This window comes from Streptomyces sp. NRRL S-340 (assembly GCF_000720185.1).
Classification (GTDB): domain Bacteria; phylum Actinomycetota; class Actinomycetes; order Streptomycetales; family Streptomycetaceae; genus Streptomyces.
In genome coordinates, this window is the sequence record NZ_JOIY01000005.1 from 113909 (window position 1) to 171579 (window position 57671).

Annotated in this window: 40 protein-coding genes and 3 pseudogenes (2 of these 43 running past the window's edge); 15 read left to right on the forward strand and 28 right to left on the reverse strand. The window is 73.6% G+C overall.

Annotated elements, in window-relative coordinates; genetic code table 11:
• The 4 genes from IG64_RS42795 to IG64_RS05240 all read right to left on the reverse strand — a co-directional run.
• A protein-coding gene (locus IG64_RS42795) for a nitrate- and nitrite sensing domain-containing protein (RefSeq protein WP_037852443.1) crosses the window boundary here: on the reverse strand, nt 1-2370 show its 5' portion. Its footprint begins 549 nt before the window's first position; only the first 2370 of its 2919 coding nucleotides appear in the window; its start codon is at nt 2368-2370; the stop codon falls past the left edge of the window.
• A 240-nt stretch (nt 2371-2610) separates the two neighbouring features.
• Entirely contained in the window at nt 2611-3795 is a 1185-nt protein-coding gene (locus IG64_RS05230) for an NAD(P)/FAD-dependent oxidoreductase (protein WP_037852447.1), read from the reverse strand.
• An 88-nt stretch (nt 3796-3883) separates the two neighbouring features.
• Complete coding sequence (locus tag IG64_RS05235) at nt 3884-5434, reverse strand: amino acid adenylation domain-containing protein (RefSeq protein WP_037852616.1); 1551 nt, start codon at nt 5432-5434, stop codon at nt 3884-3886.
• Nucleotides 5431-7392: a beta-ketoacyl synthase N-terminal-like domain-containing protein gene (locus IG64_RS05240; RefSeq protein WP_037852448.1), complete on the reverse strand. Its 1962-nt coding sequence runs from the start codon at nt 7390-7392 to the stop codon at nt 5431-5433. The genes IG64_RS05235 and IG64_RS05240 overlap by 4 nt, the downstream gene beginning before the upstream one ends.
• 798 nt (nt 7393-8190) lie before the next feature.
• Here IG64_RS05240 and IG64_RS05245 point away from each other — a divergent pair.
• The 4 genes from IG64_RS05245 (at nt 8191) to katG (ending at nt 14033) form a co-directional block, all read left to right on the forward strand.
• Nucleotides 8191-9213, forward strand: a complete 1023-nt coding sequence (locus IG64_RS05245) for a GAF domain-containing protein (protein WP_037852450.1) — start codon at nt 8191-8193, stop codon at nt 9211-9213.
• 152 nt (nt 9214-9365) lie between these two features.
• Nucleotides 9366-11006, forward strand: a complete 1641-nt coding sequence (gene pgm, locus IG64_RS05250) for a phosphoglucomutase (alpha-D-glucose-1,6-bisphosphate-dependent) (RefSeq protein WP_037852452.1) — start codon at nt 9366-9368, stop codon at nt 11004-11006.
• Between the two features lie 321 nt (nt 11007-11327).
• Nucleotides 11328-11765 (forward strand): Fur family transcriptional regulator, encoded by a 438-nt coding sequence (locus IG64_RS05255; RefSeq protein WP_037852454.1) that lies wholly within the window; start codon nt 11328-11330, stop codon nt 11763-11765.
• 33 nt (nt 11766-11798) lie between these two features.
• Complete coding sequence (gene katG, locus IG64_RS05260; protein WP_037852455.1) at nt 11799-14033, forward strand: catalase/peroxidase HPI; 2235 nt, start codon at nt 11799-11801, stop codon at nt 14031-14033.
• 37 nt (nt 14034-14070) lie between these two features.
• Here katG and IG64_RS05265 read toward each other — a convergent pair whose 3' ends face one another.
• The 8 genes from IG64_RS05265 to IG64_RS05300 form a co-directional block, all read right to left on the reverse strand.
• On the reverse strand, nt 14071-14295 hold the full coding sequence (locus tag IG64_RS05265) for a DUF7489 domain-containing protein (RefSeq protein ID WP_037852456.1): 225 nt from the start codon (nt 14293-14295) through the stop codon (nt 14071-14073).
• Between the two features lie 44 nt (nt 14296-14339).
• Nucleotides 14340-14567, reverse strand: a complete 228-nt coding sequence (locus tag IG64_RS05270) for a hypothetical protein (protein WP_037852457.1) — start codon at nt 14565-14567, stop codon at nt 14340-14342.
• Nucleotides 14568-14599: 32 nt separating this feature from the next.
• Nucleotides 14600-14956, reverse strand: a complete 357-nt coding sequence (locus IG64_RS05275) for a PRC-barrel domain-containing protein (protein ID WP_037852459.1) — start codon at nt 14954-14956, stop codon at nt 14600-14602.
• Between the two features lie 112 nt (nt 14957-15068).
• Entirely contained in the window at nt 15069-17306 is a 2238-nt protein-coding gene (locus tag IG64_RS05280) for an RICIN domain-containing protein (RefSeq protein ID WP_078883804.1), read from the reverse strand.
• Between the two features lie 151 nt (nt 17307-17457).
• A complete protein-coding gene (locus IG64_RS05285; protein WP_051812369.1) occupies nt 17458-19299 on the reverse strand; it encodes a glycoside hydrolase family 35 protein in 1842 nt (613 codons plus the stop codon).
• The gene (locus IG64_RS05290; RefSeq protein ID WP_051812371.1) at nt 19296-20171 is read right to left on the reverse strand and encodes a carbohydrate ABC transporter permease; all 876 of its coding nucleotides are present in this window, start codon (nt 20169-20171) and stop codon (nt 19296-19298) included. Before IG64_RS05290 ends, IG64_RS05285 begins: the two co-directional genes overlap by 4 nt.
• The gene (locus IG64_RS05295; protein ID WP_078883805.1) at nt 20168-21178 is read right to left on the reverse strand and encodes a carbohydrate ABC transporter permease; all 1011 of its coding nucleotides are present in this window, start codon (nt 21176-21178) and stop codon (nt 20168-20170) included. Before IG64_RS05295 ends, IG64_RS05290 begins: the two co-directional genes overlap by 4 nt.
• Nucleotides 21175-22473 carry an ABC transporter substrate-binding protein gene (locus tag IG64_RS05300; protein WP_037852461.1) on the reverse strand — a complete coding sequence of 433 codons (1299 nt, stop codon included), beginning with the start codon at nt 22471-22473 and terminating at the stop codon, nt 21175-21177. The genes IG64_RS05295 and IG64_RS05300 overlap by 4 nt, the downstream gene beginning before the upstream one ends.
• 226 nt (nt 22474-22699) lie before the next feature.
• Between IG64_RS05300 and IG64_RS05305 the strand changes: the two genes are divergently transcribed.
• A complete protein-coding gene (locus IG64_RS05305; RefSeq protein ID WP_037852463.1) occupies nt 22700-23767 on the forward strand; it encodes a LacI family DNA-binding transcriptional regulator in 1068 nt (355 codons plus the stop codon).
• A 38-nt stretch (nt 23768-23805) separates the two neighbouring features.
• Here IG64_RS05305 and IG64_RS05310 read toward each other — a convergent pair whose 3' ends face one another.
• Nucleotides 23806-26889 carry an NPCBM/NEW2 domain-containing protein gene (locus tag IG64_RS05310; RefSeq protein ID WP_051812373.1) on the reverse strand — a complete coding sequence of 1028 codons (3084 nt, stop codon included), beginning with the start codon at nt 26887-26889 and terminating at the stop codon, nt 23806-23808.
• A 392-nt stretch (nt 26890-27281) separates the two neighbouring features.
• Here IG64_RS05310 and IG64_RS05315 point away from each other — a divergent pair.
• A pseudogene (locus tag IG64_RS05315) lies at nt 27282-28214 on the forward strand (aminoglycoside phosphotransferase family protein); the annotation flags it as partial.
• 212 nt (nt 28215-28426) lie between these two features.
• Here the strand turns inward: IG64_RS05315 and IG64_RS05320 are convergent.
• Nucleotides 28427-29674 (reverse strand): annotated as a pseudogene (locus IG64_RS05320) (MFS transporter); the annotation flags it as partial.
• Nucleotides 29671-30177, reverse strand: coding sequence for a MarR family winged helix-turn-helix transcriptional regulator (locus tag IG64_RS05325; protein WP_051812375.1), 507 nt, complete (start codon nt 30175-30177; stop codon nt 29671-29673). The gene IG64_RS05325 and the pseudogene IG64_RS05320, both read right to left, overlap by 4 nt.
• Nucleotides 30178-30428: 251 nt before the next feature.
• Here IG64_RS05325 and uppS point away from each other — a divergent pair, with 251 nt between their 5' ends.
• A complete protein-coding gene (uppS, locus tag IG64_RS05330; RefSeq protein ID WP_037852464.1) occupies nt 30429-31157 on the forward strand; it encodes a polyprenyl diphosphate synthase in 729 nt (242 codons plus the stop codon).
• Nucleotides 31154-32665 (forward strand): oxygenase MpaB family protein, encoded by a 1512-nt coding sequence (locus IG64_RS05335; RefSeq protein WP_234438395.1) that lies wholly within the window; start codon nt 31154-31156, stop codon nt 32663-32665. Before uppS ends, IG64_RS05335 begins: the two co-directional genes overlap by 4 nt.
• Nucleotides 32666-32780: 115 nt before the next feature.
• Here the strand turns inward: IG64_RS05335 and IG64_RS05340 are convergent, their stop codons facing one another.
• From IG64_RS05340 to IG64_RS05350, 3 genes are all read right to left on the reverse strand, one after another.
• Nucleotides 32781-33152: a DUF6355 family natural product biosynthesis protein gene (locus IG64_RS05340; protein WP_234438396.1), complete on the reverse strand. Its 372-nt coding sequence runs from the start codon at nt 33150-33152 to the stop codon at nt 32781-32783.
• A gap of 170 nt (nt 33153-33322) precedes the next feature.
• Complete coding sequence (locus IG64_RS05345; RefSeq protein WP_037852465.1) at nt 33323-34339, reverse strand: bile acid:sodium symporter family protein; 1017 nt, start codon at nt 34337-34339, stop codon at nt 33323-33325.
• 191 nt (nt 34340-34530) lie between these two features.
• On the reverse strand, nt 34531-35070 hold the full coding sequence (locus IG64_RS05350) for a hypothetical protein (protein WP_037852467.1): 540 nt from the start codon (nt 35068-35070) through the stop codon (nt 34531-34533).
• A gap of 657 nt (nt 35071-35727) precedes the next feature.
• On the opposite strand from IG64_RS05350, the gene IG64_RS05355 reads away from it, so the two are divergent.
• Nucleotides 35728-39663: a glycoside hydrolase family 2 TIM barrel-domain containing protein gene (locus IG64_RS05355; protein WP_107474158.1), complete on the forward strand. Its 3936-nt coding sequence runs from the start codon at nt 35728-35730 to the stop codon at nt 39661-39663.
• 87 nt (nt 39664-39750) lie between these two features.
• Here IG64_RS05355 and IG64_RS05360 read toward each other — a convergent pair whose 3' ends face one another.
• From IG64_RS05360 to IG64_RS05385, 6 genes and pseudogenes are all read right to left on the reverse strand, one after another.
• The gene (locus IG64_RS05360; protein ID WP_037852469.1) at nt 39751-41001 is read right to left on the reverse strand and encodes an MFS transporter; all 1251 of its coding nucleotides are present in this window, start codon (nt 40999-41001) and stop codon (nt 39751-39753) included.
• Complete coding sequence (locus tag IG64_RS05365) at nt 40979-41530, reverse strand: GNAT family N-acetyltransferase (protein WP_037852471.1); 552 nt, start codon at nt 41528-41530, stop codon at nt 40979-40981. The genes IG64_RS05360 and IG64_RS05365 overlap by 23 nt, the downstream gene beginning before the upstream one ends.
• Nucleotides 41527-42745, reverse strand: a pseudogene (locus IG64_RS05370) (type III PLP-dependent enzyme). Before IG64_RS05370 ends, IG64_RS05365 begins: the two are co-directional and overlap by 4 nt.
• The gene (locus IG64_RS05375) at nt 42742-44073 is read right to left on the reverse strand and encodes a DUF6271 family protein (RefSeq protein ID WP_037852474.1); all 1332 of its coding nucleotides are present in this window, start codon (nt 44071-44073) and stop codon (nt 42742-42744) included. The pseudogene IG64_RS05370 and the gene IG64_RS05375 overlap by 4 nt, the downstream one beginning before the upstream one ends.
• Nucleotides 44070-45101, reverse strand: coding sequence for a phytanoyl-CoA dioxygenase family protein (locus IG64_RS05380; RefSeq protein ID WP_037852476.1), 1032 nt, complete (start codon nt 45099-45101; stop codon nt 44070-44072). Before IG64_RS05380 ends, IG64_RS05375 begins: the two co-directional genes overlap by 4 nt.
• A gap of 342 nt (nt 45102-45443) precedes the next feature.
• The gene (locus tag IG64_RS05385) at nt 45444-46928 is read right to left on the reverse strand and encodes a glycoside hydrolase family 3 protein (protein ID WP_107474159.1); all 1485 of its coding nucleotides are present in this window, start codon (nt 46926-46928) and stop codon (nt 45444-45446) included.
• A 475-nt stretch (nt 46929-47403) separates the two neighbouring features.
• Between IG64_RS05385 and IG64_RS05390 the strand changes: the two genes are divergently transcribed.
• The 4 genes from IG64_RS05390 to IG64_RS05405 all read left to right on the forward strand — a co-directional run bounded on the left by IG64_RS05390 (nt 47404) and on the right by IG64_RS05405 (nt 52373).
• On the forward strand, nt 47404-48168 hold the full coding sequence (locus IG64_RS05390) for a GntR family transcriptional regulator (protein WP_037852478.1): 765 nt from the start codon (nt 47404-47406) through the stop codon (nt 48166-48168).
• Nucleotides 48169-48270: 102 nt separating this feature from the next.
• Nucleotides 48271-49623 carry an AAA family ATPase gene (locus IG64_RS05395; RefSeq protein WP_078883808.1) on the forward strand — a complete coding sequence of 451 codons (1353 nt, stop codon included), beginning with the start codon at nt 48271-48273 and terminating at the stop codon, nt 49621-49623.
• Between the two features lie 619 nt (nt 49624-50242).
• Nucleotides 50243-50653 (forward strand): hypothetical protein, encoded by a 411-nt coding sequence (locus IG64_RS05400; RefSeq protein WP_063758758.1) that lies wholly within the window; start codon nt 50243-50245, stop codon nt 50651-50653.
• 397 nt (nt 50654-51050) lie between these two features.
• The gene (locus IG64_RS05405; protein ID WP_234438397.1) at nt 51051-52373 is read left to right on the forward strand and encodes an MFS transporter; all 1323 of its coding nucleotides are present in this window, start codon (nt 51051-51053) and stop codon (nt 52371-52373) included.
• 100 nt (nt 52374-52473) lie between these two features.
• On the opposite strand, the gene IG64_RS05410 is transcribed toward IG64_RS05405, so the two are convergent.
• The 3 genes from IG64_RS05410 to IG64_RS41960 form a co-directional block, all read right to left on the reverse strand.
• Nucleotides 52474-54021, reverse strand: coding sequence for an MDR family MFS transporter (locus IG64_RS05410; RefSeq protein WP_051812384.1), 1548 nt, complete (start codon nt 54019-54021; stop codon nt 52474-52476).
• A 116-nt stretch (nt 54022-54137) separates the two neighbouring features.
• Nucleotides 54138-54824 carry a TetR/AcrR family transcriptional regulator gene (locus IG64_RS05415; protein WP_037852482.1) on the reverse strand — a complete coding sequence of 229 codons (687 nt, stop codon included), beginning with the start codon at nt 54822-54824 and terminating at the stop codon, nt 54138-54140.
• A 137-nt stretch (nt 54825-54961) separates the two neighbouring features.
• The gene (locus tag IG64_RS41960) at nt 54962-55099 is read right to left on the reverse strand and encodes a hypothetical protein (protein WP_234438398.1); all 138 of its coding nucleotides are present in this window, start codon (nt 55097-55099) and stop codon (nt 54962-54964) included.
• 38 nt (nt 55100-55137) lie between these two features.
• Between IG64_RS41960 and IG64_RS38355 the strand changes: the two genes are divergently transcribed.
• Nucleotides 55138-55623, forward strand: a complete 486-nt coding sequence (locus tag IG64_RS38355; RefSeq protein WP_234438403.1) for a zinc-binding dehydrogenase — start codon at nt 55138-55140, stop codon at nt 55621-55623.
• 158 nt (nt 55624-55781) lie between these two features.
• On the opposite strand, the gene IG64_RS05425 is transcribed toward IG64_RS38355, so the two are convergent.
• Complete coding sequence (locus tag IG64_RS05425; protein WP_037852484.1) at nt 55782-56984, reverse strand: cysteine desulfurase-like protein; 1203 nt, start codon at nt 56982-56984, stop codon at nt 55782-55784.
• A gap of 237 nt (nt 56985-57221) precedes the next feature.
• Between IG64_RS05425 and IG64_RS05430 the strand changes: the two genes are divergently transcribed.
• Nucleotides 57222-57671, forward strand: partial view of an NCS1 family nucleobase:cation symporter-1 gene (locus tag IG64_RS05430; RefSeq protein ID WP_037852485.1) — the beginning only. 1035 nt of this gene lie beyond the right edge of the window; 450 of the gene's 1485 nt are visible here — the first part of the coding sequence; its start codon is at nt 57222-57224; the stop codon falls past the right edge of the window.

Consider the following 57671-nt stretch of genomic DNA (forward strand, 5'->3'; position numbering starts at 1 on the left):
GAAGGCCGGGGGCGTGCCGGGGGCCGGCTGCCCGGCCTGCGTTCCGGCCGGGGCCTGGCCCGGCGTGCGCGAGGGCGGGCCGGGCGGGTACGGGGTCGTCGCGGGGGTGCGGGCGGCGGTGCCGGGGACGTCCGGAACCGGTCCGAAGGCCGCGGACGGCGCGGGGTGGTCCGCTGCCGCGGGCGGCAGCAGACCGGCACCCCCGTACTCGGGGAAGCCGTTGTGGTCGGGCACCGCCGCGTGGACGATCACCTCGTCCGCGCCGGCCGCCGGGCCGGCCGCCCCGGTCAGGGCACCCTGCACGGCCCCGGCGGCGGCGTACTGCCCGCCGTCCGTCAGCTGGGGGCCGGCCGGGCTCCCCACGGCCCGGCCCGCGGCGACCGCGGCCGACTGCAACTGGTCGACGACCGGGGAGGAGACGTCCTCCAGCAACGCGGCCGGCAGCATCACCAGGGCGCGTGTGCCGCCGTAGTCGGACTCGCGCAGCACCACCTTGATGCCGTGCCGCTCGGCCAGCCGGGCCACCACGAAGTGCCCGAGGCGGGGATCCTCGCCGAACACCGTCATGTCGACCCGGGGCGGCTGGGCGAGCAGTTCGTTGGCGCGCTCCAGCATCTCCGCGGGCATGCCGAGCCCCTGGTCCTCGACATGCACCGCCAGGCCCTTGGCCACCCGCGCGGTGCTGACCGTGACCTCGGTGTCGGGCGGGGAGAAGCTGGTGCCGTTCTCGATGAGTTCGGCCAGCAGGTGGGTGACGTCGGCGACCGCGCGGCCCGCCAGCGCCACCCGCCGGTCCGCCGGGGTGTTGCGCACCCTGACCCTGGTGTAGTGCTCCGTCTCCGCCACCGCGCCGCGCATCACGTCGGTGATCGCCACCGGCCGGGTCATGCGGCGGCTCGGCGGGGCGCCGCTGAGGATCATCAGGTTCTCCGCGTGCCGCCGCACCCGGGTCGCCAGGTGGTCGACGCGGAAGATGTCCTTGAGCAGGTCCGAGTCCTCGTGCTTGCGCTCCAGGTCGTCCAGCAGCGCGATCAGCCGGTGGATCAGCACCTGGGCCCGCCGGATGAGCTGGCCGACGACCTTGTCGGAGCCCTGCCGGCCCTGGGACTGGCGCAGCACGGAGTCCGCGGCGACCCGCGCCAGCTGGTCGACCGCCGAGGAGAGGCGGCCGATCTCGTCGCCGCCCTGCTGCCGGTGCGGGGTGAGGGCGGCCGGATCGACCCGCTCGCCCTTCTCCAGCCGGGCCAGGAGTTCGGGAAGCCGCACGGCGGCCAGGTGCTCGGTGCCCGACCGCAGACCGGCGAGCTCTTGGGACAGCCGCTCGAACTCGGTGAGCCGGCCGAGCGCGGAGCGCCGGGTGCGCAGTGCCAGCACCGTCGCGGCGGCCACGGCCGCCAGCGTGGCCGCGCTGCCCAGCAGCGTGACCAGCAGCAAGTCCTGCGCCCGGTCGGTTGCACGGGCGGACAGCGCGCCGAGGGACATGTCGGCCAGGGCCTGGAACTCGTGGACCACGCCGCCGGCGGCGGCCGGCCAGGCGGTGGCACCCTGCGGCAGCGCGGTGCCCTGCCCGTCGCCGACGGCGCGCTCGACCGAGGCCACCGTGCGCCATTGAGGCCCGGAGGTGATCCGGTCGTACGTGGCGGCCGTGCCGCCGGGCAGGTCCGCGGCGGCCAGCCCCTCACTGGCGGCCGCCCGGACCGCGGCGTCCCGGCCGAAGCGGGCCCGGTCGGCGGCCGGTATGCGGTGTCCGGGCAGGGCGGCGGTGACCAGGGCGTCCTCGCGGGACAGCAGCTCGGTGATCCGGGCCACCGCCACCGTCGCGGCACCGGCCCGCTCCGTCCCGGCGTCGTCGCCGCGCACCGCCGCGGTCAGCAGCGCGAGCCCCTGCGAGGCGGCGTCGGTGAAGTACGCGAAGGCGTCACCGGAGGACAGCTTGCGCGCGTCGATCGCCGCCCGGCGGTCCGCCAGTGACTTCAGCGCGCCGTCGTAGGCCCCGGCCCGGCGCCGGAGCGCGGCGGTGTCCGCGGCGGCGGCGTGCCGCCGGTACTCGTCGAGGGCGGTGTCGGTCCTGGCGCGGGCCGAGTCGAGGTCCGCGCGGGCGGGGTCCGTGCGGCTCGCCTGCCACAGGGCGGTGAGCCGGCGTTCGTCCTGCAGCCGCGCGAGCAGCTGCTGCGCGGGCCGGGCGACGGACGAGACATGGCCGGCGTCGGTGTGCAGTCCGGCCTGGTCGTCCACCAGACCGGCGGCCGTGTAGCCCCACAGCCCGCTGACGCAGACCGCGGGGATGACGAAGGGGAGGACGAACGAGGATCGCAGTGATCTCGGGGTACCGGCGCGGTGACGTGTCCGCCGGTCGCGGGTGCCTGGCATCTGATTCCTCGTACAGCAGCGGTTCAGCGGTGCGGGCAGGGAACGCGACGTCCGACGATCCCCGCCCCCCGTGGCCTGGTGGCCCACCGTGATCGAAGTCGCGCGAGCTGCACCGTATCAGGATCATCGCGCAGCGTCATGTGGCGTCCATGGCAACTGGCCTGTGACGACAGCCGAGTTGACAGCACCGCCGTGGGCCGTGCGGGGCGTGGGGCGCCGCGGTCACGGCGGGCGGAGAAATCACAGCAGGGCCAGCAGCCGCGGGGTGTACAGCGCCCCGGCCGAGGCGATGCCGGCCACCATGTCGAGGTAGATCGCGGTGAGTTCGGCATCCGACTGCACGGCCCGCAGCAGGGAGAGCCGCTGTTCGTGCGGGTCGAGCCGGGCGACGCCGAGGGTGGCCTCGTAGCCCGGCGCCAGATGCCGCGCGCAGTCCTCGGCGTAGCGGGCCAGCGCGGCGTCGAGCAGGTCCGGGGCGCCGTCCAGCGTGCCCGACACCGCCTCCGCCAGCCGCTCGGCCTGCCAGAAGGCGTCGCTGATCCCGCGGGCGGTGATGGAGTCCTTGTGGTGCGCGGCGTCCCCGACCAGGGCCCAGCCCGGCCCGGCCGCCCGCCGGAAGAAGTTCTGCTGGTCGCCGCTGCCGTGCAGCCGCTCCGCCGGCTCCCGGCCGGCCAGCCGCTCGTGCAGTGCGGGAGCGGTGGCGCGGATCTGCTCGCGGTAGGCGCGGTGCGCGTCCGCGCGGACCTCGTCGAACCGGGACTGCGGGAAGTAGGCGAGGACGAGGGTCGCGTCGTCGTTGGTGGGCACCGCGGCCACCCAGCCGCCGGGCCGCTCGAACAGCTCCAGGTCGGCGGGCACGTCCTGCCAGTACGTGTAGTAGGCGCAGGTCAGCCGGGGGTCGTGCACGGTGCAGGGGGCCGCCGCCAGCCGGGCGACGGTGGAGCGCATCCCGTCCGCGCCGATCACCAGGCGGGCCCGCTCGGTGAAGGGCCGGCCGTCCTGGCTGCCCTCGACACCGACGACCCGTCCGAGGCCGTCGCGCAGCAGACCGGTCACCCGGCAGTGGTCGCGGAACTCGGCGCCGGCCGCGGTGGCCGCGTCGACCAGGACGGCGTCGAGCACGTGGCGGCGCGGGGCGAATCCCGAGCGCTGTCCCGCCACGCCCCTGGCCCGGCCCTCGATGTGGATGTCGGCGACCTCGTAGACCGTGCGGTCCAGCGGCGGGCAGCCCGAGGCCCGGACCCGGTCGAGCACTCCCCACCGGGCGAGCGCGGCGACGCCGGGCTGGTGGACGAGGTGGGTGGAGAGGGTGTCGGAACCGTACGCCGCCTTGTCGAGCAGAAGGACGCGGTGGCCCGCGCGGGCCAGCAGCAGGGCGGCGGGGGCGCCGGCACAGCGCGCTCCCACCACGATGGCGTCGTACATGCGGATGCCTCACAACGAGCTTCGGGGACAGGGAAGGAAGGGTGTGGGGGGTGGGATGCGGGGGTCGGGGGCGGGCCGGTGCCCGCGGTCAGCGCGGGCGCCCGAGTTCGGCGAGCAGCGCCCGGCGGTCGATCTTGCCGTTGGGGTTGAGCGGCAGCTCGTCCAGGACGGTGATCCGGCTGGGCATCATGTACGGCGGCAGGCGGCCGGCCAGCGCCCCGTACAAGCGGTCGGGGACGCAGCCGGTGCCGCTGACCGCGGCCTGGAGTTCCGGTTCGCCGTCGGCGGCGGGCAGGGTGACGACGATCGCGTCCCGCACTCCGGGCTGGGCGCGCAGGGCGGCCTCGACCTCCCCGAGTTCGATGCGGTGCCCGCGGACCTTGACCTGCTGGTCCGTCCGGCCGAGGTGGACCAGCAGGCCGTCGGCCATGGCGACCCGGTCGCCCGTCCGGTACCAGTGCCCCGGGGCGGGCGGTGAGCCGTCGGCCGGGCGGAGGTCCTCGGTGAGGAAGCGGCCCCCGTCGTGCCGCGGGTCCAGGTAGCCGTCGAAGCGCAGCGGGCCGCGTACGCACAGCTCGCCCCGCTCGGCGGGCCGGCCGTCCTCACCGAGCAGCAGGAGGTCCAGGTCCCGGTGGCCGGTCCCGATGGGCGCGGTGCCGTTGGGGGTCCGCGGCCAGTGCGCCACCTCGTCGGGGAACCGGTAGGCCGTGCACGAGATCGTCACTTCCGTGGGCCCGTAGAGGACTTCGAGGCGGCTGCCGGGCGCGGCGGCGCGCCACTCGCGGGCCGCCCCGAGGGTCAGGGGTTCACCGCCGAAGACGCTCCACCGCAGGGTCGGCATGCTGTCCGGGGCCAGGGTGCCCAGCCGGGCGGCGAAGGTGATCAGCGACGGCACCGAGAACCAGTGCGTCAGGCGCAGGCTGTTGACGGTCTTGACCGGGTTCAGCAACTGGCCGCGGGACGGCACGACGAGGGTGCCGCCGCCCGCCCAGGCGACGAACAGGTCGTGCACGGATCCGTCGAAGGTCAGCTCGAAGCTCTGCGACAGCCGGCTGCCCGGGCCGATGCCGTAGCGGCCCGCGACCCGCTCCAGGTAGGCGCAGATGTTGCGGTGCCGGACGGGCACGCCCTTGGGCGCGCCGGTGGAGCCGGAGGTGAAGATGATGTACGCGATGCCGTCGGGATCCGGCTGCGGCGGGGGCGCGCCGGGGCCGGCGCCGTCCGCGGCCTCGGCGCCCTCGGTGCCGGCGTCGGCGGTGTGGATGTGGACGGGCGTGCCGAGGCCGGTGGCCGAGGGGGCGTCCGCGCTCGTGGTCAGCACCAGGTCCAGGCCGGCCGCCGCGGCGATCGCGGCGGTCCGCGCGGCGGGGTGTTCGGGGTTGAGCGGTACGACGGCCGCGCCGGTGCGCAGGATGGCGAGGTACCCGGCGTAGGCGGTCACCGAGCGGGTCGCCAGCAGCCCGACGCGCCGCGGCGCGGTGCCCCCGGCCGCGGCGGTCAGCCGGGCGGCGAGGCGTTCGGCGGCCGCGCGCAGTTCCCGGTAGGTCAGGCACGCCCCGGCGACCTCCAGCGCGGGGGCGTCGGGATGGGCGGCGGCCGAGCGGGCGAACCAGCCGTAGAGGGTGGACGGATGGTTCATCGGCCGGCCGCCTGGAGCGTTCGCGTCCACTGCCGCAGCTCACCGACCGTGCGCAGTGCGCCGAGTTCCTCGGGATCGATCTCCTGTCCGCACCGTTCGGCCAGTTCCACCACGATCCGCAGTTTGGCGAGCGAGTCGATGCCGATGTCGGTGAGGCCGGAGGCGTCGTCGAAGCCGGTGCGGGCGTGCTCGCGCAGCACCCGGTCCGCCAGGTCCGCGCCGTCTGGGGCCCGGTGGCCGCCGCGGGGCTCCTCGCCCGCCCAGTACCGCCGTGTCTGCCAGGGGTAGGGAGGCAGCGGTACGCAGCGGCCCGGTGCGCCGGACATCGTTGCCCACTCCAGGTCGCCGCCCGCCAGGTAGCGCTCGGCGACGGCCGTCAGCGGGCCGCCGGCGACCGGTGCCGGTGTCCCGGCGAGGGCCGCCGCCAGCTCCTCGTGGGTGTGGCCGGTGACCGCCAGGCGGTGCGCGTGGTGGCGGCGCCGGGCGGCCGCGCTGTGGCAGATGTCGCGCAGCGCGTACGAGGCGCCCGCGCCGCCCGGCCGCAGGTAGCGCACGTAGGCCTCGCGCAGCGCGTCCAGCGCGGCGGGGGTGTGGGCCGAGAGGGCGAGGAGGTGGGGACCGCCGTCCGGCTCGGTGGCGGGCGGCATGTGGCGCGGGTCGGGCTGGGCGAGCACCACGTGGGCGTTGAGGGCGGAGGAGCCCTGCCCGCCGACTCCGGCGACGGCGGGGCGGCCGAGGACGGGCAGGTCCCGCAGCTTGTCCGGCACGGTCAGCGGCAGCGCGTCCCAGTCGACGCCCGGGTGCGGGGTGTCCAGGTGGAGGCATGCGGGCACCTGGCCGTGCTCCAGGCACAGGACGGTCTTGATGAGGCCGGCCATGCCCCCGGCGGCCTCCGCGTGGCCGATGTTGGTCTTCACCGAACCCACCAGGAGCGGCCGGCCGGCGGGCCGGCCGGCTCCGAGCACCTCGCCCAGGGCCCTCAGCTCCAGCGGGTCCAGGGCGGGGGATCCCGCGCCGTGGGCCTCGACGTAGTCGACGTCGGCCGGGTTCACGCCCGCGTCCTCGTACGCCCAGCGCAGCACGTCCAACTGGCCCTGCAGGGAGGGGTTGAGGACCGAGTCGCTGGTGCGGCCGTCGTTGCCGACGGCGCTTCCCCGGACGACGGCGCGGATCCGGTCGCCGTCGGCCAGGGCGTCCGTCAGCCGCTTGAGGACCACGACGGCCACCGCGTCGCTGGGCGAGTAGCCGTCCGCGCCCGCGTCACCGAACTTGCAGCGCCCGTCCCCGGCCATCGCGCCCGCGTGCGAGAGCACGAGGCCCTCGTCGGGGCGCAGCGGCACGTTCACGCCGGCCGCCAGGGCCAGCGGCGTCTCGCCGGCGCGCAGGCTCTGCACGGCCTGGTGCACGGCCACGAGCGAGGAGGAGCAGGCGGTGTCCACCACGATGCTGGGGCCGCGGAAGTCGAGGAAGTGGGACAGCCGGGCGGGCAGCAGGGAACGGAAGTTGTTGAGCTGGGCGGCCGTCACCGAGTCCGGTCCGCGGCGCAGGGCGAGTTCCAGGTGGTCTGCGCGGGTGTTGCCGACGAAGACGCCCGAGCGGCTGCCCGCCAGCCGGTCGGGGTTCTGGCCGGCGTCCTCCAGCGCGTCCCAGGCCGTCATCAGCAGCAGCCGCTGCTGCGGGTCGAGTTCGGTGGCCTCGGTGGCGGACATGCCGAAGAACTCGGCGTCGAACTCGGCGACCTCGTCGACGTAGCCGCCGCGCCGGGCGGCTATCCGGCCCTGTCTCGGCTCGGGGGAGTAGAGGGCGTCCACGTCGTAGCGATCGGGGGGTGTCTCGCTCGTGGCGTCCACGGCGTCGCGCAGCAGGGCCCACAGGGCGTCGGGCGCGGACGCCCCGGGCAGCCGGCACGCCATGCCGATCACCGCGACCGACCGAGGGTCCACGTCGGACCTGTTCATGAGAGAACTCCGTTCATACGTCGCACGGTCCCTACGCCGTGGCGTAGTCGACCTTGCCCCATGGCACCTTGCCCCACGCACCCGGTCCACGCGTCCGTCATGTGCCCGCGGCGAGCCACGTGCCGTCCGGGGGCGGGGACGGCAGGGGGACGACCGGGCGGCCGGGCGCTGGAGTTCCCTGCGCGTGCGGCCCGCAGGCGCGTGCCGTGGGGGAGGCGGCGCTGTGTCCGGGCGGGCGGCCGCCTCGTACGACCGTCCGGTCAGGGCAGCCGGCGCGGGTCGTGGGGTAAGAGCTCCGGGCACGGGGGGCGCCCGGCTCGCGACCCCCCTTTCGGGCGGAGTTCCGGGACCCGCCGCGGGGAGGGGGGCCGGCGGTCTCGACGTTCCCGTGCCTCGGGTACGGACCGGGGACCGCGCACCCGCCTCACCTTCCCAATTCGAACCAACATTCGAGCATGTGACGCCGCCTCGGACCGGATCCCCGGGGGCGGCAGCAAGTCCACCGCATGATTGTCGGGGGTGAAGTCGTTTCGGAACGATGTGCGATCCAAGAATGACGGGAAGTGATCGCTCGATGTTGAAACATTGAAAAGTTTGGACAGACTCTCCTGATGGCCACCCGGCGCCCCCACCGCACCGCCGGGACAGCCCGTGCGCGGCGCCCGCCCGCGACCGCCCCCGGACGGCAGGGCGGACAAGTCCACGCCGGCGCCGACGTGTTGACGGTGGGGCGGCCGGGGGCGGAATGACCTGGAGTGGTGATCCACGGCGGCCGGATCTCTGCTTTGATCTGACCCCATGGAATCCCTGTCACCCGAACAGCACCGTGCCGCAGGCGAGCAGCGGACCAACCGGCTGAGGATTCTCGGCCTCAACACGGTCGAGGCGGAGGCCACCTTCGACCGCATCGCGCGGCTCGCGGCCACGTTCACCCAGTCCCCGCTGGCCATGGTCAACTTCATCAACGACGAGCGCCAGATGTTCCGGGGCATGTACGTGCCCGGCGGCACCCCCGAGGACCCCGTGGACGTCTCGGGCGGCGGCATCCCCTTCGACCTCAGCAACCTCGCCCGCGAGGCGCCCGGCGACTACGGCTTCTGCCCGCACGTGGTCGCCCAGCAGTCCCAGCTCGCCCTGGACGACGTCTTCGACTACCCCCGCTTCAAGGGCAACCCGCTCGTCAACGACCTGGGCGTGCGCTCCTACCTGGGCACGCCGCTGCGCGACAACACGGGCGTGATCCTCGGCACCGTGTGCGTCGCCGACTTCAAGCCGCGTGCCTGGGACCGCCAGCTCAAGCTGGGCATGCAGGAACTGTCCGAGACCCTGCTGTCCGAGTTCAAGCTGCGCGACAGCCTCCTCGCCCAGCAGCAGGAACTGTTCGCGGTCTTCGACGGCGCGCCCTTCCCGATCATGCTCACCGAGGGCCCCGACCACCTGCTGCGCTACGCCAACGGCAGGCAGGGGCAGGCCTTCGGCATGGTCCCCCAGTTCAGCCTCGGCCGCAACGTGCTGCCCGGCCTGGACCGGATCGGCGTCTTCGCCGCGATGGACGACGCGCTGCGCACGGGACGGCCGACCAGCGTGCCCCGGGCGTCGCTGCGGACGTACGACTCCGCGACCCCGCAGGACTTCGACTTCCTGTGCACGCCGATCCGCACCTCGCCCAGCGCCCCGTTCAAGGGAGTCCTCACGGTGGCGATGAACACCACCGGGCAGGGCTACGGCGGCGCCGAGTCGCAGGCCTTCGCCGCCAACGTCCAGCAGAGGTTCGAACAACTGGGCGGCGCCGCACTGTCGGACAGCGTGCCCGGACGGTGAACCGGGGCCGGCCGGGCCGGCGGCCGGGGAGGCGCACCGGGTCCCGGGGCCGGGGGGACGGCGCCCCGGGACGTGGGTGCGCCTCCCGTTCGCGGGCGGGGGAAGATGGAGATCGCGAGCGGACACACGACCGAACACGAGGAGTGGGTGTCATGGTGCAGGAACGAGCGGGCAGGCCGGCCCGTCCGGAGGAGCTGATCGACGTGGCCCGGCTGGTGACCGCGTACTACGCGCTGCACCCCGATCCGGCCGAACCCGGGCAGCGGGTGGCGTTCGGGACGTCCGGGCACCGCGGCTCGTCCCTGGCGACGGCCTTCAACGAGGACCACATCGCCGCAACCAGCCAGGCCATCTGCGAGTACCGCGCCGGGCAGGGCACCGACGGCCCGCTCTTCCTCGGCGCGGACACCCACGCCCTGTCCGAGCCCGCCCGCGTCACCGCGCTGGAGGTCTTCGCGGCCAACGGTGTCACCGTCCTCGTCGACGCCGCCGACGGCTACACCCCCACCCCCGCCGTCTCGCACGCCATCCTCACCCACAACCGCGGGCGGACCTCGGGCCTCGCCGACGGCGTCGTCGTCACGCCCTCGCACAACCCGCCCGCCGACGGCGGGTTCAAGTACAACCCGCCCAGCGGCGGCCCGGCCGGCTCGGACGCCACCTCCTGGATCCAGGACCGGGCCAACGAGATCATCGCCGGCGGCCTGAAGGACGTACGGCGCATCCCCTACGCCCGTGCGCTCGCCGCCGGGACCACCGGACGCCACGACTTCCTCGGCGCCTACGTCGGCGACCTGCCCAGCGTGCTGGACCTGGACGCGATCCGCGGCGCGGGCGTGCGCATCGGCGCCGACCCGCTGGGCGGCGCGTCGGTGGCCTACTGGGGACGCATCGCAGAACAGCACCGGCTCGACCTGACCGTGGTCAACCCGCTCACCGACCCGACCTGGCGCTTCATGACGCTGGACTGGGACGGCAAGATCCGCATGGACTGCTCCTCGCCGTATGCCATGGCCTCGCTGATCGAGCAGCGCGACCGGTTCCAGATCGCCACGGGCAACGACGCCGACGCCGACCGGCACGGCATCGTCACCCCCGACGGCGGACTGATGAACCCCAACCACTACCTCGCCACGGCCATCTCCTACCTGTACGCCCACCGCGGCGAATGGCCCGCGACCGCGGGCGTGGGCAAGACCCTGGTGTCCTCCGGCATGATCGACCGGGTCGCCGCCGACCTCGGACGGCGGCTCGTGGAGGTGCCGGTCGGCTTCAAGTGGTTCGTGGACGGCCTGGCCGGCGGCTCGCTCGGCTTCGGCGGCGAGGAGTCCGCCGGGGCGTCCTTCCTGCGCCGCGACGGCTCGGTGTGGACCACCGACAAGGACGGCATCATCCTGGCCCTGCTCGCCTCCGAGATCACGGCCGTCACCGGGAAGACGCCCTCCCAGCACTACGCGGCCCTCACCGACCGCTTCGGCGAGCCCGCCTACGCCCGCATCGACGCACCCGCCTCCCGCGAGGAGAAGGCCCGCCTCGCCAAGCTGTCCCCGGCCCAGGTCACCGCGGACACCCTCGCCGGGGAGCGGGTCACCGCCGTGCTCACCGAGGCACCCGGCAACGGCGCCTCCATCGGCGGCATCAAGGTGACCACCGAGAACGCCTGGTTCGCGGCCCGCCCCTCCGGCACCGAGGACGTCTACAAGGTCTACGCCGAGTCCTTCCGCGGCGCCGACCACCTCCGCCAGGTCCAGGACGAGGCGCAGCAGGTCGTCCTGACGGCCCTCGGCGGCTGAACTCCCGCGGATCCGCCCCGGCCGGGCCGGCGCCCCCCGCCCGGGGCACCGGCCCGGCCGAGGCCCGTCCGCCGGCGGATCCGGCCCTGTTCCCGCGGGCGCCCGGACGGCGTCGGTGACGCGGCTCAGGGGCCCCGACTGCCCCGCCGCACCTTCCTCCCCGGGCCTCCCGCGTCCGGCCCGCCTCGTTCGCCCCGGCCGGCGTCCTCGTCGAAGGGGTCCCGGCCGGCCCCGCCCTGGAAGCAGTCCGCGCGATCAGTACCGGACTTTGACCGTTCGTTTTCTTGAACCGTTCGTGTCTGCGGCGGTAGGTTCGGCGCCATGACGCCAGCCCGGCCCCCGACGACCGCCGAGGAACTGCGCGGTGCGGGGCTGCGGGTGACGGCCGCCCGTGTCGCCCTCCTGGAGACCGTCCGCGCGGGTGACCACCTCGGCGTGGCGGACCTCGCCTGCGGGGTGCGCGCCCGCGTCGGCCACATCTCCCTGCAGGCCGTCTACGAGGCCCTGCACGCGCTCACCGCGGCAGGACTCGTACGCCGCATCGAACCGGCCGGCAGCCCCGCCCGGTACGAGGGCCGCGTCGGGGACAACCACCACCACGTCGTGTGCCGGTCGTGCGGTGCCGTCGCCGACGTGGACTGCGCGAGAGGCGAGGCACCCTGCCTGACCGCGTCCGCCTCCCACGGCTTCTCCATCGAGGAGGCCGAGGTCGTCTACTGGGGCCAGTGCCCCGCCTGTTCCACCGCGCCCAGCACGTGAGCACCGTGATCCGCCCAGCCCGGAAGGATTTCCATGTCCGAGAACCACGAGGCCATCGTCACCGACCCGAAGACGGAGGAAGCGGGCGGCGGCTGCCCGGTCGCGCACGGACGCGCACCCCATCCGACGCAGGGCGGCGGGAACCGCCAGTGGTGGCCGGAGCGGCTGAACCTGAAGATCCTCGCCAAGAACCCCGCCGTGGCCAACCCGTTCGGTGAGGACTTCGACTACGCCGAGGCGTTCAAGAGCCTCGACCTGCCGGCCGTGAAGCGGGACATCGCCGAGGTGCTGACCACCTCGCAGGACTGGTGGCCCGCCGACTTCGGGCACTACGGCCCGCTGATCATCCGCATGGCCTGGCACAGCGCGGGCACCTACCGCATCAGCGACGGCCGCGGCGGCGCCGGCGCGGGCCAGCAGCGCTTCGCCCCCCTCAACAGCTGGCCCGACAACGCCAACCTCGACAAGGCGCGCCGCCTGCTGTGGCCCGTCAAGAAGAAGTACGGCCGCAACCTGTCCTGGGCCGACCTGCTGATCCTCGCCGGCAACGTCGCCCTGGAGTCCATGGGCTTCACCACCTTCGGCTACGCCGGCGGCCGCGAGGACGTCTGGGAGGCCGAGGAGGACGTCTACTGGGGTCCCGAGACCACCTGGCTCGGTGACCAGCGCTACACCGGCGACCGCGAGCTGGAGAACCCGCTCGGCGCCGTCCAGATGGGCCTCATCTACGTCAACCCCGAGGGGCCGAACGGCAACCCGGATCCGATCGCCGCGGCCCGCGACATCCGTGAGACCTTCCGCCGGATGGCGATGAACGACGAGGAGACCGTCGCCCTCATCGCCGGCGGCCACACCTTCGGCAAGACGCACGGCGCCGGTCCGGCGGACAACGTCGGCCCCGACCCGGAGGCCGCCGGCCTGGAGGAGCAGGGCCTCGGCTGGAAGAACACCTTCGGCACCGGCAAGGGCGGCGACACCATCACCAGCGGTCTGGAGGTGACCTGGACGCCGACCCCCACCCGGTGGGACAACTCCTTCTTCGAGACCCTCTTCGGCTACGAGTGGGAACTGTTCAAGTCCCCCGCGGGCGCCCACCAGTGGCGGCCGAAGGACGGCGCGGGCGCCGGCACCGTGCCCGACGCGCACGACCCGGACAAGCGGCACCAGCCCACGATGCTCACCACCGACCTCTCGCTCCGCTTCGACCCGGTCTACGAGCCGATCTCGCGGCGCTTCCTGGAGAACCCCGACCAGTTCGCGGACGCCTTCGCCCGGGCCTGGTTCAAGCTGACCCACCGCGACATGGGCCCGGTCTCCCGCTACCTCGGCCCGGAGGTCCCCGCCGAGACCCTGCTCTGGCAGGACCCGCTGCCGCAGCGGACGTACGACCTCATCGACGCCGAGGACGTCGCCGTCCTCAAGGCGAAGATCCTCGCCACCGACCTGTCGGTGTCCGAGCTGGTCTCCACCGCGTGGGCGTCGGCCTCCTCCTTCCGCGGCAGCGACAAGCGCGGCGGCGCCGACGGCGCCCGGATCCGCCTGGAGCCGCAGCGCGGCTGGGAGGTCAACGACCCCGACCGGCTCGCGAGCGTGCTGCGCACCCTGGAGGGCGTCCAGGAGTCCTTCAACGCCGCGCAGAGCGGCGGCAAGGGCGTCTCCCTCGCCGACCTGATCGTCCTCGCGGGCGGGGTGGGCGTCGAGCGGGCCGCCAAGGAGGCCGGGTTCGAGATCGAGGTCCCCTTCACGCCGGGCCGTGTGGACGCCTCGCAGGAGCAGACCGACGTCGAGTCGTTCTCCGCGCTGGAGCCGGCCGCCGACGGGTTCCGCAACTACCTCGGCAAGGGCAACCGGCTCCCGGCCGAGTTCCTGCTCCTCGACCGCGCCAACCTGCTGACGCTGAGCGCACCGGAGATGACCGTCCTGGTCGGCGGTCTGCGGGTGCTGGGCGCGAACCACCAGCGCTCGCCGCTCGGCGTGTTCACCACCACGCCCGGCGTCCTCACCAACGACTTCTTCGTCAACCTGCTCGACCTCGGCACCCAGTGGCGGGCGGCCTCGTCCGACGCGACCACCTTCGAGGGCTTCGATCCGGCCACCGGCCGGGTGAAGTGGGCCGGCAGCCGGGCCGACCTGGTCTTCGGCTCCAACTCCGAGCTGCGTGCCGTCGCCGAGGTCTACGCGAGCGACGACGCGAAGGAGAAGTTCGTGTCCGACTTCGTCGCGGCCTGGACCAAGGTCATGAACCTCGACCGGTTCGACCTGGCCTGAGCCCGGCCGCCACGGCGTCGCCGCGCCGCCGTCCCGGTCAGACCTTGGCCGGGGCGGCGGCGCCCGCTTCCTTCACCAGACGGTCTCCGGGACCCACGGATTCCCACAGCGCCTTGTCGACGCGGAACTTCCCCGTCCCGCCCCCGGTCAGGCGCACCTCCACGTAGTGGTAGAGGCCGGAGCCGTCGGTCGTTCCCCGGGTCTTGTCCACCACGACACCGTCCCAGGCGTCCTCTTCACGTACCTTGCGAGATTTCGGCATGGTGGCACCCTAGGCCCTGCCGTCCCGACCGGCCGGGGCGCCCCTCACCGGTGCGGCCGGTCGAGGACCCGGCGGGCCACCCGGGCCGCCGCCTCGCTCTCGGCCGCGGCGGGGGACAGCTCGCTCAGCGTGTCCAGGTCGGTGTCCCGGCGCAGCTCGTCCTCCCAGGTGGCGGCGAGGCTCTCCTGCTCGGCGCGCGGCAGGCCGCGGACGTGGTCGCGGTGGCGCGGATCGAGGGCGGCCAGGAGCCGCTCGACGGTGTCGATGGCCATCTGCTCCTCCTCGCGGGCGGGCGCCCGGGCGGTCAGCGGCGGGCGAGCCGCCGTTCCCCGCCGGCGCCCGGGACGTAGGGCAGGTCGTAGTGCTGGAAGACCGCGGCCTCCTGCTCGGCGGGCAGGACGTCGTCCGTGCCGATGGAGGGCGCCTTCTTGACCAGCCCCTTGGGTTGCGCGACCTTGACGTAGTCGGGCCCCACGACGGCGCCGTCGACCGGTACGAACAGCAGGCGCTGCCGGGTGGGCAGCCCCGCACGGACGGTCACCATGGCCGGCTCGTCGGTGCCGGTGTCCACGTAGACCGCCTCCAGCGCGCCGATCTTGTGCCCTTCCTGGTCGACCACGTCGCGGTTGCGCCACTCACGGAGATCCGCCGAACGAATCATGTCTGCTCCCTGCCGCTCCCTGCCGCTCCCAGCCGTAGTACGGATGAGTGACCCGGGCGCCCGGGGCGTAAACACGCCGGTGGCCGGGGCGGTGGCGCCCCGGCCGGTGGGGTCAGCTGATCCGCCACCGCTGGAGCGGTGATCCGTCGCCGGGACGCTGGGTCACCGCGGCGCCCCTGTCCGCCGAGGCGGCGGTGAGCAGCAGCCCGCTGTGCACGGAGGCCACGGTGAACGCCCCGTCGGCCAGGCGCGTGACGGTCCAGCTCTGGTTGGCGCCGCCGGTGCAGGGCCACTGGATCACCCCGGCGCCGGCCGCGGTGGAACCGCCGTCGACGTCGGCGCACAGCCCCGAGGCGGTGTTGACGATCTCGTAGGAGCCGTCGTCCCGCCGGGCGAGGCGCCACTTCTGGTGGTCGCCGCCGTTCGGCGTCCAGGTGTCGAGCCTGGTGCCGGCCGCGGTGCTGCGTCCGGGGACCTCCAGGGTCTTGCCGGCGGTGACGAGCGTGCGGGTGCCGTCGAGCGGGGCGGGCGCCGCGCCGGTGGGCGTGAGCGTCAGCGTCTGCTCGGCCGCGGTGCGCGAGCCGCCGACCGGGCCGGTGCCCGCGGCGTCCCAGAAGCGGGCCGGGGTGGTCTCCGCGGGCCGCGCCGGGTCGCCGGACAGGCCGATCACCAGGCCGCTGTAGCGGTTGACCAGCCGGTACGTGCCGTCGGGCACGCCGCTCGCCGAGGTGCCCGGGACGACCCACCACTGCCGTCCCACGTCCGCCCCGCCTGCCCCCGCCGCGCGCACCGTGGGCCTGGTGCCCCAGGCGCGCTGGGCGGTGCTGGAGGAGTCCACGCCGAGCAGATCGCCGGTGGCCGCGTTGGCGATGCGGTACGAGCCGTCACCGTTGCCGGTGAAGATCCACGACTGCCGGGCCGATCCGTCCGCCTGTGCCTGGGAGGTGGTGGCGGAACCGCCGGGGACCTGGGTGAGGACCCGGCCGCCGCCGCTGGAGATGCGGTACGTCCGGCCCGTGTCCACGGGGGCGGCCGGCGCCGAGGTGCCGATGGTGACGTTCGCGTATTCGCCGGACGAGCCGCCCGAGCAGCCGAAGGAGCAGTACGAGCGGAAGGACTTGCCGACGATGCCCGAGCCGGTCCTGCTGGCCGGGTCGAGGAACCAGCGGTACCAGGAGGCGTTGGTGAGGCTGCCGGTGTCGCCGATCAGCCGCCACTTCTGCGTGGCCAGGTCGTCGGTGGCGTAGAACTGCTGCGGTGCCTTGCCGCTCTGGTCCACGCCCTGCGGTTCGCCGATGTACAGCCCCAGGTAGGCGTTGTAGGTGATGTCCATGACGAACAGGGGCGAGGTCGGCGGCATGGTGCCCGCCGCCACCTGCTGGCTCGTCGTCCCGCTGTTCGACGGGTCGTACTCCTTGTCCGCGGGGGTGTAGCCCGTGGGGTGGGTGGTGTCGGCCGGCACCATGTTGCTCTCCCGGCCGCCCGTCCCGGGCTGCGACCAGGCGCCGTCGTACCACTTGCGCCACGAGCCCGGCGCCATCTTGCCGGAGATCGGAGCCCGGGCCACGTGCGCGTGGAAGGCCTTCCAGCTGCCGCCCTTGTCGACGATCCGGGAGCCGTAGAAGACGTAGAAGTAGCCGGAGGCGGTGTCCACGAACAGGCGTGGGTCGCCGTCGCCGTAGTCGAACGTCTGTTGCGGGAACGCCGCCGTGTCGCCGCGCTTCGTGCTGTACGGCGAGGTGAGGACGTGGTCCTTGATGGTCCACGTCCGGCCCTGGTCCCGGGAGACGGCGTAGTCGATCGCGTCGTAGTGCAGGCCGTCACCGAAGGGCTGCGGGGTGAACTCGTTGTGGACCAGGCCGTACCAGTCGCCGGTGTCCGGGTCGACCCAGACGCCCGCCAGGTCGCAGTAGTTCTTCTGCGCGTAGTGCGAACCCGCGGGCGCGTAGCTGGACTCGACGCCGGTGGGGCTGTTGTTGCAGCGCCACGTGGTGTCGTCGTTGCGGTCGCGGGAGTCCGCCGGGTTCACCGCGCCGCTCAGGGTGCTGTCGCGGGTGGCGGAGTCGAAGTCCTTGCCGGTGAAGAAGGTCCACGCGCGGCTGTCGTCCGCGCCGTAGAGGGAGTGGGCCTGCTGGAAGTGGAAGGTGCCGTCCTTGTCGATGTAGGGGGCGGCCGGAGTGTCGTCCGGGTGGGTCCAGGAACCCTTCGCGCCGACGGTGACGGTGTACGACGGGGTGCCCGCCGCCGGTGCGGCGGGGGCCGCGAGCGCGCTGCCGCCGGTCAGGGCCGTCGCCGTGGCGACGACCGCGGCGACGAGCCCCGCGGCCAGTTGCTTGCGGTGAGGTGACACAGGTCCTCCTTGCTCGGGGCGGGGCCGCGCCGGCTGCGCGGCCCCCTGGGTGTGGTTCCTGTGCGCGACGGACCGGTGTCAGGGCCGGTCCGGTCCGTGGCCCCCGTGCCCGTACGCCCGGCCCCGAGCGGGCGGCCGTGGCGCACGGCGGTCAGTCGAACGTCTCGACGTACTCCTCGGCCGGACCCAGGGCGGGGCGGTCGGTGAGGGCGAGGTGGTCGCCGAACCGTTCGAGTTCCAGGACGGTGAGGGTGTTCTCGCCCGCGCGCAGCAGCGGGCCGGGCAGGTAGAGCGTGGTCTGCGGGCCGATCTCCCAGTAGCGGCCCAGCAGCGTCTCGCCCACCCAGACGAACCCCTTGCCGAAACCGGGCAGGGCGAGGAAGGTGTCGGCCGGTTCGGCCACCGTCAGCCGGGCGGTCGCGAAGCCCGCCCGGTCGTCGCAGGGCGCCGCCGACGCGGCTCGGCCGACTTCCCGCCGCCCCCACTCGTCCAGCGGCAGCCGGTGCATGGTCCAGCCGTGCACCAGCCGCCGGCCCACGCGGACGCCGTCCAGGATGCCCTTGCCCTGGCCGAGCAGCGGGCCGTAGTTGATCCGGCCCTGGTTCTCCACCAGCAGGTCCAGGCGCACGCGCGTCCCGGTGCCCGGCACGCTGAACGAGGAGGTCTCGCGGTCCAGTACGGCCACGGGGACGCCGTCGACGAACACCTGGGCGCGGTCGTGCAGTCCGGTGACGGTCAGCTCCTGGCGGCCCGGCGGCAGCAGCGGCTCGGCGGTGTAGAGGACCAGGCCCGAGGACAGCCCCAGCTCCTCGAAACTCAGCGGGACGGGCGCCCGCACCGGCTCGCCCGCCGCCCGCAGCGCGGGCAGGAGCGCGGCCCGCCGCGTGACCTCCAGGGTGCGGGGCGCGAGCAGCGGCGGGTCGGCGGGCGGCTCGGGAAGCGCGCGGTCCGGGCCTGCGAACGCCGCCAGCCGCTCCCGCAGGGCGTGGAACTTCGGGGTGAGCGCGCCGTGTTCGGCGATCGGGGCGTCCGAGTCGTAGCTGGTGACGGTGGGCTGGAGGCGTTCCCCGTCGTGGTTGGCACCGGCCCACAGCCCGAAATTGGTGCCGCCGTGCGCCATGTACAGGCTCACCGAACCGCCCGCGTCGAGGATCTCGCCCACGTCGTCGGCCGCGCCGGCGGCGGACCGCACGTGGTGCTTCTCGCCCCAGTGGTCGAACCAGCCGTTCCAGAACTCGGCGCAGAAGAACGGCTCGTCCTGGCGGCGCGAGCGCAGCAGCGCCGCCGCCTGGCCGGGTCGGGAGCCGAACGTCGCCGCCGCGAGGTGCCCGGGCAGACTGCCGCCGTCCTGCATCAGCGCGGTCGGCCCGTCCGCCGTGTACAGCAGCTCGGTGACACCGCGCGCCACGAGCGCGTCGCGCACCCAGCGGACGTACGCCTCGTCGTCGCCGTAGCTGCCGTACTCGTTCTCGATCTGCACCGCGACCACCGGGCCGCCCCGGGCGGCCTGGAGCGCGGCGATGCGCGGGACCAGCTCGTCGAACCAGCGGCCGACCGCCTCCAGGAAGGGGCGGTGGGAGGTGCGCGGCCGCATCCCGGGCGTGCCGGTCAGCCAGGCGGGCAGCCCGCCGTTGTCCCATTCGGCGCAGATGTACGGTCCCGGGCGCACGATGACGTCCAGTCCCGTCTCCTGCGCCAGCCCCGCGAAGCGCGCGAGGTCGCGCCCGCCGTCGAAGCGGACCTCGCCCGGGACGCGCTCGTGGAAGTTCCACGGGACGTAGGTGTCCACGGTGTTGAGGCCGAGCGCGGCCAGCCGGGCGAGCCGGTCGGCCCACTGCTCGGGACGGACCCGGAAGTAGTGCAGGGAACCGGCCAGCACGCGGTGCGGGCGGCCCGCCCGCAGCAGGGTGCCGTCCGCGAAGGCCAGCGCGGCGGCCGGGGAGGGAGCGAGGGGGGCGGGGGCGGCCGCGGTGTGCGGTGCGGAAGTGGTCACTTGACGGCTCCGGCGGTCATGCCCGCGCGCCAGAACCGCTGGAGCGCGAGGAAGGCGATCAGAAGCGGGACGACGGACACCAGGGAGCCGACGACGACCAGCGGGGGCGGCACGGCGACATGGCTCGCGTTCCAGCCGACCAGGCCGACCGTGACGGGCTGGAGCCGGTCGTCGCCGAGCACCATCGCGGGCAGCAGGTAGTTGTTCCAGATCTCCACGAACTGGAACAGGAAGATCGTCACCAGCGCGGGCAGCATCATCCGCACCCCGATGGTACGGAAGATCCGGAACTCGCCCGCCCCGTCCAGCCGTCCTGCCTCCAGGACCTCGTCGGGGACGCTCTGCGCCGCGAACACCCGGGAGAGGTAGACCCCGAACGGACTGACCACGCTGGGCAGCAGCACGGCCAGCGGGTCGTCGATCAGGTGCACCCCGGAGAACATCAGGTACAGCGGCAGCGTGAACAGCACCTTGGGCACCAGCACGGCCGCGAGCACCGCGCCGAACACCGCGCCGCGCCCGGGGAAGTCGTACTTGGCGAGCGCGTAGCCGGCCAGCGCCGAGAAGGCGGTGCCGAGGACCGCGCCGACGCCGCAGTACAGCACGCTGTTGAGCATCCAGCGCCAGAAGATCCCGCCGTCCTGGCCGCTGAGCCGGGCGATGTTGCCGAACAGGCCGAAGCCGTGGAACCACAGGCCGCTGCCGGAGAACTGCTCGCCGAACGGCTTGGTCGCCGACACCAGCAGCCACCACAGCGGGAAGAGGAAGTAGAAGGCCGACAGGCCCAGCAGCGCCATGACGGTGACGCGGCTCGCCGGGCGGCTCTCACGGCGCGAACGGACCAGGGACGCCCGCGTGCTCAGCGCGCTCATGCCTGCTCCTCCCCGCGGTGGGTCAGCTTGAAGAAGACGAAGGACACGACACCCACCAGGAGGGCCAGGAGGACGGACTGCGCGGCGGCGTAGGGGTAGTTGCCCGCCGCGACCGCGCTCTGTGCGGACATGATCGGAGTGAACGTCGAGGTCACCGAGCCGTCGGAGACCGGCTGGAGCACCGCCGGCTCGTTGTAGAGCTGCGCGGAGCCGATGACGGAGAACACCGCGGTGAGCACCAGCGCGCCGCGCACCGCCGGGATCTTGATGCTCCAGGCGGTCCGCAGGGCCGTGGCCCCGTCCATCCGGGCCGCCTCCAGGACCTCGGCGGGGATCGACTGGAGCGCCGCGTAGATGATGATCATGTTGTACCCGGCCCAGCTCCAGGTGACGATGTTGGCCACCGACCACAGCACCACCTCGCTGTGGAAGAACGGGACCGAGACACCGATCGGGTGCAGCAGACGGTTGATCGGGCTGGACTGCGACGAGTACATGAACGACCAGACCAGCGCGGCGCTGACGCCGGGGATGGCGTACGGCAGGAAGCCGGCGATCCGGAAGAAGCCCTTGCCGCGCGCCGAGCGGGAGTCGATCAGCAGCGCGAGGGCGAGGGCCACGCCGAGCATCACCGGGACCTGGACCAGGCCGAACAGCGCGACCCGGCCGAGCGAGGACAGGAACGCCTGGTCGCCGAAGGCCCGGCTGTAGTTGCCCAGCGGGTCGAAGACCCTGGTCGGCGCGGTGAGGCCGAGGCCGGAGCGGTGGACGGTGAACAGGCTGCTGACCGCCGCGTAGACGATCGGCGCGACGTACATCGCCGCGAACAGGACGAGGAAGGGGGCGCAGAACAGCAGGGGGCGCAGGCGGCGCGCGCGGGGCGCGGGGACGGGTGCCGGTGTGGGCGCGGAAGAGGGTGCCGGGGCGGGCCCGCGGGTGACCGCGGCGGGCCGGCCGGCGCGGGCGGCCGGCACCGCGTCGGCCGCGTCGATGACGGACTCGTTCACTCGGCGACCTTCAGGCCCTGCTTCTTCATCTCGTCCACGGTCCGGTTCCGCGCGGTGCGCAGCGCGTCGGCGATGGTGCCCTTGCCCGCCCACGCCTTGCCGAGCCCGTCGTCGAGGTCGGCGGCGGTCTTGGTCATCAACGGGCCCCACGTCCAGGAGGAGTTGACCTGGGGAGCCGCGGCGGCGAACACGTCGTAGATCTTCTGGCCGCCGAAGTACGGGTCGGCGCCCTTGAGCTGGGGCAGGTCGAGGAGTTTCTTCGCCGCCGGGTACAGCGCGGCCTTCTCGACGAGCGTGCCGAAGGCGGCGCGGTCGGTGCCGAGCCAGTGCGCGAACTCCCAGGCGCCCTCGGCTTCGTCGCAGCCCTTGAGGACGGCCGTCGCGGAGCCGCCCGCGTTGCCCGCCTGTCCGGCGCCCGCGGTCCACTGCGGCAGCGGTGCCACCGCCCACTGGCCGGCGCCGTCCTTCGCGCCGCCCTTGATGACCCCGGCCTGCCAGACCGCGCCGACGATGGTGGCGATGTCGCCCTTGCCGATGCCCGTGTACCAGGCCTGGTCGTACATGGGGGCGCCGCTGATCAGGCCGTCGTCGGCGAGGCCCTGCCAGTAGTCGGCGACCTTCCTGTTGGCCGCGGAGTCCATGGTGACCTGCCAGGCGTCGCCCTTGACGCCGAACCATCCGGCGCCGGTCTGCCAGGCGAGACCCGCGTAGTCGTAGTCCAGGTAGGGGGAGGAGATGTGGCGGTGCGGGTCCGAGGCGTGGATCTTCTCGGCGTCGGTCCGGTACTCGTCCCAGGTGACGGGGGGCTTCAGGCCGAGCGAGTCGAACACCTTCTTGTTGTAGAAGAGCGCCATCGGGCCGGTGTCCACGGGCGCGCCGTAGACGCCGCCGTCCAGGGTGACCGACTTCCAGGCCGCCGGCTGGTAGTCGCCCCGGTCGGCGGAGGCGTACCGGCTCACGTCCTTGAGGGCGCCCTGCGCCGCGAAGCTCGGCAGCGTCTCGTAGCCGACCTGCGCCAGGCAGGGCGCGTTGCCCGCTTTCACCGCGTTGAGCATCTTCTGGTACCCGCCCTTGGCCCCCGGCTGGACGGCCTGGTAGGTGACCTTCAGGTCCGGATGGCTCTTGTTGAACGCGGCGACGGCGTCCGCGTAGCCGGGCGCCCAGCCCCAGAATGTGATCGATCCCTTGCCGGATGCGGAAGTGGAGCCGGAGCCGGAACCGCCGCACCCGGTGGCGGTGAGGGCGAGGCCCAGGGCTCCCGCTGTCCCGGCAATACGGACAATGGATCGCTTCACGGCTCCTCCTGAAGGGCTGGGTGGAGCGGAGGAGTTGCCTCCGCGAGGCCGCGCGCACCGCGGGCGGCGGGAACCGGGCGGTGGGGCGGCGCGCTGATGGCGGAAACTATGGCAGAGAATGTTATCGATGCCAATAGGCGGTCTCGGGAGGTCGCCGAGCAGGCGGAAGAGCAGATGAGGGGGCGTGTGGGCGATATCATCGACTTCCGGTACGAGGAAGGAACCCATGGGGAAGCACAGTGACGGCGGGGAGCGGCCGCCGGGGATGGCGGATGTGGCCCGGGTCGCGGGGGTGTCGGCGCAGACCGTCTCCCGGGTGCTGTCCGGCCACCCCAACGTGCAGGACAAGACGCGGGCCAAGGTCCTGTCCGCGGTGGAACAGCTCGGCTACCGGCGCAACAACGCCGCCCGCATGCTCTCCTCGGGCCGCAGCCGCACCATCGGCGTCGTCACCCTGCAGACGAACTTCTACTCACGGGCCGCCGTCACCTCGGGCATCGAGCACGCCGCCCAGGCCGCCGGGTACGCGGTCAGCACGGCGACCACCACCTCGCTGGACACCTCCGCCATCGAGGCCGCCCTGTCCCGGCTGGCCGACCAGGGCGTCGAGGGCGTCATCCTGTCGGTGCCGCTGAACCACAGCAGCCCCCGCATCGAGCAGCTCACCCGGGCCGTGCCCACCATCACCATCGACGGCTCGCGCACCGACGCCACCGAGGTCGTCGCCATCGACCAGGGTCTCGCGGCCCGGCTGGCCACCCGCCACCTGCTGGACCTCGGCCACGACACCGTCTGGCACATCGCCGGACCCGAGGAGTGGCTGGAGGCCGCGGCCCGGCGCGAGGGCTGGCGCAGCACGCTCCAGGAGGCCGGCCGGCCGGTGCCGCCGCCCCTGGAGGGCGACTGGTCCCCGGCCTCCGGCTACCGCAGCGGCCTGATCCTGGGCCGCATCCCGGACGCCACGGCGGTGTTCGTCGCCAGCGACGAGATGGCCTTCGGCGCGATCAGGGCGCTGCACGAGCTGGGCCGCCGGGTGCCCGAGGACATCTCCGTGGTGGGGGTCGACGACATCGAACTCGCCGAGTACTGCTCGCCGTCCCTGACCACCGTCGCCCAGCCGTTCAGCCAGATGGGCACGCTCGCGGTGGCCCATCTGCTGCGGCACATCGCCGACCCCGGCGCGGTGTCCGAACCGGCCTCGGTGGAACCTCAGTTGATCGTCCGGGCCAGCACCGCACAGCACGGTGCCCCGGCCGGTGGGGCCGGGGCACCTCAGAGCTGCGAACAGAAGTAGGCCCGGCCGCCTTCGCCCGCGGCTCTCGCGGCTGCCGGTCAGCCGGCGCAGTGGAACTTCGCGTCGGCCCAGTCGCCGTGGTCGCCGGACTTCGTGCCGTCCGTGTCGGTGACCACCAGGTGCACGTGGCGTGCCCCGGCCAGCGGCACGTCCACCGGCAGCGGATCGGACCTGCCGCTGACCGTGGGCGAGGACCAGACCTTCTTGCCGTCGGCGACGACCGAGAAGGACACACCGCCGTAGCCGTTGATCTCGTCGTCGATGCCCGCGGTCGCGGTGAGGGACGAGCACTGGCCGCCGAGCCAGAACTCGATGTCGGAGTCGGCGTGCACCCCGATCCCCTTGGCGTACGTCGTGCCGTTCAGGGTGAGCGGGTGGCCGTCGCCGGCCGCCGACTCCCCGTTGCTGAGGTTGCGTTCGGCGGGCCCGTAACCGTTGGTGGAGTTCAGCCAGGGCAGGTCACCGGCCCAGCTGTCGCCCCTGGGCGTGGCGGGCATGGTGCGCAGCGCGGTGCGCTCGGTCGCGACGTGCTCCTCCCCGGCCGCCCGGTAGCGGGCACTGCCGCGCAGCACCGCCTCGCCCGCACCGGCGTTCGCGGGGGCGGTCACGGCGAACTCCGCGCTCAGCCGCCCGCCCGGCCCGACTCGCCCGGTGCTACGGGCGGGCGAGACGGTCCAGCCGTCCGGTGCGCTCAGGGACAGCTCGGTCGCCGGACTGCCGGTACGGCCCGCGGTGAAGCCCACCGTGACCTTGCCGGACACGCCGGCGCCGATCTCCTCCGGCGCGGTGACCGAGACGGTGCCGGTGGCCCCGGGCACCTTGCCGCCGACCGCGCTCGCTCCGTCCAGGTCGATCGCGAAGCCCTGGGCGGTGCTCAGGGAGCGCGTCTTGACGTGGACGACGCCGGCCCGGTCGGCCGGGTCGTACCACCAGCCCTCACCGGCGGCGTCGAAGGCGGCCTTCGAGGTGAGGCGGGGCAGGCCGCGGTCGTCCAGGCGGACCTGGTGCGGGGCCGAACCGGTGTGCACGGTGAACGCGTACGGGCGGCTCTTCTGCTTGCCCGCGAAGTCGCCGCTCTCGGCCCCGACCTCGATGCGCACCGCCCCGGAGCCGCTGCTCGGGGCGGTCACGGTCACCGGCTGCCGGCCGTACTTGCCGCCGCGGTGCTGCCGGGTCACGCCGTCGTCCTCGTACAGGGTGAAGGTGCTGCGGCCCTGCGGGTAGACGTCCCAGGCCAGCGGGGAGTCCGCGGTGCGGTCCTGGTAGGAGTTGACGCCCGGCCACATCGGGATCGAGGCGCCCGCCTTCACGAACAGCGGCAGGGTGTCCAGGGGTGCCTGGTAGCCGTCGACCGTGGTCGGCCCGTGGTAGGTCCGGCCCGTCCAGTAGTCCACCCAGTCGCCCTTCGGCAGGTAGATGCCGTCACGGACCGAGGTGTCGCTGTAGACGGGCGCGACCAGGAAGTCCTCGCCGGTCAGGAACTCGTACTTGGCGGCGTCGCCCGCCGCCTTCGGGTCGTCGGGGTATTCGAGGGCCAGCGGACGCACGGCGCCGACCCCGGTGCGGTTCGCCTCGGCCGCGTACGTGTACATGTACGGCAGCAGCGATTCCTTGAGCTTGAGGTACTTGCGGTTGATGCTGGTGTACGGCTCCCCGTACCGGTACGGCTGCTTGTCCTTGGCGGCCCAGCCGTCCATGGTCATCACGGCCGGCAGGAACGACTTCCACTGCAGGTCGCGGGTGTACGTCTTGGCGCTGCCGCCGAAGATGCCGTCCACGTCGCCGGAGGTGTAGGCGAGCCCGGACATGGTGGCACCGGCGTACGTCGGTATCTGCCAGCGGATGTAGTCCCAGCTGCCCGACTGGTCCCCGCTCCACTGCACGCCGCAGCGCTGCGCTCCCGCCCAGCTCTCCGGAGCCCAGGTGAAGCCGCGCGCGTCGCTGTTGTCCTCGATGCCTTTGTACGCCGCCTTGCAGCCGTCCAGGGCGAACTTGTAGCCGTCGCCCACCCAGGCCACGTCCAGCTTGGCCACCCGCTGGCCGGCCTTGACCTGGTCGGCCAGCTTGTCCAGGCCGTCCTCGGTCCACAGACCCATCTGCATCTTGCGGGAGTTGAGGCCCTTGGCGGTCTCGGCCAGGTCCTCGTAGCCGCAGCCGTAGCCGTCGTTGACGAGCATCCAGCCCAGCGGCATGTCGTTCTCGGCGTACCCGTCGGCGACCTTGAGCGCGTCCAGGGTGTGGCGCTCGCCGCGGTTGGCGTTGTGCAGGTAGCAGTCGGAGTCACCGATCTCCAGGCCGTAGACCGGCGGGAGCATCGGGCGCCCGGTGAGCTTCGTGTACTGGCCGATGACGTCCTTCGCGCTGTCACCCGCGAAGTAGTAGGCGTCGAAACGGTTCTCCTGCTCGGTGGTGCTGACCGGGTCGGTGAAGGCGTAGGTGCCGGGGGCGTAGGTGTTGCGGTAGACGCCGTAGCCCGCGGAGGAGAGGTAGAACGGCACCGAGTTGGGGTGGCCGCCCTCGTTCCAGTTGTAGTCGACGCCGACCTTGAGGGTCTTGCCGCGGTGCGAGGTGTTGCCGCTGCCGTTCTGCTCGCCGGTGCCGTAGAACTGTTCGTCGGCGCCGCGCGCCAGCGTCTGGGTGGTGGCGGTGCCGTCCCAGCTGATGCCCCGGGTCTCCTCCCACAGGCGGGTGCCGTCCGCGCGGTACAGGGCGAACCGCAGCGGCGACTTGTAGGCGCGCAGGGTCACCTTGTCCGTGGACAGCTCGTAGCGGTCGCCGCGGTCGCGCCAGCGGGTGGCCGGGGCCTTGCCCTGCGGCAGCACGATGTCGGTGCCGACGGGGTCGGTGAACGTGCCGTCGGGGGCCACCTCGATGCGGAAGGTGTCCGCGGAGACGAACGAGACCCGGGCCTTCGCCGCGCCCGCCGTGAAGGTGTAGGCGCCGCCGGAGGAGGAGAAGCCGGTGACCGCGCCGATGACGGTCGGCGTCCCGGTCGACGCGGACGCGGCCCGGGCCGGCAGCGCCGGTCCTGCCGTGGTCGCGAGCACCGCGAGCACGGCAGCCGCCGCCAGGGCTGCTCCCGGGGAACGGTGGGCCTTGCGTCTGCGGGGTGGAGCGGTCATGTCGATCCCTTCGCACACGTGGGCTGAAGCGGGAAACGATGCTGAAGGTGCTTGAAGATGCTTGTTAGAGCATCGAAACAAGCACAATCAAGCACGCGAAGAAGGTATAGCGCACGGCCGTCCCGCTGACCAGAGTGCGGACCGACCCGCCGTACCGGCTGTCCGTGGCCGCTGCACCGGCCTTCCCCGGTCGCTGCACCGGCTGTCCGTGGCCGTCGTACGGTCCTCCCCGGCCGCCGCGCCGGCCATCCCCCGCTGCGCAGGTGCCACCCGGCCGCCGTAACGGCCTCTCCCCGCGTGGCGGAGCGGCCGGCGCCGGTACGGCCCACCGGCCCTCGCCGGCAGGGCGGTTGCCGGTCTCCGGCATCTTGGGCGGCCGGTAGGGTGCCTGGATGATCCGGATTCCGGAGGCGTTGGCGCGGGGCACCGTCGAGCGCGAGGGTCAGCGCGGGGCGGCCTGGATCGCCGGACTGCCCGCGACCGTGGACGGGTTGCTGAGGCGCTGGGACTGCGAGCCGGACGGCACGGTCCTGCACGGCGGAGTCGGGGTGGTCCTCCCGGTGCGGCGGCCGGACGGCCGGCCCGCCGTGCTCAAGGTGTCGTTTCCGCATCCCGGCAACGTCCACGAACCGGACGCCTTCACCGCCTGGGGCGGGCGCGGTGCCGTCCTGCTGTACGCGCGGGACGACGAGCGCTTCGCCATGCTGCTGGAGCGGGCCGGTGTGTCCTCCCTGGCGGAACAGGCGGACGGTGACGAACTGGTGAGCGTCGCGGGCCGGCTCAGCCGCCGGCTGGCCGTCCCGGCCCCACCGGGTCTGCCGCGTCTGCGCGGACACGCCGGCCGGTGGGAGGAGGAACTGCGCGCGGACGCGGCGCGGTGGGCGCGGGCCCTGGCGCCGAGGGCGCTGGACGCGGCGGTCGCGACCGTGCGCGAGGTGGGTGCGGTGCAGCCCGGCACACTCGTCCACGGCGACCTGCACGCCAGGAACATCCTGCCCGGCGAGCGGGAGCCCTGGTTGGCCGTCGACCCCAAGGGATACGCGGGCGACCCCGCCTACGACGCCGGGACACTGCTCATGTCCCGGGCGCTCTTTCTGATCGAGGCCGACGACCTCGGCAGGGCCGCCCACCGCGTCCTGGACGTCTTCGCCGAGGCGGCCGGACTCGACCGCGAACGCGTGCGGCGGTGGGCCCGGTTCCATGCCGTACGGGCCGTGTTCCGGGGCCGTCGGCACGGTTTCCGCGTCGCCCGCGAAGGCGCACGGCGCGACCGCCTCGTCGGCTTCGCCGGTGCTCTGGCGGAACTGCTCACGCACGGTGGCCGCACGTGCCGGGTGCCCCGGCGACCGTGCATGTTCGTACGGGCGTGCGGGCCGCGGCGTGCGTGCGGCGCCGCGGCCCGCGGGGGCGGGGACGGGGTGTCAGACCATGCCGCACGTGGGGGGCAGCGGTCCGAGGCCCCGCCGGCGGGGCCTCGGACCACGCTGTCGCGCGGTTCCGCCAGGGGTGGCGGCGGTCAGTTCGCGGGGTGTGCGGCCGGCTGGGTGGGGGCCGCGGGGTCGCCCGCGGCGGTGGGCGTCGGCGCCACCGGCTCGCTCCCGCCGGTCTGCGACTCGGCCTGGCGCAGCAGGCGGTGCCCGCTGGCGAGGACCGGGATGGCGACCAGGAAGGTGGCGGCGCCGAGGTAGAAGGGGACGCTGAGGTCGGTGGCGTCCGCGAGCTTGCCCGCGACGAAGGGGGCCAGCCCGCCGCCGATGAAGCGGAGGAAACCGTAGGCGGAGGAGGCCACGGGACGCTCGACGGGGGAGACGAGCATGACGGCCTGGGTGGTGAGGGTGTTGTTGATGCCGATGAACGCGCCGCTGACGATGACGGCGACGATGACGGTCGTGGGCGTGCTGACACCCGCGGCGATGACGGCCATCACGATGCCGAGTCCGAGCAGGTTGGCGTACAGGACCGGTGCGGTGCCGAAGCGGGCCTGCAGGCGCGGGGCGAAGAAGACGCTGAAGGCGGCCACCAGCAGTCCCCACCCGGTGAAGACCAGCCCGAGTTGATGGGCGCTCAGCTTCATCGGGTACGGCGCGTAGCCGAGCATGGTGAAGAAGCCCCAGTTGTAGAGCAGGGCCATGACGCCCATGGTCAGCAGACCGCGGTGGCGCAGCGCCTTGAGCGGGGCGAGGGGGGAGGTGGGCCGCTCGGGCTTGGGCAGTGAGGGCACGAAGGCGAGCGTCGCGACCAGGGCGACGGCCATGAGGACCGCGACGCCGAAGAAGGGGCCGCGCCAGCTGACGGCGCCCAGCTCACCGCCCAGCAGCGGGCCGACGGCGATGCCGAGGCCGAGCGCGGTCTCGTAGAGGATGATCGCGCCGCCGAAGCCGCCGCTGGCGGAGGCGACGATCACGGCCAGCGAGGTGGCGATGAACAGCGCGTTGCCCAGGCCCCAGCCGGCCCGGAAGCCGACGATGCCGTCGATGGAGCCGGTGCAGCCGGCCAGCGCGGCGAAGACGACGATGACGGCCAGGCCGATGACCAGGGTGCGCTTGGCGCCGAAGCGGCTGGAGAACCAGCCGACGAACAGCATCGCCACCGCGGTGACGATCAGATAGCTGCTGAACAGCAGGGAGACCTGGCTCGGGGAGGCGTGCAGGCTCTCGGCCAGGGCGGGCAGGATCGGGTCCACCAGACCGATCCCCATGAACGAGATCACGCAGGCGAACGCCACGGCCCAGACGGCCTTCGGCTGCCGGAAGGGACTGGCTGTCTTTCCGTGCGGCGCACTCATTTCCGTATCTCTCCGCTCGTTTCTGTTCCGGCGTTCGGGTGGTTCTCGGCGATCGCCCGCGCCAGGGCGGGCAGGGCGATCCGTACGGCGTGCCGCTCCGCCTCGGACAGCTCCCCGACGAGCCGCCCCAGGGCACGGGCGCGTTCGGCCCGCCGCTGCCTGAACACCTCCAGGCCGGTGTCGGTGGCCTCCACCAGGACGCCTCGCCCGTCGGTGCGGTCGGCGGTGCGCCGGACCAGGCCCGCGCGCTCCATGCGGGTGACGAGCTGGGTCATGTTGGGCTGGGAGACGTTCTCGGCGCGGGCCAGTTCGGTCAGCCGCTGTGGTCCCTCGCGGCCGAGCCGGCCGAGCGCGGAGGAGGCCGCGGTGCTCAGGCCGCCCGCCGTGGCGCTCCGGCGCACGTACCGGACCATCTGCTCCAGGGCGATGTTCAGGTCCTCGGCGGAGGCCTGCGGGGAGGAGGAGTCCGGGTCCAGGGAAGAGCCCATGAGCCGTTCATGCATAAGTGCATTATGCATCTGTGTGTACGGTGAAGCAACAACCGCCGGGCGGTGGGGGGTTGGCAGGAGGGGCGCCAGGTGTGGAGGTGCGCGCGGGCGCGCACTACGCGGGTCGCCACCCCCGTACGGGTGAATCCGGGCGGAGACCGGCGTGTCCGTGACGGCCGTCGGCCACCCTGCTGCCTGTCGGACCAGGGGGCGGCGGACCGGCCGCGCCCCCGGCAGGGGGAAGCCGGGCGAGGGAGGGGGCGTGCATGACGACGAGAGACGTGCCGCGTCACGTCGCCTGTGTGATGGACGGCAACGGCCGGTGGGCGGCGCGCAGGTCGCTGCCCCGCACGTCGGGACACCGCGCGGCCGAGACGACGGTGATCGAGGTCATCGAGGCGGCCCGGTCGGCCGGGGTGGAGTGGCTGAGCCTGTACGCCTTCTCCACGGAGAACTGGCGGCGCCCGGACACCGAGGTCGACTTCCTCATGCACCTGGTACGGCACGTCGTGCGCAAGCACGCGCCGCTGCTGCTCGCGCGCGGGATCCGCTGCCGGTTCCTCGGCGTCACCGACTCCAGGATCCCGCCGTTTCTGGTCCGCGACTTCGGCGACCTGACGACACTGACCGGCGCCAACCGGGGCATGACGCTGACCGTGGCGTTCGACCACGGCGGGCGCGGCGACATCGTCGAGGCGGCGCGGTCGCTCATCCGCAGCGGGGTGGCGCCCGAGGCCGTGGACGAGCGGGAGTTCGCCGCGCACCTGCCCTTCCCCGACACGCCCGACGTCGATCTCGTCATCCGCACCTCCGGCGAGCAGCGCATCTCCAACTTCATGCTCTGGCAGGTCGCCTACGCCGAGTGGATCTTCCCGCAGGTGCTCTGGCCGGACTTCCGCGCGACGCACTTCCTGGAATGCCTGCGCAGCTACCGAGGGCGCGACCGCCGCTTCGGCGGCATCACCCCGAACGCGAACGGAGAACCCCGACCGTGACCGATGCCACCCCCCGCCCGCCGAGCGCCCCCGGCCCCAGGCCCCCCGCCGGCCGGGACGCCCCCGCGCGGCAGGGCCAGGACTCCGACGAGGCACCGCTCTTCGGTCCCGGATCGCAGTTCCAGCAGTTCTTCGACGACCCGCGCTGGGCCCTGACCATGATCCGGGCGACCGTGCTCGAGGCGGCCCACCCGCAGATCGGCGCGGCCCTCATCGACAACTCCGTCTTCGTCGCCCACCCCTGGCGGCGGCTGTGGAACACCTTCCGCAGCCTGCAGCGCATGTTCGGCGCCGACGAGCAGGCACGGGAAAGGGAGGCGGCTCGGCTGAACCGGATGCACGCGCGGCTCAGCGGCACCGACGCCCGCGACCGGCCCTACGACGCCATGGACCCCGGGGTGCGCGCCTGGGTGGTGGCGACCCTGTTCGAGAGCACCGTCACCATGTGCCGGCTCAGCGGCCAGCCGCTGGAGCAGACCGCCATGGAGCGCCTGTACGCCGAGTACCGGGGCTTCCTCGCGGCCCTCGGCGACGAGGAGGGCCGGCTGCCGCCCACGCTGCACGAGTTCTGGCAGTACTACGACCGGGTGGTGGAGGAGGAGCTGGAGAACACCGAGGCGCTGCGCATCATCCTGTACAAGCTCTTCGACCACCTGCCCGCACCGCCGCTCCTGGACGGTCTGCCCACCGTCTGGGCGGCCGGCCGGGCTCTCGCCGGGCCGGTCATCGGCACCATCACCGTGGCCTCGCTGCCGGAGGCGTTCCGCCGCCGGGCGGGCCTGCCCGAGATCCCGGGCGCCCAGACCCTCACCCAGGGCGCCTACCTGGCCGTCGGCCTGGCACGCTTCCTTCCCGAGGGCTGGCGCCGGGCGGACGGGCTGGCGGAACTGCTCGCCCTGACCCCGGACAGCGACGACCCCCGGGCCCGGACGGTCGCGGCGGTGCGCGACGGGGTCAGGCGGGCCGGAGCCCTGATCAGACTGATCACGCCGGTCCCCGCGCAGCCCGGGCCGCCAGCGCCCGCCGGCCCGCCGCGCGGTGCCGAGGAGTTCTTCGACGCCGTACTCGACCAGACGGGCGACGGCTACCTCGACTGGCCCGACCTCGCCGCCATGGCCCGCGAGCTGGCCGGCCGCCTGGACCTGGACGAACCGCAGGAGACCAGGCTCTACGACGCCTGCGCCGCCTGGTGGCGGGAACTGCAGTCCGCCCTCGACACCGACGGCGACGGGCGGGTCAGCAGGCAGGAGTACGCCGCCGCCGTGCCCGCCCTCGCCGGGCCCGCGCTCATCAGGGTCGCCGAGGTGCTCTTCGACGCCACCGACACCGACGGCGACCAGCGCATCGACGCGGACGAGTACCGGGCGCTGTTCCGCACCGCCTTCCGGCGCGAGATGCCCGACGGCGGGGCGGCGTACTCGCGCGGCGCGTTCGTGCAGGACTTCCTGTCCTTCATGGCGGGCCGCAGGCGCTCGCGTGCCTACGACTCCCTGCTGGCCGATTCCTGAAGGGAAGGGAAGAACGGCGGCGGGGACGGGAGCCTTCCGGGGCGAGGCGCCGGGCTTCTGCAACCGCCGACCGCCGCCCGCCGCACGCATGAGGCGCGGCGGGCGTGGTGGCGGGTCAGGGGCCGGTGTCGCCGGGGTGGGAGCACAGCCCGCCCCGGTAGGTGCTGTCGTACCAGGCGCCCGTCGCGTCGGCGTCCAGGTTGGTGCGGCCGGGACCGACGCACCGGTGGTACTTCCCCCGGAACAGGCGCGTGACCTGGATCCACACGTCGGTGTCGGTGGCGCAGTGCTCGTAGTAGGCGTGCTCGCCCTGGGCCGCCTCGTTCCAGCCGCAGTTCTGCAGCCGGTGGCCGGCCGCCGCGCCGGCCGCCTGGGCCGGTGCGGTGACCGAGCAGGCGAGCAGACAGGCGGCCGCCTGGACGGCCAGGCCGAGCATCCGGGACCGGCGGCGGGGCCTGGCCAGGGGGGAGGGTTCACGTGACGTCAACGGAGGTCCTCTCGGCGGCGCGGCCGGCCGGATCGGTCCCTTGACCCTCGTCCGCTCGCGCGGGCGCCCAGGCCGCCGGCTGCTGCTCTGTTCGGGTGTCCGGCCGGTCCAACGACCGGATCCGGCCACCGTCACGCGGTGTTCCGGCGGCGCGCGGGGCGCGGGCAGCGTCACACGCCGGCGGCGCGCGCCTCCCGGGGCTCCCCGGCCGGGCGCCGTGCCATCCACGCGGCGACGAGCGCGCCGGAGATGTTGTGCCACACCGAGAAGACGGCGGCGGGCAGCGCGGCGAGCGGGCTGAAGTGGGCGGTGGCGAGCGAGGCGGCGAGACCGGAGTTCTGCATGCCGACCTCGAAGGCCATCGCGCGGCTGGCGGGACGGCCGAGCCGGGTGAGCCAGCCGCAGCCGTAACCGAGGGCCAGTCCGCAGCCGTTGTGGAGCACGACCGCGAGGAAGACGGTGAGGGCGGCGGACTTCAGGGTGTCCGCGCTGCCCGCGACGACCACGGCGACGATCGCGGCGATGGCGAGCGAGGACAGCCACGGCATCGCGCCGAGCACCCGGACGATGTACCGCCCGGCGACCAGGCGGACGACGACCCCGCCGATGACGGGCAGCAGGACGGTCTTGAGGATGTCCGTCACCATCGACCCGGCGTCGACGGGCAGGTACTGCCCGGCGAGCAGGAGTGTCAGCGGAGGGGTCAGCAGGGGCGCGAGGACGGTCGAGACGGTGGCCACCGAGACCGACAGGGCCACGTCGCCCCGGGCGAGGTAGGTGACCACGTTGGAGGCCGTGCCGCTGGGGGCGCAGCCCACGAGGATGACGCCTGCCGCGAGGGCGGGCGAGAGGTGCAGCACGTGCGCGATGAGCCAGCCCAGCCCCGGCATGATCACGTAGTGGGCGACCAGGCCGAGCAGGACCACCCACGGCCGGCGCGTCACGCCCTTGAAGTCCTCCAGGGACATGGTGAGCCCCATGCAGAACATGATCACGCCGAGCAGGTAGGGCACGTCGGTGCCGTATCCGGCGAAGCTGCCGGGGAACACGAGACCGGCGACGCCCGCGGCGATGACGAGGACCGGGAAGACGGTGACGGCCCGGCGGGCCGCGCGGTCCGCCGGGCCGCCACCGTCCGCGCTCGGGGCGGTACCGGTGACGGCGGTCGGGGTTTCTGAGCTGCGCATAAGATGCATGTAAATACCATGTATCGGTATGCGGCAATGCCGTCTCGCCATGCGGACGCCCGGAGGTGTCCGGCGGACGGTCCGGTGTCCGTGCGGCGCACCTGTGGGCGGGTGGCGCGGACCGGAGTCCGCACCGCCCGCCGCCGGAGGCCGCCCGGCCAGGGCCGGGCGCCGCGGGGCCCTCGCCGGGTTCAGACCGTCTTGCAGTGGCGGCCGGACTGCCAGGGCGCCCTGGTGCCGGCGCAGACCGCCACCCTCACGTTGGTCACCGACGAGTTGCCCCACTGGAAGTGCTTCACCTTGTTGCGCTGGGGGCCCGCCCCGGCCTCGGGTCCCGACCACCTCCAGTACGCGTGGCCGTCGATCAGCTTCTGGTAGTGCACGTAGACGTAGGCCTTGTGCCGGTCGGTGCGGGTGTCCTTGACGTAGGAGGAGGAGTAGTCGATCCGGGCGTTGTACCGGTTGTCCCAGCACAGGTGGAAGGCGGTGTAGGCCCCGGTCACGCCGCCCTTGCGGTACTGGTGGTGCGGCCAGTTGCGCCCGCACTCCAGTCCGGCCGCGGGCCGGGCCGAGGTGTGTCCGTCCGGGGCGAGGGCGGCGGTCGCCGCGGTGGCGGGAGTGCCGGCCGCCTGGGGCGAGGCGGCGGCACCGCCCGCCGGCGTGAGGAGGAGCAGGCTGCTGCCCAGCATCGCCGGGCCGGCCAGGAGGGCCAGATTCTTGCGGATGAGCATGGTGGTGGTTCCCTGTCCTTCGGTCGTTCTTCGCGCGGGCGGACATTCCGGGGAGTGGCGTGGCCACCGGAAGAAAACCTCACCGGCCCGGGGGTGAACAGCGGCGGCCCGTGCGTCTCGGTCAATGTGGCGCCGCCGGTTTCACCGGTTCATGGCAGGGAAACGCCCGGGGGTGCCGGGGTGGCCCGCGCCCGCTCCCGGGTGGCCGGTGCCCGGACCGGGGGTGCCGGCGCACCTCGGGTGACGCCCGGGGCGGGGGTGGCGCAGCGGCGGCCGGCGTGCGCCTCCGCGAAAGGCCGGAAGTCCAGCCGGCGTCGGGCCTCCCGCTCACCGGGGCGGGTGAATTCCCGCTGCGTGATGTTGACGGCCTGCGGGTCACCTCCGTTGTCCCCGCGGCCACTCCTCAAGAACGAACACAGTCCGACAGGATCATTGCCTCGGTTGCGTCCGGGTCCTAGGGTGTGCCTGGTTCCACCGCCCCCTCTGTCACCAGCAGCAGTGAACTGCACCGGCGTCAACTCCCGTTCGAAATACCGACGCTGTGCCTGTCGTCGAGCCGACGACCAGCGAAAGCTCGTGTTCGGTTTACCAACAGCATCGGACAGCTCCTGGTGTCCCGCCTTCCGCGGCGGCGCCCTGTCCGTCTCGAGGAAGGCCATGGTCATGCAGCACCCGCACGTGCCGTCCACGGATCGTCCCGCCCGGCCGGTCGTCAGCCGTCGCCGGCTGCTCGAGGCAGGAGCGGCCGTCGTCGGAGCGCTCGCCGTGTCCCCGGTTCCGGGACCGGTACCGGCGTACGCGGCCGGCATCGGTGACGCGGCGGCCACGGGCACGGAGTGGAACGGGCACATCGACGTCTTCCAGCTGGGGACCGAGCCGCCGCACACCACGCTCATGCCGTACGCGGACACCGCCCAGGCGCTGGCGGCCGACCGCACCCGCTCCCCGTACCGGCTGAGCCTCGACGGCACATGGAGGTTCTCCTGGTCCGACCGTCCCGACGCGCGCGACGACACCTTCTACCGCACCGACCTGGACGACTCCTCCTGGGAGACCATCCCCGTCCCGTCCGTCTGGCAGATGCACGGCCACGACCGCCCGGTCTACGTCAACATCACCTACCCCTACTGGGGGCCCAACGGCCTGGGCGAGGAACCGCAGCCGCCCGCCGCCCCCACCCGCTACAACCCGGTGGGCCAGTACCGGCGCACCTTCACCCTGCCGCGCACCTGGGCGGGACGGCGGACGTTCCTGCACTTCGAGGGGGTCAAGTCCGCCCACTACGTGTGGGTCAACGGGAAGCTGGCGGGTTACCACGAGGACTCGTACACCCCCGCCGAGTACGACATCACCCCGCACCTGAAGCCCGGCACCAACCAGATCGCGGTGGAGGTGTACCGCTACTCCGACGGTGACTGGATGGAGGACCAGGACATGATCCGGCTGAGCGGGATCTTCCGCTCGGTCTACCTCTACTCCACACCAAAGGTGCACCTGCGCGACTTCAAGCTGGAGACACCCCTGCGCGACGGTTACACCGCCGCCGACCTGTCGGTGACGGCGAGCGTGCGCGCCTACGGCGGCGGGGGCACCGGCCGCTACACCGTCGAGACGCAGCTCTACGACCGGCGCGGACACGCGGTCTGGCCGCGGCCCCTGCAGCAGACCGCGGACCTCGGATCCGTGCCCGCCGGCCAGGACGTGACCGTGACGGCCGCCAAGGGGGTCCCGGAGCCCCGGCTCTGGTCGGCCGAGCATCCCGAGCTCTACACCGCCGTGCTGCGCCTGCGCGACCCGGCCGGGAAGGTGATCGAGACCCTCTCGCACCGCGTGGGCCTGCGCGAGTTCGCCCTCAAGGACGGGCTGATGCGGATCAACGGCAAACCCGTGTCCTTCCGCGGCACCAACCGGCACGAGATGCACCCCGCCCGCGGCACGGCACTCACCCGCGCGGACATGGTCGAGGACATCAGGATCATCAAGCGGATGAACATGAACAGCGTCCGCACCTCGCACTACCCCAACAACCCGCAGTGGCTGGAGCTGGCCGACGAGTACGGCCTGTACCTGGTGGGGGAGACCAACCTGGAGACGCACGGCATCCGCGACCGGTACCCGGGCGACCACGCCGACTGGACCCGGGCCTGCGTGGCCCGCGCGCAGAACATGGTCCACCGCGACAAGAACCACGCCTGCGTGGTCGTCTGGTCGCTGGGCAACGAGGCCGGCGGGGGCAGCACCTTCGTCGCCATGCACGACTGGATCCGCTCCTACGACACCACCCGGGTCATCCAGTACGAGGGCGACGACCGCCCCGGGATCAGCGACATCCGCTCGGCGATGTACGAGAGTCCCGCCCGCGTCGAGGCCCGCGCGAAGGACACGAGCGACACCCGGCCGTACGTCATGATCGAGTACTGCCACGCGATGGGGAACTCGAACGGCAACTTCAAGAAGTACTGGGACCTGGTCCGCCGTCATGACGTGCTGCAGGGCGGCTGGATCTGGGACTTCGTCGACCAGGCGCTGAACTGGCCCACGCCCGCGCGTATTTCGCTCACCGAGACCGGCCCCCGCTCGCTCACCGGCGAAGTGATCGACCCCAGCGCCGGATTCGAGCGCGCCGCGGGTGTGTCCGGCACCACCGTCTTCCCCCGCGACGACAGCCTCGACCTGACGGGATCCCTCACCCTGGAGGCGTGGATCACCCCGCGCGTGACCGGCTACCACCAGCCGGTCGTGGCCAAGGGCGACACCCAGTACGCCCTGAAGCAGACCGACGGCGACCTGGAGTTCTTCATCCATGCCGCCGGGCAGTGGGTCACCGCCGGCTGGGCACTGCCCGAGGACTGGACGGGCACCGAGCACCACGTCGCGGGTGTCTTCGACGCCGGGGCGGGCACCCTCACCCTGTACGTCGACGGCGTGGCCAGGGCCACCCGGACCACGACGGTGCGGCCCGGCAGCAACACGGCGCCGCTCGCCCTCGGCGGTGACGCCGACAACCCGACGCGGGAGTTCAGCGGCACCATCCGCCGGGCACGTGTCTACGCCCGTGCGCTGAGCGCCGCCGAACTCGCCTCGGACGACCGCGGCCCGGGCGACGACGGCGTACGGCTGTGGTTCGACGCCGCCACCGCGGCCGTCGCGCGCAAGCGGCCGCACGAGCGGACGTTCTTCGCCTACGGCGGCGACTGGGGCGACAACCCCAACGACGGCAACTTCCAGGCGGACGGCATCGTCACCGCCGACCGCGGTCACACCGGGAAGGCCGCCGAGATCAAGCGCGTCCTCCAGGCGATCGGCGCGGCACCGGCCACGGGGGAAGCGGTGTCGGCCTCGGGGGCGGTCACCCTCACCAACGAGTACCTCTTCACCAGCCTGCGGGAATTCGACGGACACTGGGCCCTGGTGGCGGACGGCGAGGTCGTACGCCGGGGCAGGCTCACCCGCGACCAGCTGGACGTGGCACCGCTGTCCCGCAAGGACATCACCGTGCCCCTCCGGCTGCCCGCCCACCCGGCACCGGGCACCGAGTACTTCCTCGAACTCTCCTTCACCACCAAGGAGTCCACCCCCTGGGCCGAGGCCGGCTTCGAGGTGGCCCGGGCACAGCTCCCGCTCGACGCGGGCGGACCCGCCGTCACCCCGGTACCGCTGCGCAGCGTCCCGCCCCTGCGCCACCAGGACGGCGCCGGGTCCGTCACCGTCACCGGCCGGGACTTCTCCGTCGTCGTCGACAAGCGCAGCGGAGTCATCACGTCGTACGAGGCGGCGGGCCGCGGTCTGATCACCTCCGGCCCGGCGCCGAACTTCTGGCGGGCCCCCACCGACAACGACCGGGGCAACGGCCAGCACACCCGCAACCAGACCTGGCGGGACGCCGGTGCCCGCCGCACGGTGACGGGCGTCAGCGTACGGGCCCTGGGCGACCGGGCCGTCGAGATCGAGGTCACCGGCACCCTGCCCACCACCGTCGAGTCGGCGTACACCACCACGTACACGGTGTTCGGCAACGCCGAGATCAAGGTGGACAACACGCTGCACCCGGGCGCGGCGAGCCTGCCCTACATCCCCGAGATCGGCACGCTGCTGCTCCTGCCCGCCCGCCTGGAGCACCTGCACTACTACGGGCGGGGACCCGAGGAGAACCACTGGGACCGCAACGACGGAACCGACGTCGGCCTGTACTCCGGGACCGTCTCCGGTCAGTGGACCCCCTACATCCGGCCGCAGGAGAACGGCAACAAGACCGACGTCCGCTGGGTCGCGCTCACCGACGGCGACGGGCACGGCCTGCTCGCCTGCGGTGAGCCGCTGCTGGAGTTCAACGCCTCGCACTTCACCCCGGAGGACCTGTCGCTGGGCGCGCGCCACGACTACCAGCTCACCCCGCGCGAGGAGGTCGTCCTGCGGCTGAACCACCGTCAGATGGGCGTGGGCGGCGACAACAGCTGGGGCGCGCACACCCACGACGAGTACAAGCTCCTCGCCGACCGCGACTACCGCTACACCTACCGGCTGCGGCCGCTGACCGACGTGGGCCGGGCGACCGCGGCGAGCCGCCGCCCGACCGCGCAGACGTTCGAGTAGTGACCGGGGTCCACCGGTGAGACCCGGTCGGCGGAGGGTGACCGGGGCCCACCGGTGTGGACGCGCGCACCCGGGGGCGAGCGGGGGTCACTCCGCGGCCGCCGGGTGCTTCGCGTCCTCCGTGGCGGCCGGCGGCTCCTGCGCCGGCCGCGCGAGGGTGCTCCACCGGATGCGGCCGGCGGCGAGGGAGACGATCAGGGCCGAGACCGCCACCGCCGCCATGCCCGGCACCAGCCCGCACCAGCCCGCGATGAAGCCGATCAGCGCGGGACCGATCAGGAGCCCGGTGGTCCCCATGGCGGCCACCAGCGCCAGCGCGTCGGAGCCGCGGGCGGCCGCGGCCACGTAGACGCACGGTGTGACGGCGGCGGCGCCCAGGCCCACGCAGGCGAACCCGAGCAGCGTCGGCACGACCCCGCCGGCCGCCAGGGCCAGCGCCAGCCCGGCGCCCGCCACGGCGCTGCCGACCCGGACCACCCGCCCGTCGCCCCAGCGGCTGCGCCAGCGGTCGGCGAAGACACGGGCCAGCAGCATCATCACCGAGACGACGGCGATGCCCATCGGCGCGACACTCGCCGACGCCTCGGCGACCTCCTTCATGTACAGCGCGGACCAGTCGTTCATGGCGCCCTCGGTGATGGTGCCGAACACCATGGCGCAGCCCATCCACAGGGTGGCGCGCGCGGGCAACGTCAGCGCGCCGCGGCGGCGCCCGGCCCGCTTGTCCCCTCGCGGTGCGTCCGGTTCGCCCGCCGGGGCCGGCTCGGGCTCGTCGAGCAACCCCCGCCGCGCGAAGGCGAGGAGCAGCAGCAGGAGGACGACGGCCACGGCGAAGTGCGCCGTGACCGCGGTGGTCACCAGGTTCACCCCGGAGGCCAGGAGCGCGGCGCCGAGCAGGCCCGCGCTGAAGGTCGCGTGCAACTGGGACATCACGGTGCGCCGGAACCGCTTCTCCAGCGCGGCGCCCTGGGCGTTCATGGCCACGTTCAGCGCGCCGACGGCCACCCCGTCGCAGCAGATGATCAGCAGGGCGACCGGGTAGTCGGGTGCCTTCGACAGGGCGGCGAGGAGCACCGCGAGGCACAGGCCCGAGAGCAGCGACAGCCGCCGCGAGCCCAGCCTGCGCATCAGGTGGGAGACGAGCGGGAAGGAGACCGCGGCCCCCACCCCGCAGGCCATCAGCAGCAGCCCCAGTTCCTGCTCGGACAGGTCGAGCCGGCTCTTGAGGGAGGGAAGCCGCGAGGTCCAGGTGGCGTACTGGAAGCCGAGGAAGCAGAACAGCGCGGCGACGGCCCATTTGGCGCGGTTCGACTCGTCACGGACGCGGAGCACCGTCATCGCCGGGCACCTTCCTGTTCGAGGGTCTGCCCGCGGGCACCCCGGTGGACATGTACAGGGCTCCTGTGCCGTAGCCGGGCGGGACCTCGACGTCGCGGCGGGGACGGTAGCCGTGCCTGCGCCAGAACCCCTCCAGGCCCGCGACGGCGACCAGCGACATCCGCTCGTAGCCCTGGTCCGCCGCGACGGCCGTGAGGTGGCGCACGAGCCGTCCGCCCAGTCCCCGGCCGCGGGCGCGCTCGCCGACGACCAGGTCGTGCAGGTGCAGGTTGCGGGTGCGGTGAGCCGCCCGTTCCGGTGCGCTCAGGTCCGGGAAGGCGGACTCCGGGTAGGGCAGGGCGAGGACGTAGCCCGCGATCCGGTCGCCCGCATCGAGGACGAAACACGTCCCAGGGGAGACGCGTCCCCGGGACTCCAGCGCGGCCTGCCCTTCGGTGAGGCCGCTCCCGGCGTACGCGGCGGCCTCCAGGGCGGCGATGCCGGGCCAGTCGGCGTCGGTGACGGCGCGTATGCGCGGCGGCCTTCTCACGCCGGCACGCCCCGTCCGGCGGACTCCTCCGGTGCGTCCGGCCCCTCGCCCGTCCAGGTGTGGGGCAGCGGACGGAACCCGTTGAAGCCCTGGGTCGTGTAGCTGGCGGCGTAGGCGCCGGCCGACAGGATCCACACCGGATCGCCCGACGCCAGGTCTTCGGGCACCGGAGTGCGATGGCCGTCGGCGCCGTAGGCGTCGTCGCTGTCGCAGGTCGGGCCCGCGACGACGGCCGGCACCCGGGCGGCGCCGGTGTGCCCCGGGAAGACCAGCCGGTGGCAGAGCTGGTCCATCTCGTAGAGCCCGTTGAACTTGCCGCAGCTGAGGTACAGCCAGCGCGCGAGGTGGCCCGCCGGGCTGCCTGCGTGTGGTGAGCCGGTACACGTGGGCGCGGACGGCGCCGTGGTCGGCCACCAGGTGGCGGCCGGGCTCCATGACGAACGCGAGGGGCCGGGAGCTGACCTGCCGCAGCCGGTCCATGCCGTCCCGGACGACGGCGAACACCTTGTCCAGCGGGGGTTCGAGCGGGCGGCCGTGCCGGTCCAGGTAGCCGAGCGCCGGCAGGCCGCCGCCCAGGTTGACGTGGTCCGGGGCGATGCCCCGCCGGGCGAGCGCCACGATGACGTCGGCGAGCAGGTCGCAGGCGTCCCGCCAGGCCTCGGCCGTCATCTGCTGCGAGCCGACGTGCACGGACAGGCCCGCGGGCACCAGACCGGCCGCGCGTGCCGTCTCCAGCACCCGGACGGCGTCCTCGCCCGAGCAGCCGAACTTCCGGCTCAGTCCCCACAACGCGCCCTCCCCGCTGGTGGCGAGGCGGCAGAAGACGCGGGCGCCGGGCGCGTGCGCGGCCACGGCCGCCACGTCCTGCGTGCTGTCGGTGGCGAAGGTGCGCACACCCAGGCGGTGGGCCTCGGCGATGCCCGCGTCGGACTTGACGGTGTTGCCGTAGTGGACCCGCTCGGCGGGCGCGCCCGCGGCCAGGGCCTGCGTGATCTCGGCGGGGCTCGCCGCGTCGAAACCGGCGCCCTCGGCCGCCAGGCACCGCAGCACCTCGTCGACCGGGCACGCCTTCATGGCGAACCGGACGCGGACGCCGGGCAGTTCCTCCAGCAGGCGCCGGTACTGGTCCCTGATGCCGGCGAGGTCGTAGACCAGGCGGTCCGAGTCGGCGGCGGCCAGGGCGCGGGACAGCCGCGCCGGTACGTCCGTGCTCACCCGCTCGTGCTCCCGGTCCCCTCGCTCCGGGCCGCGCGCACCAGCGCCGCCCAGGAGTCGGTCAGCAGGGCGAACTCCTCGATGTCGTGCTCGGCCTCGTCGAGCAGCCGCTCGCGGTGCGCCACCAGTGACCGGGCGAACGCCTCGTACCTGCCGCCGAGTTTGCGGTAGGCGGTGTCGATCCGGTCCAGGCGCCACCGGTTCTCGGCCCGGTCCAGGCGGGTGCTCTCGCGCAGGAAACCGGCGACGACGTCCGCCCGTACGTGCTGGTCGGCGTCGAGCAGGGCCGGGCCCGCCGCCGCCATCCGGTCGTAGACGAAGTGGAAGTAGAGCATCGACAGCAGGAACTTCACGAACCGGGTCTGGTACTGCCGGAAACCGGCGTCGGTGCGCCGGTGCGGCGTGTAGAAGTTCTCGATGTGCCGGTTGTGCAGGACACCGGGCAGCGTGGCGTCGTGCACCAGGTGGATCAGGAAGTAGTCGCTGCCGATGGTGTCGGTGGCCGGGGGCAGCGGCACCCGCTCGTACACCTCGCGGCTGAAGCTGATGTTGCACATGTCCACCCGCATGGGGTCGACCAGGGTCAGCGTCGAACGGTCCGCGGTGAAGGGGGTGGTGCCGGCGCCCCGGAAGGACTCCTCGACCAGTTCCCGCTTGCTCTCCTCGGACCAGTGGGCGGGCGCCCACAGGCTCACGACCTCGTGATACACGGCCTCGTCCAGCTCGGCCACCTCGCCGATGTCCACGGACAGTTCGCCGATGAAGGAGGCACCGGCCATCGCCACCGGACGCCCGGCGTGGGCCGTGTCCAGGACGGTCTCGGACACCTCGTGCGCCACCTGTGCGGCGGGGCGGCCGAGCGCGGCCACCTCGTGGTGGACGGGGTGGACGGGAACACCGTCGAGTGTCTGGTAGGCGCTGTCGGAGTCCCGGCGGTGCACCGACCGGCAGCCCAGGGCGGCGGCGATCAGGAAGGCGCGGTCGGTGCAGGCCCCGTAGGAGACGGCGGGCGGGAGCAGGAGGGACAGCAGCCGCTCGGGCTCGGCGGACCCGGCCCGCCGGATCACCCGCTCCAGGAAGGCCCGCTGCTCCTCCTCGTCGAGATGGTGGGTGAGGACGCCCGGAACGACGGGCAGCGCGGCCATGACACGGGCGTGCTCGGCGCGGGTCGGCTCGTCGCTGGAGTCGAGGACGAGCAGGTGGACCTCGACGCCGAAGCGGCGGGCCGCGTAGGCGGCCTCCCCGGCGACGGCCGTCAGGGTCGCGGAGCACGCCCGGTCGGTGGGCAGTGCCAGGCAGATCCGCTCGGGTGCGGCGGCCCCGCTCACGCGGCGCCCCCGTGACCGGTCCAGGAGTCGAGCCCGAGCAGCTTCCTGCCCAAGCCGTTGAGGGCGGCGGGCCCGTACCGGTCGGCCTCGGGACGCACGGCGTCCCCCAGCAGCGTCGGGTTCCAGTCGGGTGTGCTCAGCGTGCGCCACGACTCCACGCGCGAGCGCCGCAGTTCCTCGTGCTCCTCCAGCGCGGGCATCATGGACAGGTACTGGGCGGCACGCACACCCCGCTCCGAGACGTTGGGCGCCACGCCGTGGGCCAGCAGCCCGTTGAAGATGAGCAGGTCGCCGGCGCGCAGGTCGGGCCGCACCACGGGGAACTCGGTCCGGTCGACCGCCGGACGGATCGGGTCGCGGTCGCGCGGCTGGCCGATGCGCCACTCCTCGAACCGCTTGAACAGCTCGGGCGCGCACTGGAAGCCGCCGAGCGCGGGGTCGGTGTCGTTGAGTGCGAGGATGCCCTGCACCCGCTGCGGCAGCACGGCCAGAGTGGTGTCGACGTCCCAGTGCAGTTCGATGTCGAAGCCCTCGTCGGTGGGCGCGATCAGGGAACGCGAACGGTTGCCCCGGTTGGGCGGGTTGAGGTTGAGCCGGTCGAGGGTGACCCACAGCTCCTCGCAGTCCCAGACGTCGACGAAGGCGTCGTAGACCCGCTGCGTCTGCCGGTTGTCCCACAGGAGCTGGTGGTGGTACGCCTCGACGAAGCCGTAGACGTGCAGGTCGCGGTCGAGGTCCGAGCGGAACGCGCGCTCCTCGTACCAGGTCTCGGGGCGGTCCGGGTCCAGGCCCTGGAACTCCCAGGCGAACTCCAGCAGGCTCCTGGCCGCGTCCGGCGCGACGGCGCCCCGGACGACGACGTAACCGTAGGTCTGCCAGAAGGCGAAGTCCTCCTCGGACAGCACGCGCAGCGGACGGGACTTCTCGATGTCGCGCAGCGGTGTCTGCGCGAGGTAGGTCTCGCCGTCCGCGCTGAAGTAGGGGCGGGCCGAGGGAGCGCGATGCAGATGGGGGGTGGATGCCGGCATGGAATCACTCCAGGGCGTGTGGTTCTTCAGTGGCCGAGCGGCCGGAACCCGGCTCTGCGCGATGATCGAGCCGAGGCACTCTCAAGTTGGACTAGACCACTTGCGGTGTCAACGCGGGTCCGCCGAAGCTGCCCCCAAGTGCCTCTCAAATGCCGGTTACCGGGCGTGCACCGGTGGTGCGGGGCGTGCACCGGCGGCGCGGTCGGGCACGGCGAAGGGCGGCGCGGGTGTCCGCGCCGCCCTCGGTGCCGGTGGGGTGCCTCTTCCGGGGCCCGTGGGGCCCTTGGCGTGCCGGTGTCCGTCTGTGCCGGCCCGCGCCCTTCCGTGCCGCGCGGGCGCGTGTCAGCCCGCGACGATGCGCTCGGCGGCGGCCACCCCGCACACGCGGGCGGCCCCGTGCGTGGCGATGTGCACGGCGCCGCGGGCGGGGGACTGGGGTACGCCCATCTCGACCACGACCGTGTCCGGCCGGGCGGCGAGCAGCGCGTCCAGGCCCGACCGCATCCACGCGTGGCGGTGCTCGTCGCGCACCACCGCGACGATCCTGCGCCCGCCCGCGGCCGCCAGGGCCGCCTGGCCGGCGTCCGGGCCGGTGAAGGTGCCCGTCGTGGTGCCCGGCAGCAGCTGCTCCAGCTCCGCACCGACGCCCCACGGCGTCTCGTGGCCGACGGCGATGTTCGGGGCCGGGTTGAACGTGGCGACGTAGACCGGCCGGTCGACGGCCTGTGCCGCGCCGGCGCGGGTGACGGCCAGCGCGCGGCGGGCCGCGACGAGCCCCACCTCCGGGTCCGCCTCGACGGCGGCGCCGCTGCGCGCCCGCGCCGCCCACCGTGCCAGCTCCCGCACCCGGGCGGCGGCGTCCGCCAGCCGCTCCTCGGGCAGTTCACCGGAGCGGACGGCGGCCACCAGGGCGTCGCGCATCTTCAGCACCGTGCCCTCGTCGCACAGCCCGCCGCCGACGCAGATCGCGTCGGCGCCCGCCTCGATGGCCAGCACGACCCCGTGCTCCAGGCCGTAGGTCCGCGAGATCGCCTGCATCTCGATGCCGTCGGTCACGATCAGGCCGTCGTAGCCCAGTTCACCGCGCAGCAGCTCGGTGAGGATGCGGCGCGAGAGGGTGCCCGGACGCCGCGGGTCCAGGGCGGGCACCAGGATGTGCGCGCTCATCACGGCCCGCGTGCCGGCCTCGATGGCCGCCCGGAACGGGACCAGCTCGCGCTTGCGGAGCGTTTCCTCGTCGACGTCGATGCGCGGGACGGCGTGGTGCGAGTCGACGTTGGTGTCACCGTGGCCGGGGAAGTGCTTGGTGCAGGCGGCGACACCGGCGGCCTGCATGCCCTGGACGTAGGCGGCCGTGTGCCGGGCCACGAGGTCGGTGTCCGCGCCGAAGGCCCGTACGCCGATCACCGGGTTGCCCGGGTCGGCGTTGACGTCGGCGGACGGTGCCCAGTTCAGGTTGACGCCGCACCCGGCGAGGCGGCGGCCCAGCTCGCGGGCGACGCGCCGGGTGAGGCCGGGGTCGTCGATCGCGCCGAGCGCGTGGGCGCCGGGGAAGGCGGAGCCCGTCCGCACGTCGAGGCGGGTCACGTCCCCGCTCTCCTCGTCGATCGCCACCAGCAGGTCGTCGCGCTCCGCGCGCAACCGGGCCGTCAGCCCGGCGACCTGCTCCGGTGAGGCGACGTTGCGGCCGAACAGGGCGACGGCGGCCAGCCCCTCGCCGATGCGGCGGTGCACCCAGTCGGGCGCGGTGGTGCCGGCGAACCCCGGCTGCAGCACCGCGAGGGCGTCGCGGGCGAGGGACTCGTTGCCGGTGGCACTCATGGTCATCGGGGGCGTCATCCTTTCGCGGCGCCGTCGCTCGGACCGCGCTCACAGCCTTGCCTTGCGGGTGAGGTGAAGGGCCGGGAACGGCACCCCGGGCGCAGGGCCGCCCGGTCGCCGGGCACCGTCCCCGGTGGTCACCGGGACGGTGCCCGCACCGCCTCGTCCTGGACGTGCGGCACGGCCCCCTCCTTCAGGTGATGCGCCGGCGTACGCCCCTCGGGTCCGGCCCGCGCAGCCCACCCTCGCGCTGCGACCGGGGATCCGGCACCGATTGGTGTAGACCTTCACCGGGGAGCTTGGCCTAGACTTTTGCCCGGCGTCAAGGTGGCCCGGCGGACCCGGCCGGCCCGCCGCGCGGCGGTGCGGGCCGGCGCGGCCCCGGCCCCGTCGCCGGCGCACGCCTCTCTCATCTGGACTGGACCAATGGCGAGTTGAGGGCTATAACGGGAGGCCGGTGAGACGGCCGGGAAGGCGGGCCGTGACCAACGTTGTCAGCAGCGCCCGACACGAGCGGCCCCAGCCGGGCCGCCGCGTGCGGGTCCCCACGTACTACCGCATCAAGCAGCACGTTCTGGAAATGACGGAGGCGCTGGTGCCCGGCTCCCGTATGCCCGCCGAGCGATTACTCGCCCTCCGGTTCGACGCCTCGCGTACCACCGTCCGGCTCGCCCTCCAGGAACTCGCGAGGGAGGGCCGGCTCGACCGGGTGCACGGGAAAGGCACGTTCGTGGCCCGGCCGAAACTGAGACGTACTCTCCGGCTCACCTCCTACACCGAGGAGATGAGTGCCCAGGGCCTGCGGCCCGCCACCCGGATCCTGGACATCGGCGAGACCGGGCCGGACGCACGGCTCTCCCGGCTGCTCGGCCTCGGCCCCGGCGAACGCGTACTGCGCGTCGAACGGCTGCGCCTGGCCGACGGCGAACCCACCTCCCTGGAGACCACCCACCTGCCCGCCGGCCGGTTCCCGTCCCTGCCGCAGTCGTTGGCGGTCCACGGCTCCCTGTACACCGCACTCACCGAGGACCACGGCGTGCGCCTGGCAGAGGCCGAGGAGACCATCGAGGCCGCCGTCGCCACCCCGCGCGAGGCCGCCCTCCTCGCCACCGACGTCGGCCTTCCGATGCTGCTGCTCACCCGCCACACCCGCGACGCCGACGGCCTCCCGGTGGAATGGACACGCTCCGTCCACCCCGGCTCCCGGCACACCTTCACGGTGCCCCTGACACCTCCCCGGCGCTGAACCGCCCACTGCGCCGGACCCACGTCCCCCGACTCCCCGCCCCCGCAGCCCCACCACACCGATCCAGGGATGTCATGACAAGCACGACGAGATGGGCATGACGTGACCGACACCACCACACTGGAGGCGCTCGCCGCGACTCTGGTCCACGCCCGGGAGGCGGCCTGCCTCACCCAGGAGGACCTGGCCCGCCGGTCCGGACTGAGCGTACGGGCCATCCGCAACCTGGAGACCGGACACACCGCCCGGCCCCGCAAGCAGTCCCTGCGCCTGCTCGCCCAGGCGCTCGGCCTGCCGCCCGCGGACGTCGGACGCCTGCTGCGCACCCCCCGGCCCGAACACCGCCCCGGGCCACGGTCCTTGGCCCTCTCCGCGGAACTCCCCGCCGCCCCCCGCCCCCACCTGGCCGGCAGAGAACCTCTCCTGGACCGGCTGCACGCCCACCTCGTCGCACAGGAACACCCCGACCGCGGGCGGCTCGCCGTCGTGGTGGGGCCGCCGGGCGCCGGGAAGACCGCACTGATCCTTCGCGCCGCCCACACCGTGCGCGCCCGGTTCCCCGACGGCCAGGTCTTCGTCGACCTGCACCCGGCGGGCGCCGCCCCGCTCACCCCCGACCGGCTCGTCCGCCGCGTCCTGCGCTCCCTGGGCGGTACGCCCGACACGGACGGCCCGGACGAAGCCGGCGCACGACTGCGCGACGTCCTCAGCAGGCGGCGCGTCCTCGTCGTCCTCGACAACGCCGCGACCGAGGCGCACATACGCCCGCTGCTCGTCGACGACGTGCGCAGCGCGGTCCTCGTCGCCGCCCGGCGCGAACTGCCCGCCCTGCCCGACCGGTTGGAGCTACGGATCGGCGCACTCGACCGGCCCGACGCCCACCGTGTGCTGGAGGACCTGGCCGGCGCCGCGCGCACCCGGGCGGAACGCTCCGCGGCGATGGACGTCGTGGAGTCCTGCGCACGGCTGCCGCTGGCCCTGCACATCGCCGGGCTCTGGCTCACCACCCGCCCCCACCGCTCGCTGCGTGACCTCGCCCACCGCCTGGCCGACGAGGAACAGCGCCTGCGCTTCCTGCGCGTGGGGGACCTGTCCTTGCAGGACAGCGTCGCCGCCTACCACCAAGGACTGCCCCCGCAGGTCACCGCCGCGCTGGAGCGACTGGCGGCGCTGCGCGGCGACTTCGGCACCGACGAGGTGACGGCCCGCGTCACACCGTCGAGGGAACACGCCGCCGACCTCCTCGACGAACTGCTCCACCGCCAGGTCACCCACGTCAGCGCCGCCGACGGCCCGGATGGGACCCGCTACCGCCTGCACGACGCCGTACGTCTGTACGCGGCCCACTGTCTCGCCGGCCCGCCCGGCCACACCGCGAGGACGGCCCCGCCCGCCCTGCCCCGGCAGCGCCTCCCGCAGCGCCGCAGGGACCCCCGGCTGCGCGCCACCACCTGAGCGGGACGGACGCCCGATCGGGGGCGTGTGCCGGCCGAGGCACTGCCGCGCGGCCTTCCGTACGCGGTGGTCCGGGCCGGCGGCCGAGGCGGGACGGCCGCTGGGGAAGGGGCCCCGGCGGCGGCCCCGGGCGAATGCCGCGCGGCGGCCGCCGCTCGCCGTCCGCCCCGACCGGCGGCACGCCACCGCCTCGGCCGTCCGGCGGTGTGCCGGCAGCCCGGGGCGTCCCGGCGCATGCCGAGCCCTGCCGTCCGTCCGCGTGCCGGGAGTCTCGGCGGTCCGCGCGTGTGCTGAGTCGTGCCGTCGGTCCGGGTGCCGGGAGTCTCGGCGGTCCGCGCGTGTGCCGAGCGTGCGCCGTCCGTCCGGGTGCCGGGAGTCTCGGCCGTCCGCGCGTGTGCCGAGCCTGCGCCGTCCGTCCGCGTGTCGGGAGTCTCGCTGGTCCGCGCCTTCGCCGAGCCCGTGCCGTCCGTATGCCGTGCTCCGCGTACGGTGCCGACGTATTCCGGCATATCACCACGGAACTCCCCGGCCTTCCGCCATACTCGACGCGTCATCCCCCCACGAGGCCGTGCCGGGACCGACCCGCGTCGCGGCCCCCGACACCCCTGTGGAGCACACGATGCGCACGCAGCTCGCGGCAGGTCTCGGCACCCTCCTGCTCGCCGCCACGTTTCCCGGCCAGGCCGCGACCGCCGGGGCCCAGGCCGCCGCGGACCCCACCAGCCACTTCGACGTCCCCTACGGCAGCACCTACACCCGGGGCACCCTGACCTGGCACAACCGGTCGGTGAGCATCTCCGGTGAACACAAGTCCGTGAGCCCGACGTCCTGCCGGACGACCTGGCTGACGACGTACAGCGGCACGAAGCCCCTCGGGGCCGACGGCTACCGCCCCTCCGTGTGCAACGCGTCGGCGAAGTTCACCTTCTCCGTCGTGGCCGACGCCCCCGGCGGGGCCACCCGGGTCAAGGTCTGCCTCGACCACAAGGGCATCGAGGACCTCGCCTGCAAGTACTACAGGCGCCCCTGACCGGCCCGCTCGTCGGCACAGGCACCGGTCTCCCCGACCCCCGTTGCTCCGGCGGGCCTTGACCCGCAGCCGGCACGCCCTGATATGGTCCATCCGATTCCCGGGGCCGCACTCGACGGTCCCCGGACCCGGCCTCACCGAGCCGTCGCGGACCTCACCGCCCTCGTATCCGACGAACCACCGCCCCTTCGGGCGCGTTCCTCGTGCTTTTGGTGTACGCGACAGCGACCGGCCCCCGACCGACGGGCGGGCGCGGCAGGCCACCCGCACAGCACACCCCACCGGCGACCGCCCGGTGGGGTTTCGCTGTTTCTCCACCCGGCACCGCCCGCCGAGCGCTGCCGGCCGACCACCAGTTCGCCGCGGCCCGGCCGCGGCCCACCCTCCGGGAGCCCGTATGACCTCCACCTCTCCCCAGCGACCACCGGCAGAACCCACGCAGGACGGAGCCCCCACCGCGTCCGGTGGTACGGGAGCGGACGGCGGGCCGCCGCGGAAGGTGCCGCTGCGCCGCCTCCCCGGATTCCGCTGGTTCTGGATGTCCCGCGCGGTCTCCGGGCTCGGTTCCGCCGTGACGGCGGTGGCCCTGCCCGTGCTGACCTTCCAGGAGACCCGCTCGCCGCTGCTGGTCTCGCTGGTCGCGGCGGCCGGAACCCTGCCCTACGTGGTCTTCGGGCTGATCGCGGGTGCCGTCGCCGACCGGACCGACCGACGGCGGCTGATGATCGCCGCCGACTGGCTCAACGCGGCCTGCCTCGCCTCGGTCCCGTTCGCCGCCGCCCTCGGCGTGCTGACGGCCGGTCACCTCCTGGCCGTCGCGTTCACCTCCGCCGCACTCGGGCTCTTCTTCGACGCGGGCGTCTACGGATTCGTCCCCGACGTCGTCGGAAAGGACCATCTGGCGGCGGCCAACAGCGCCCTGTACGGCACCGAGACCGTCGTCCGTATCGCAGGCAACGCGCTGGCGGGCGGCCTGATCCTGCTCCTCCGGCCCGCCGGCACCCTGGCCCTGGACGGCCTGTCCTTCGCCGTGTCCGCGCTGCTCGTCAGGGCCGTCTCCCGCACCGAGGGACGCCCCGGCGCACCGGCGGCACGGCGTGCCGGGTTCCGGGAGTCCGTAGGCGAAGGCCTCCGCTTCCTGCTCGGGCACCCCACGTTGCGCGTCATGACTCTCGTCGGCACCCTCCAGTCGTTCTCCGGCGGGGCGATCGTCGGCCAGCTCGCCGTCTTCGCCGACCGGGTGCTGGGCATCCACGGTTCCGACGGGCGGATCGGGCTGCTGTACATGGCGTGGAGCGCCGGGGGCATCGGCGGGTCCCTGCTGCTGCCCCGGCTGCGGCGCCGCTTCACCGCCTTCCCGCTGCTGCTCGGGGTCCTGCCGGTGGGGGCGGTGCTCGGCCTGGTCGTGGTGCGCACCTCCGACTGGCGGGTGGCCCTGCCCGCCCTGGCGGCGTGGGGATCGGCGTACCTCGTGGTCCTGGTGAACACGATGACCTACTCCCAGGAGGTGACCCCGCCCGGACTGCAGGGGCGGGTCAACACCACCCGCCGGATGCTCTCCTCGGGCCTGGGCGTGCCGCTCGGCGCCCTGGTGGCGGGTACCCTCACGGTCCGCGCCGGCGTCCAGGCCGGGATGTCCACCGCGGTCGCCGCGATCGCCCTGGCCGCGGCCGTCGTCTGGGGCGTCCACGCGCGCCGGTGGACACGGCCGCGGAACTAGGGTCTCGGGTTCGGGCCATGCCGGGCCCGGGGGGTCTGGCACCGCACGACGCAGGGGGCGGCGCGCCCGGCACCGCCCCCTGCGTGGAGGTGACCGCGGATCAGCCGACCGGCGCGGCGGCGTCGGACTCCTCGGCGAGCCGTTCCATGCCGCTGGTCGTCTTCAGCGGCTTCTCCTTGAGGAACACGACCGTGATCAGCGCCAGCAGCGCACAGGGCGCGGCCACCAGGAACAGGTCGGCGGTGGCGACCCCGTAGGCGTGCTCGACGATCGAACGCATCGGGCCGGGCAGGGACTTCATGTCCGGCACCCCGCTGCCGCCACCCTGCTGCCGACCCGCGGGGGCCGTGACGCCCGCCGCCTTCAGGCCCTTGGCCAGCTCCGTGGTGACCCGGTGCGCGAGGATCGCGCCCAGGACGCTGGTGCCGACCGTGCCGCCCATGCTGCGGAAGAAGGACAGCACCGACGTGGCGGCGCCCAGCTCGGCGGCCGGCACGTCGTTCTGCGCGGCCAGCACCAGGTTCTGCATCAGCATGCCGACGCCGATCCCGAGCACCGCCATGTAGAGGCTGAGCAGGGCGAAGGGCGTGTCGGCGTCGATGGTGGAGAGCAGGGCCAGGCCGACGGTCATCGTGACCGCGCCCGCCACCAGGTACCGCTTCCACCGTCCGGTCCTGCTGATCACCTGACCCGCGACGGTCGACGACACCAGCAGGCCGAGGATCATGGGCAGGCTCATCAGACCGGCGACGGTCGGCGACTTGCCCAGCGATATCTGGAAGTACTGCGAGAGGAAGACCGTACCGCCGAACATGGCGACACCGACGAAGAGGCTCGCGACCGTCGTGAGCGTCACCGTCCGGTTGCGGAAGATGCCGAGCGGGATCACCGGCTCCGCGGTGCGCGCCTCCACGAAGACGGCGGCGACGAGCAGCAGCGCTCCGCCTGCGGTGAGCGCGGCCGTCTGCCAGGAGGCCCAGTCGAACTGGTTGCCCGCCAGCGAGACCCAGATGAGCAGGGCGCAGACACCGGCCACGATGAGGAAGGCACCCAGGAAGTCGATCCTCACCTCGCGCCGGACGGTGGGCAGGGTCAGCGTGCGCTGCAGCAGCACGATGGCCAGCAGCGCGAACGGCACGCCGATGAAGAAGCACCAGCGCCAGCCCAGCCAGGAGGTGTCGACCAGGACACCGCCGACCAGCGGCCCGGCCACCGTGCCGACCGCGAAGACGGCGCCGAACATGCCGGCGTACTTGCCCAGCCTGCGCGGCGGGATGACGGAGGCCATGACGACCTGGGCCAGCGCGGTCAGGCCGCCCGCGCCGATGCCCTGCACCACCCGGCTGAAGATCAGCAGACCCACGCCGTGGGAGAAGCCGGCCAGCAGCGACCCGACGACGAACATGCTGAGCGACAGCTGGAGCAGCAGCTTCTTGTTGTAGAGGTCCGACAGCTTGCCCCACAGCGGCACCGTCGCCGTCATGGACAGCAGCTCGGCGGTCACCACCCAGGTGTACGCGGACTGGCTGGCACCGAGGTCGGCGATGATGGTGGGCAGGGCGTTGGACACCACGGTGCCCGCCAGGATCGCCACGAACATGCCGGCCATCAGGCCCGACATGGCCTGGAGTATCTGACGGTTGGTCATGGCGGCGGGAGACGCCTCTGCGGGCGCCGGTGGTGAGGTCACGACAGCTCTTTCGACACGGGTGGACGGGTGGAGCGGACAGGAAGGGACGGCCCTGCGGCCGGTCCGGGCAGGCGCTACGCCCGGGCGCCGGGCGCCGGTGGCGTCGGCAGTCCCGCGGCGAGCAGTGCGAAGACCTCGCGGAAGACGTCGGCGAAGGCGGCTTCCTCCTGGCGGGAGCACCAGTGCTCCACGCTGACCCGCACGGCGGCGCTCGCGATGGCGGCCACCAGACGCGGATAGAGGTCGAGAGGGGCGGGCGGGTCCTCGGTCTCCCCGGCCGGCCGGCCGGGCGAGCCGGCGCCCGCGGCCAGGCGCGTGGCGACGGCCTCGGCGAGCCGGGTCTCGTACGCCATGTGGGCCCCGAGGCTGCGGACCAGGAGGTGTGGTGCGGCATGCAGGACATCGACGTGCAGGGTCCACAGCTCGTGCTGCTGCTCGACGCCGACCAGTTCCGCCGCCACGGCGTCGCGGACGGCCTCCAGCGGGGAGAGCGCGGCGGGGGCGTGGAGCACGGCGCGCCGGACCCGGGTGCCGGCGTCCGCGTCGAGGATCAGGAAGGCGTCCTCCCGCGACTCGAAGTAGTTGAAGAACGTACGCACGGACACGCCCGCCGCGGCGCTGATGGCCTCCACGGTGACCTTGTCCGCCCCGTGCTCGGCGGCCAGCCGTACGGCGGCCTCGGTGAGAGCGGCGCGCGTCGCCCGCTTCTTCCGCTCACGCAGTCCGCCCCCAGCGGTCTCTTCCTTCGCCACGATGTGCATGTTATGCAAAAATGCAGATCATGCAAATTGGAGCCGGGACCGTCGGCCGACGGGCACCGGGGTGACGGCGACGGCCGGGTGCGCGCCCGCGGCACGGGCCCCGGGCACGGCCGGCAGGCCGACCCCGCCGAGTCCGTTCACCACGGGGAGCGGCCGGGTCCCCGGCGCGCGGTGTTGACGGTGGCCCCGGCGCCCGTCAGGGCCGCGCAGCCGAACAGGGAGGCGACGGTGAAGGACACGTCGGAGGGGATCGGCACCGCCGACTCCCGGGCCACGACGGCATGTTCGGAGAAGACCGGGACGCCCGGTGGGGGTGGGCCCGTTCGCCGGAGGCGTCGGTGAGCAGGGACCGGCCGGACGCGAGCTGGCCCTGCGGCGCGGCGCCACCCACGCCTTCGCCCCGGACGAGGCGGCGGAGGCCGTGCGTGACCTGACCGGCGGGGGAGCGGAGGTGGCGATCGAGGCGGCCGGCAGTCCGCGGGTGGTGGCCGCGTGCCCGGACACGGTCGGCCGCGGCGGCACGGTCGTCCCGGCCGGCCTCCCGGCTCCCGGCCGGACACCGGAGGTGCCTGCGCCGGCGTTCGCGGGGGAGCATCGCCGGCTACTCCATGGGCGATGCGGTGCCGCGCCGCGACATCCCGCGCTTCCCCGGCCTGGGGCGAGCCGGTCCGAAACCAGTCGGGGAACCGTATACCCGCTCCCTCGCCCTCGACGACCTCTCAAGACGGCCCTGGAGGAACTCGCCCAGGCCCTGTCGTCACGTTCCCGTCGTCCGCCCGCGGGGCAGACGGGAACGTGACGACAGGGCCTGGGACCGCGCGGTGCGCCAGGTCGTCGACACCTCCGGCGTGCCGTACGCGACCGGGCGGGGCGTGAGGACCCCGGACACCGCGCGCTGAACACGGCGGCCCGCCGGCGCGAACCGGCACGGCGCCCCGCCCGCCGGCCCGCCTCCCCTCACCGGGGGAGGCGGGCCAGTGCCGTCAGCAGCCGGTCGACGTCCTCGGCGCTGCTGTACGGCGCCAGTCCCACCCGTACGCCGCCCTCGTCGCCCAGACCGAGGCGGCGCGAGGCCTCCACCGCGTAGAAGGACCCGGCGGGGGCGTCCACCGCGTGCGCGGCCAGATGCCGGGAGACCTCGGCCGGGCGCAGGCCGGCCACCGTGAACAGGAGCGTCGGCGTGCGCCGCGCGGCCCGCGAGTGCACGGTGATCCCGCCCAGGTCCGCCAGACCCCGCTCGATCCGCTCGCGCAGCGCCTCCTCGTGGGCCTCCAGCGCCGCGAAGGAAGCGGTCAGCCGTTCCCGGCGACCGCCCCGCGCCCCGGGTTCCAGGCCGGCGAGGAAGTCCACCGCGGCACGGGCGCCGGCCAGCAACTCGTAGGGCAGCGTGCCCAGTTCGAAGCGTTCGGGGACGGCGTCGCTGGAGGGCAGCAGTTTGTCGGGACGGAGGGTCTCCAGGAACGAGGGCCTTGCCGCCAGGACGCCAAGGTGCGGGCCGAGGAACTTGTAGGGCGAGCACACCAGCGTGTCCGCGCCCCAGGCGGCCAGGTCGACCGCCGCGTGCGCGGCGTAGTGCACGGCGTCCACGTGCAGCAGCGCGCCGGCCTCGTGCGCCAGGTGCGCGAGGGCCGGGACGTCGGGGCGGGTGCCGATCAGGTTGGACGCGGCGGTGACGGCGACCAGCCGCGTGCGCGGGGACAGGACGTCCGCCAGGTGCTCGGGGCGCAGCTCCCCGGAGTCCGGGTCGAAGTCCGCCCAGCGCACCCGCGCGCCGACCGCCTCGGCGGCCTGCACCCACGGCCGGATGTCGCTGTCGTGGTCGAGGCGGGTGACCACCACCTCGTCGCCCGGCGCCCAGGTCCGGGCGAGCGTACGGGACAGGTCGTACGTCAACTGGGTGGCGCTGCGGCCGAAGACGACACCTCGCGGGTCGACCCCGAGCAGGTCGGCCAGGGCGCCGCGGGCCCGCGTGACGATGTCGTCCGCGTTGCGCTCGCCCTCCGTGGTCCGGCCCCGGTTGGCGAGCGGTCCGGCCAGGGCCTCGGCGACGGCGTCGATGACCGGCTGCGGCGTCTGGGTGCCGCCGGGCGCGTCGAAGCGCGCCGAGCCGGACTTCAGCGCCGGGACCTGGGAGCGGATGACGTCGACGTCGAGGGACATGCGGCCTCCTGGTGGGCGCGGACGGCTCCGGCCCGCGCCGGCTGACGCGGTCGTGCACATGATCGCAGCTCCGGCCGGCGGAGGGCATGTCTCCACCACCCGAAAAAAATGGTATTCCATTTTCCGGCAGAACCCTTGACGGTGCTCGCGGGCGCTCATTACGTTCTGGGCCACGGAAGCGCTCTTCCGTTTCGTGGAAATCCTCCGAGTTCCCTCTCCCCGACCCAGGAGTCCTGCATGACTGCCCTGGAAGACCGGTCGTCCGTGGAGACCGGTGGCACCGCCACCAGTTCCGCCCTCTACACCTACGACCTCGCCCCGACGAAACGGGAAGGGCGCCGCTGGGGCGCCTACAACGTCTTCACCCTCTGGGCCAACGACGTGCACAGTCTCGGCAACTACGCGTTCGCCATCGGCCTGTTCGCGCTCGGCCTGAACGTGTGGGGCATCCTGGCCGCCTTCGCGCTCGCCTCCGTCCTGCTCTTCCTCCTGCTCACGCTCTCCGGGTTCATGGGACACAAGACGGGCGTCCCCTTCCCGGTCATGAGCCGTATCGCCTTCGGCGTCAAAGGCGCGAAGATGCCGGCCGCCGTCCGCGGTGTCGTCGCCATCGCCTGGTTTGGTATCCAGACCTATCTCGCCTCGGCCGTCCTGAGCACCCTCCTGGTCGCCATGTTCCCCGGACTG

Coding starts and splice junctions, on each gene's coding strand:
- uppS (WP_037852464.1), top strand. CDS start 30,429: ATGACGACGAGAGACGTGCCGCGTCACGTCGCCTGTGTGATGGACGGC.
- IG64_RS05235 (WP_037852616.1), bottom strand. CDS start 5,434: ATGAACCATCCGTCCACCCTCTACGGCTGGTTCGCCCGCTCGGCCGCC.
- IG64_RS05265 (WP_037852456.1), bottom strand. CDS start 14,295: ATGCCGAAATCTCGCAAGGTACGTGAAGAGGACGCCTGGGACGGTGTC.
- IG64_RS05240 (WP_037852448.1), bottom strand. CDS start 7,392: ATGAACAGGTCCGACGTGGACCCTCGGTCGGTCGCGGTGATCGGCATG.
- IG64_RS05400 (WP_063758758.1), top strand. CDS start 50,243: ATGCGCACGCAGCTCGCGGCAGGTCTCGGCACCCTCCTGCTCGCCGCC.
- IG64_RS05290 (WP_051812371.1), bottom strand. CDS start 20,171: ATGAGCGCGCTGAGCACGCGGGCGTCCCTGGTCCGTTCGCGCCGTGAG.
- IG64_RS05350 (WP_037852467.1), bottom strand. CDS start 35,070: ATGCTCATCCGCAAGAATCTGGCCCTCCTGGCCGGCCCGGCGATGCTG.
- IG64_RS05230 (WP_037852447.1), bottom strand. CDS start 3,795: ATGTACGACGCCATCGTGGTGGGAGCGCGCTGTGCCGGCGCCCCCGCC.
- IG64_RS05355 (WP_107474158.1), top strand. CDS start 35,728: ATGGTCATGCAGCACCCGCACGTGCCGTCCACGGATCGTCCCGCCCGG.
- IG64_RS05270 (WP_037852457.1), bottom strand. CDS start 14,567: ATGGCCATCGACACCGTCGAGCGGCTCCTGGCCGCCCTCGATCCGCGC.
- IG64_RS05380 (WP_037852476.1), bottom strand. CDS start 45,101: ATGCCGGCATCCACCCCCCATCTGCATCGCGCTCCCTCGGCCCGCCCC.
- IG64_RS05275 (WP_037852459.1), bottom strand. CDS start 14,956: ATGATTCGTTCGGCGGATCTCCGTGAGTGGCGCAACCGCGACGTGGTC.
- IG64_RS05425 (WP_037852484.1), bottom strand. CDS start 56,984: ATGTCCCTCGACGTCGACGTCATCCGCTCCCAGGTCCCGGCGCTGAAG.
- IG64_RS05360 (WP_037852469.1), bottom strand. CDS start 41,001: ATGACGGTGCTCCGCGTCCGTGACGAGTCGAACCGCGCCAAATGGGCC.
- IG64_RS05255 (WP_037852454.1), top strand. CDS start 11,328: ATGACGCCAGCCCGGCCCCCGACGACCGCCGAGGAACTGCGCGGTGCG.
- IG64_RS05325 (WP_051812375.1), bottom strand. CDS start 30,177: ATGCATGAACGGCTCATGGGCTCTTCCCTGGACCCGGACTCCTCCTCC.
- pgm (WP_037852452.1), top strand. CDS start 9,366: ATGGTGCAGGAACGAGCGGGCAGGCCGGCCCGTCCGGAGGAGCTGATC.
- katG (WP_037852455.1), top strand. CDS start 11,799: ATGTCCGAGAACCACGAGGCCATCGTCACCGACCCGAAGACGGAGGAA.
- IG64_RS05310 (WP_051812373.1), bottom strand. CDS start 26,889: ATGACCGCTCCACCCCGCAGACGCAAGGCCCACCGTTCCCCGGGAGCA.
- IG64_RS05410 (WP_051812384.1), bottom strand. CDS start 54,021: ATGACCAACCGTCAGATACTCCAGGCCATGTCGGGCCTGATGGCCGGC.
- IG64_RS05305 (WP_037852463.1), top strand. CDS start 22,700: ATGGGGAAGCACAGTGACGGCGGGGAGCGGCCGCCGGGGATGGCGGAT.
- IG64_RS05415 (WP_037852482.1), bottom strand. CDS start 54,824: ATGCACATCGTGGCGAAGGAAGAGACCGCTGGGGGCGGACTGCGTGAG.
- IG64_RS05385 (WP_107474159.1), bottom strand. CDS start 46,928: ATGACCATGAGTGCCACCGGCAACGAGTCCCTCGCCCGCGACGCCCTC.
- IG64_RS05245 (WP_037852450.1), top strand. CDS start 8,191: ATGGAATCCCTGTCACCCGAACAGCACCGTGCCGCAGGCGAGCAGCGG.
- IG64_RS05405 (WP_234438397.1), top strand. CDS start 51,051: ATGACCTCCACCTCTCCCCAGCGACCACCGGCAGAACCCACGCAGGAC.
- IG64_RS05345 (WP_037852465.1), bottom strand. CDS start 34,339: ATGCGCAGCTCAGAAACCCCGACCGCCGTCACCGGTACCGCCCCGAGC.